Here is a 57,671-nt window from a genome sequence, read left to right on the forward strand (position 1 = left end):
GCGGATGCCTTGGCACTGAGAGCCGATGAAAGACGTGATAAGCTGCGATAAGCTTCGGGGAGGAGCAAATATCCTATGATCCGGAGATTTCTGAATGGGGAAACCCACATGAGAAGACCTCATGTATCCATACGCCAATCCATAACGTATGGAAGGGAACCCGGTGAACTGAAACATCTAAGTAGCCGGAGGAGAAGAAAGAAAACTCGATTTCCTAAGTAGCGGCGAGCGAACGGGAAAGAGCCCAAACCAGCGTGCGTGCATGCTGGGGTTCGGACTGCAGAAATGATTCGTCAAGGGTAATGGAACGGTTTTGGGAAAGCCGGCCAGAGAGGGTGAAAGCCCCGTACATGAAACCCAAGATGACATGGCAGGATCCAGAGTACCACGAGACACGAGAAACCTTGTGGGAATACGCGGGGACCACCCCGTAAGGCTAAATACTCCTCAGTGACCGATAGTGTATAGTACTGTGAAGGAAAGGTGAAAAGGACCCCGGGAGGGGAGTGAAAGAGAACCTGAAACCCTGTGTTTACAAGCTGTGGAACACCATTATTAGGTGAACCGCGTACTTTTTGTAGAACGGTCCGGCGAGTTGTGCATGCTGGCAAGGTTAAGCACTGAAGGTGTGGAGCCGTAGGGAAACCAAGTCTTAATAGGGCCAGAGTCAGTATGTGCAGACCCGAAACCGGGTGATCTATCCATGTCCAGGTTGAAGCTGCCGTAAAAGGCAATGGAGGACCGAACGCACATCCGTTGAAAAGGGTGGCGATGAGGTGTGGATAGGGGAGAAATTCCAATCGAACCCGGAGATAGCTGGTTCTCCTCGAAATAGCTTTAGGGCTAGCCTCGGTAGAGATTCGCGGAGGTAGAGCACTGAATTTCCTAGGGGGCGTCAAAGCCTACCGAAGAATATCAAACTCCGAATGCCGCAGAATTGCTTACCGGGAGTCAGACTATACGAGATAAGTTGGATAGTCGAAAGGGAAAGAGCCCAGACCTCCAGCTAAGGTCCCAAAGTGCGTGTTAAGTGGAAAAGGATGTGGGATTTCAAAGACAACCAGGATGTTGGCTCAGAAGCAGCCATACATTCAAAGAGTGCGTAATAGCTCACTGGTCGAGAGGTCCTGCGCCGAAAATGTCCGGGGCTAAAACACGACACCGAAGCTGAGGAATTCTAAGGAATTGGTAGAGGAGCATTGCATAAGGGAAGAAGCAGTACCGAAAGGAGCTGTGGACTTTATGGAAGAGAGAATGCCGGAATGAGTAGCGAGAGTAAGGTGAGAATCCTTACGGCCGAATATCTAAGGTTTCCAGGGTAAAGCTGATCTGCCCTGGGTAAGTCGGGACCTAAGGCGAGGTCGAAAGACGTAGTCGATGGACAACAGGTTGAAATTCCTGTACTGCGATATAACAGAACTGTGGGGACACGTGTGGAAAGCACATCCCGGGAATGGAATCCCGGGGCAAGCGAGGTAGGAGTCTGGTAGGCAAATCCGCCAGGCAATCTGAAGACGTGATGCGGACCGAAAAGAAGTAGGGAAGTGTGTGAGCCATGCGTCGAGAAAAGCCGCTATTGTTTATATCGTACCCGTACCGTAAACCGACACAGGTGGATGAGGAGAGAATCCTAAGGCCGACGGAAGAAGCATTGTTAAGGAACTCGGCAAAATGACCCCGTAACTTCGGGAGAAGGGGTGCCACAGAGATGTGGCCGCAGAGAATAGGCTCAAGCAACTGTTTAGCAAAAACACAGGTCTATGCAAAACCGAAAGGTGAGGTATATGGGCTGACGCCTGCCCGGTGCTGGAAGGTTAAGAGGAGAGGTTAGCGCAAGCGAAGCTTTGAATTTAAGCCCCAGTAAACGGCGGCCGTAACTATAACGGTCCTAAGGTAGCGAAATTCCTTGTCGGGTAAGTTCCGACCCGCACGAAAGGCGTAATGATTTGAGCGCTGTCTCAACAATGCATCCGGTGAAATTGAAATACCAGTGAAGATGCTGGTTACCTGCGCCAGGACGGAAAGACCCCATGGAGCTTTACTCCAGTTTGGTACTGGGACTCGGTATTGCATGTACAGGATAGGTGGGAGACGAAGAGGCATGGACGCCAGTCTATGCGGAGTCGCTGTTGGGATACCACCCTTGTGATATTGGGTTTCTAACCAGCCGCCGTAATCCGGCGGTGGGACAATGCCAGGCGGGGAGTTTGACTGGGGCGGTCGCCTCCGAAAGGGTATCGGAGGCGCCCAAAGGTTCCCTCAGAATGGTCGGAAACCATTCGCAGAGTGCAAAGGCAGAAGGGAGCTTGACTGCGACACCGACGGGTGGAGCAGGTACGAAAGTAGGGCTTAGTGATCCGGTGGTATTAAGTGGGAATGCCATCGCTCAACGGATAAAAGCTACCCTGGGGATAACAGGCTTATCACTCCCAAGAGTTCACATCGACGGAGTGGTTTGGCACCTCGATGTCGGCTCATCGCATCCTGGGGCTGTAGTAGGTCCCAAGGGTTGGGCTGTTCGCCCATTAAAGCGGTACGCGAGCTGGGTTCAGAACGTCGTGAGACAGTTCGGTCCCTATCCGGCGTGGGCGTAGGATATTTGAGAGGAGCTGCCCTTAGTACGAGAGGACCGGGGTGGACGGACCGCTGGTGTACCGGTTGTTCTGCCAAGAGCATGGCCGGGTAGCCAAGTCCGGAAGGGATAAACGCTGAAGGCATCTAAGCGTGAAGCCCCCCTCAAGATGAGATATCCCATTCGAAAGAAGTAAGACCCCTTGAAGACGACGAGGTAGATAGGACAGAGGTGGAAGTGCAGTAATGTATGGAGCTGACTGTTACTAATCGGTCGAGGGCTTGACCTGAGTGTAGAGATACACGAACGGCAGTTGGAAGGTTTCGTTTTATATATGTAGTTTTGAAGGTACAAGACAAAAACGGTTGGAGTAATCCAGCCGTTTTTATATTTCCAGAAAACACATAAAAAATGGAGATGTCTTTTATGCACAACTCCAAATATCAATTCTATTTTGTTATTTCTCGATTTCGCCTTTCCAATCAATAATTCCGCCAAATTCTACAATATTAGAATATCCCAGCTTACTGAGTTTTCCGGCAGCCTGTTTACTTCTGTTTCCACTGCGGCAGTAAACCAGAATGAGCTGCTCTTTATAGGGAAGCTCAGAAATCTCTTTTGTACTGATAGTTTCGTTTGGAATATTGATTGCATGAGGAATATGCCCTTCCTCATATTCTTCCGGAGTTCTTACATCTAAAATAATGTAGTCTTTTTCTTCTTTCATTATTTTTTCAGCTTCTTCCATATCAATTTGACGATAATCGCTGTTTTCTGTGCTTGAATTTTTAGAGCCACATCCTGCAAGAAGCAGTAATGTAGAAGCTAAAACAGGAACAATTTTTTTTATTTTCATTGTATTTTCTCCTAAATTAGATTTTATAAGGTTTTTTTGTTTTTCACTTTGCATATAAGCTGAGTCATGGTTCCCATGGGGCAATAGACGCACCAGCTTCGAGGTTTGAACAAGAGCATTGTAATAAAACCAAGAATAGTAGAAGTCAGCATAACACTATAAAAGCCGAAGGCAAACTGTGCGACTCCGGGATGAATAAGCGTACCATGGTATGCCCAGTGCCAAGGAACTTTGAAGGTCCATAAAAGTGTTACAACTTGTTTTAAATTCTGTGCGTTGGAAAATACCAGATAAGTATTCCAAAGCATTTGAAAAAACATGATGAAAAAGAAAATTAAAAATCCATATCGGAATGCTTTGCTTTTCATCCATTGGGGAATATCTTTTTTACGGGAGAGTCCGAAGCGTCCGCCTAAGAGTCCAAAGAGCTGTCCTCTTCCACAGTAGCGATTGCAATAGCCTTTTGTTCCGTTTGCAATAGAAATAATTAAAGGAATGAAGAAACAGAGCAGTCCGAGCCATGCAAAAAGAATATTGAAAAATCCCAATATTAAGTAGGTAAGAGATACAATCCAAAGATAGTCATACCAATGCTTCTTCATGATTTCACCTCCTGAATTTTAATTACGGAAGCGGGACATTCTTTTTCACATTTTCCACATCCTACGCATTTGGCAATATCTACTTTTGCCATTATTCCTTTCCAAATTTCAATAGCGTTTCTGGGACATACTTTTATACAGCAGCCGCAGGCAACACAATCATCGGTGTTGACAAAAGCCTTTCGCTTTTTTCTTTCCATAGCAACCTCCTGATAGAATAAATTTTATTTATTATACCAAGAAGAATAGAAGTGAGTCAGTGATTTTATCACAATTGTGAAAAATCTGTGAAATTGGTAGCCTAAGCTTGACAGTGCTGAATATAAGTGTTATATTACAAATAGAACAAAGGAGAAGGAAAAAGACCTAATCCATTGGTTCATGTAATCGACACTCTGGATTTTCCAAAGTGCTAAAATAAAATCTATTGTCTTATATGAAGGGAGATATGACTTATGATGATGCCTAGTATTTTTGGAGAAAACTTATTTGATGACTTTATGGATTTTCCGTTTGAGAGAGAGTTTTTCGGAAGAAAAAATCCTCTGTATGGAAAGAATGAAAAAAATATTATGAAAACAGATGTAAGAGAGACAGAAAATACCTATGAATTAGATATTGATTTGCCGGGATTTAAGAAAGATGAAGTAACAGCAAAACTGGAAAATGGATATTTGACAATCAATGCTGCAAAGGGTTTGGATAAAGACGAAACAGATAAACAGGGTAATTACATCCGTAGAGAGCGTTATGCAGGTGCAATGAGCAGAAGCTTTTATGTCGGTGAAAATATTCATCAGGAAGACATTCATGCAAAATTTGAGGATGGAATTTTGAAATTAACAGTACCAAAAGAAACACCAAAACAGGTAGAAGAAAATAAATATATAGCAATTGAAGGATAAGACAAAAGTCTTGTGAGAGTATAGAGAGGATTTCCGGCAGTGCGTAAATCAGGCATTGCCGGAAATCTTCTTTTTTAATTTAATCTTTTCATAGTCCTGTAATAGGAGCAGGTGAGGGGAATACAGGCGCCTATCCATGCCAGAGGATTAGAAGCACAAGCGCCAGCAAAGCCAAAAGCGCCGGTCAAAACAAGTGCTCCGATGGCACGCATAATCAGCTCCATAACACCGGCAACAGTCGGTATAAAACTTTTTCCTAACCCCTGAAGCGTAAAACGATAGATAAATAATAATGCCAGAGCAAAGTAAAAACATCCGCTGATTACCAGATAAGTATGAGACAATGAGAGAACTTCTGTTTCCTGAGAACCCACAAAAATGCTGGTAAGCTGGCTTCCGGCAACTACATTAATTGCGCCGGAAAGAATACTGAAGCTTCCGGACATTAAAATACACTGAAATACACCCTTTCGAATACGGGAAATTTTTCCCGCACCATAATTTTGAGCAGCGTAAGTTGCCATGGCTGTTCCGAACGAACCAAGGGGCATGGTAGCAATACTTTCGATTTTTTGAGAAGCGGTGTATGCAGCCACAGAAGCGGCGCCCAATCCGTTTAGGGCAAATTGCAGCATCAAAGAACCAATGGCAATAATGGACATTTGGAAAGCCATTGGAAGAGCAATGCTTAAATGGGAAGCAATTACCTCATAATGTATTTGAAAATCTGCTTTTTTTAACCGGAGGATAGGAACCTTCTTTATAATAAAGAAGATACATAAAATACCGGATAAAAGCTGCGAAAGTATAGTCGCAATACCGGCGCCTGCAACGCCCAGATGCAAATACAGGATAAATACCAAATCAAGTACGATATTTACACAGCAGGCAAAAATCAGAAAATACAAAGGAGTTTTGCTGTCCCCCAGCGCCCGAACTGCATTGGATAAAAGGTTAAATAAAATGGTTGCCGGAATACCTAAAAAAATAATTACTAAGTATGCGGTTGCGTCGTCAATAATTTCGGCAGGTGTCTGCAAAAGCTCTAATAAGGGGCGAGTCAGCAATACAGAGAAAACCGTTGTGATAATTGCCACAGCGCTGCTGATAAGAATACTGGCTGCAAAGCTTTTTCTTACGGCATCTTCATTATTTGCCCCAAATTTCTGGGAAGTAATAATAGAAAGTCCGGAGGTAAGGCCCTGAACGAACCCCAGAATTAAGAAGGTAATGCTTCCGGTACAACCTACGGCTGCCAGCGCATTTACGCCGATTGTTCGGCCTACAATTAAAGTATCTGCCATACTGTAAAATTGCTGGAAGATATTTCCGATAATAAGCGGAAGGGAAAAGAACAAAATCAACTTTGCCGGATTTCCTTCTGTAAGTGTTTTTGTCATGAGTAAATACTTCCTTTCTGTTAAAATTCATTATAGACATAAGTCCTATTATAAAAATTTTTTTGAAAAGTAGAATGTAATTTCTTGTGCAATGGATGTAATATATTGTATAGTTACAAAAAGACAAGAAGGGAAGGCAGGGTATGTGTAAAGAAATGTATGATATCACAGAGGGTGATTTAAATCCGGAATTTCTGTTTACCTGTGTTTCAACGAGGACAGAGGAAGAACAGAATTATCATGCCCATGATTTTATAGAATTTGCGGTTATTATGGGCGGAAAAGGGAAGTTTTATATTGACGGTAAAGATTATGAGGTAGAGGAGGGCGATTTTATTTTGCTCAATCCCGGAACATATCATAGGAGTAAGGCAGGATACTCAAAAGAAGGATTGAAGGAATGCTATATTGCATTTTCGGGAGTTTCTTTTAAAGGGTGTAAAAGCGGGTATTTCCCTTCATTTAAAGGGAACGGAAAAATTATAAAAATGGCAGATAGGATGAAAAAGAATATTTTTCAGATTTGTACAGTTATGAACAAAGAAGCCAGAGAATGCAGCGCTGGGCGTTACTTTATGTTGAAGGCATATTTAATTCAGATTTTGTGTCTGGTTGTCAGAGAACAAAAAGAGGAAAAGCAGGAAGGGGAAGGAAAAGGATATATTTTTCAATCCACAGGAAAGAAATATGTTGTGCAGCAGATTATGAAATATATGGAAGAAAATTACCGGGAAAAAATATCCTTGGAGCAAATTGCGGCAAATATGTATTTAAGCTCCTTTTATATCGCAAAAATTTTTAAAAGTGAAACGGGAGATACCCCTATCAATTATTTAATTCGGCTTCGCATGGAAAAAGCAAAAGAAATTTTAGAAATATCTCCCGAAGAACCGATAAAAGAGGTTGCGGCAGCTGTGGGATATTCGGATGCGTACCATTTTAGTAAGTTGTTTAAGAAGCATTACGGAATTTCTCCGTTATATTATAAGAAAGACAGTTTTTCTTGACAGGATTACGCAAGTATCCTATAATTCCTATTAAAATAGTCGGATATAAAAGGAGGATAAAATTATGGGTGAAAAAATATATAGAAACGTACAGGAACTTATCGGAAAAACACCATTGATGGAAGCTACAAATATAGAAAAAATGCTGGATTTAAAAGCCAGACTCCTTGTAAAATTGGAATACTTAAACCCGGCAGGAAGTGTAAAAGACCGAATTGCAAAAAATATGATTTTAACAGCAGAGCAGGAAGGAAAATTGAAACCGGGCGCAACGATTATTGAGCCGACTTCAGGAAATACAGGAATTGGCTTAGCTTCTATTGCAGCGTCGAAAGGATACAAGTTAATTTTGACTATGCCTGAGACTATGAGTGTGGAGCGAAGAAATATTCTGAAGGCCTACGGGGCAGAGATTGTTCTTACAGAAGGAGCGAAGGGTATGACCGGAGCGATTGAGAAAGCGAAGGAGCTTGCAGAGCGGATTTCAGGCAGCTTTCTTGCAGGACAGTTTGATAATCCGGCAAATCCGGCAGCACATATTGTATCTACCGGTCCGGAAATCTGGGAGGATACCGATGGAAATGTGGATGTTTTTGTTGCAGGGGTAGGAACAGGAGGAACAATTACAGGTGTCGGCGGATATTTGAAAGAAAAGAAGAAGTCTGTGAAGATTGTTGCAGTAGAGCCGTCAGACTCTCCTGTACTGTCAAAGGGTACAGCGGGACCTCATAAAATTCAGGGAATTGGCGCTGGATTTGTACCTACTGTTTTAAATACACAGATTTATGATGAAATTATGCCGATTACAGCAGAAAAGTCTTTTGAAACAGCAAAACTTTTTGCCCACAAAGAGGGAATTCTAGTGGGTATATCCTCCGGCGCAGCTTTGTATGCAGCTATTGAACAGGCAAAACGTGAGGAAAATAAAGGGAAAACGATTGTGGCATTGCTTCCGGACAGCGGAGACCGCTATTATTCTACACCATTATTTGAAAGCTGATGGAAAAGCTATGGTGTAAGTGTCTGCTTTGTGTTAAACTTCAAATATAAGAGAAAGACAGGAGAATGTAAAATGGATATTATTGAATTTCAAAATAAATTAAAGGAAGTACAGACACTTGCTTTAAACAATGGAAAAAAGGTAAAGGCAGCTTTAGTAGAAAAATTTTTCGAAGGAGATGACATTACTCAGGATAAATTACAGAAGGTCTATGATTTCTTGGAAATACAAGGTATTCATGTAGAAGGAGCAGAGAAATCACCGGAAGCTTCAATACAGGAAGAAGTAATGCAGGAGGCAGCAGCAGAAATTCCTCTTACTTCAGAAGAAAAAGAATTTTTAGAAGAGTATCTTTTGGGCTTTGAAACAGAGGAAGAATTATTAAAAGAGGAACTGCTTCGTGCATTTTTAGCAGGAAATCAGGAATGTACAGAAAAATTAATCCGTGCATATCAAGATGAGATTGTAAAAGCTGCAAAAAAATTAAACCGTGAAGATATATTTTTCGGAGATTTACTTCAGGAAGGAAATATGGGGCTTTTGACAGCTTTGGAACGTCTTTCTGAGCAGGAAAATCCGGATGAATGGATTGTCAGGGAAATTGAAAGTACCATGAAATTATTTATTGAGGAACAGGCTCAGCAGAAAAAAGAAGACAATATTCTGGTAGAAAAGGTCAGAGATTTGGAAAAGAAGGTAAAAGAGCTTACCGAAGATGAGGATGTGAAGTACAGCGTAGAGGAGTTGGCTGCATTTCTGGATATGGACCTTGAGGAAATGGAGTCTGTGCTTCGATTAACAGGAGATGACAAGTAGAGTTTTATTGTTTTTTAATAGAATTACTATCTTTTCTTCATTGCATAATAACAGGTGAAGCAGTATAGTCTATATAACAGGGTAAAGCCTGAAGCATTGGGAACAATGTAAAAATGGAGGATAGAGAAATGGATATTGAAGAAAAGAAGAAACCCCAGCCTCCTAAGAAACCGGTGTTATTTTATTATGGAATAATACTTTTGGTCTTAGTATTGCTGAATTTTTTTGTAGTCCCTTATGTGGCAGAAAGAAGCATTAAGGAAGCGGACTACAATGAGTTTTTAGATGATTTGGAAGCAGGCAAGATTTCAGAGGTTACTTTGGAGTCTGATGTTATCTATTATGTGGAAAAGGGAAAAGATAACAAGGAGCAGGTGTATAAAACAGGTCGAATTTCCGACTTGCAGGAAGTGGACAGATTGCATAAGGCAGATGTTGTCTTTTCAGAGGAAATTCCTACGAAAATGAACCCTCTTGTAAGTATTTTGCTTACATGGGTACTCCCGTTTGTACTTATGTGGTTTGTGGGAAGCTGGCTCATGCGTAAGATGATGAAGAACATGGGCGGCGGAGCTGGCGCAGGGGCAATGACTTTTGGAAAAAGTAATGCCAAGATTTATGTAAACTCATCTACGGGAATTAAATTTTCAGATGTAGCAGGTGAAGATGAAGCCAAAGAATTGCTGTCGGAAATCGTAGATTATCTGCATAATCCTGATAAATACAAGGAAATTGGCGCTTCTATGCCGAAAGGTGCGCTTTTGGTAGGACCTCCGGGTACAGGTAAGACGCTTTTGGCAAAGGCAGTTGCAGGAGAGGCAAGCGTGCCGTTTTTCTCTATTTCAGGTTCTGAATTTGTGGAAATGTTTGTAGGTATGGGTGCTGCAAAGGTCAGAGACTTATTTAAACAGGCGAACGAAAAAGCGCCTTGTATTGTGTTTATTGATGAAATTGATACGATTGGAAAGAAACGTGACGGAAGTGCAATGGGCGGCAATGATGAACGTGAGCAGACCTTAAATCAGCTTCTTACAGAGATGGACGGATTTGACGGTTCTAAGGGAGTTGTTATTCTGGCTGCTACAAACAGACCGGACTCTCTTGATGCAGCGCTTCTTCGTCCGGGACGTTTTGACAGACGTATTCCTGTGGAATTGCCGGACTTAAAAGGCCGTGAGGAAATCTTAAAGGTTCATGCCAGAAAGATTAAAATTGCAGATAATGTGAATTTTCATGAGATTGCAAAAGCAGCATCCGGTGCATCCGGCGCAGAGCTGGCAAATATTGTAAATGAAGCAGCGCTTAGAGCGGTTCGTGACAGAAGAAAATTTGCAACACAGGCAGATATGGAAGAAAGTATAGAAGTTGTGATTGCAGGTTATCAGAAGAAAAGCAGGGTTCTTTCTGAAAAGGAGAAACTTATTGTATCTTATCACGAAGTAGGACATGCCCTTGTAGCAGCGCTTCAGACAAATTCTGCACCTGTGCATAAAATTACAATTATTCCGAGAACCTCCGGTGCATTGGGCTATACCATGCAGGTAGATGAGGGAGAACATTTCCTTATGTCAAAAGAGGAATTGGAGAATAAAATTGCTACCTTTACAGGAGGAAGAGCAGCAGAGGAACTGATTTTCCACTCTGTAACAACAGGTGCATCTAACGATATTGAACAGGCAACAAAAATTGCAAGAGGCATGATTAGCCGTTTTGGTATGAGTGAAGAATTTGATATGGTTGCAATGGAGAGCATGTCTAATCAATATTTAGGCGGTGACAGTTCGCTTGCATGCTCTTTTGAGACACAGACCTTGATTGACAAAAAGGTTGTGGAGCTGGTAAAGAAACAGCATGATAAGGCGTATAAAATTTTGGAAGATAATATTGCTAAGCTTCATGAGCTGGCAAAATACCTGTATGAAAACGAAACCATTACAGGTGAGGAATTTATGCGAATTTTAAATACAAAGCCAAGGATTGGCATGAATGAAGAGGTAATAGCGGAATAAAAGAGATAAGGCAAGTGAGAGAGAGGTTCTTACTTGCCTTAATAATATAAAATTTTATCTGCAATGGAATTTATATAGACTATATGCTGAGAGTGTAAAGCTGTCTGTGATTTTTTTATTAGAGATCCATGTTTCAAGTTCCTTGGGAGTAAGGAATACAATGTCCTCAATTCCTTCGTAACCATACTCTTTTTGAATATCTTCTACTTCGCATACAAATACAGCTGTTTGAGTACTTAAAATACCGCTGTCAGCAATTATATTGCCTAAATATTGAGTTTTTGTAATATGTGCATGTAATTCTTCTTTTAATTCTTTTTCTGCGTTTTGTTGTGCTGATAATCCAACTTCTCCAAAACCTCTGGGAAAGCAATATTGGCTTTGTCTGATAGCATGTCGATATTGTTTTAACAAAACCAACTTCTTGTTTTGAATAGGAAGGGTAACCACAGCTCCTGAATTGACAGATGGCAGTAATCTTTCATAGGTATATAGTTTCTTATTTTTATCAGAGACAAGATCAACTATCAAAATGTGAAAATCACTCTTATATAGTACACCTATTTTTTTATTCGTTTTTTCAACAAAAGTGTTTATTGTGTTCTCATCAAAGATAATAGAAATTTGGTCAGACTGTAAAAATAATTCAGGTCTTTCTTTATAGAGTTTTAGATAATCTTGCCATTCTTTATTCTCGCTATATTTAGATTTCATATTACACCTTTCTTGCATGCTTTAAAGAATTCTTTTTGGGGAATGATACAATTCTGTATAAATCTTTTATGCCAATGCCAATGCTTTGGACACTTTCCAGTATATCAGGTAAGTGGAACCATTTTGAAATTAAGGAACCAATAATACCGAAGATAATTGTTGCAAATACAGTTGAACCGCATATTTGCATAATTTCATTAAGGATAAGACTGTTAAATAATCCGAGAAAATTTTCCTGAATTAATCCCATAAGATAATTTACACCGCAAAAAACAAATATATAGATAAAAGCAGTCTGTAATCGTGATAACATTTGATGTGCGAGACGCTTGTTCCATAATTTTTTTTCTTTGGCGCAGTCTGTTGCTCGTGGAGTTTGACTCAAGGAGAAGGATTTGGTTTTCTCATATTTTTCCAGCTTTTGGTCCTCGCTAATAATTCGTACGGCAGTATCCCAAGGGGGTAAAGGGATTTCGTGTATCTGTGTAGTATTGCTGTCACCTGTATGAAAAATATGGTTATTTTCTTGATATAATATCCAATAATTTTTCAAACGTTTCAAAAAATCGTTTTGAAATAATGTTATATTGCCAGCGTCATAGCGTTTTGAGACGTTGGAAATACTATCTTCAACGGTATAGTTATAACATAAATCTATAATAGCTTCAGCAAGACAGGCAGCCTCGGTGTTTTTCAATTTATTTATGTGAGAAATCCAGATGGTTCTATTTTGGATAAGAGCATTGCCATTTGGAGTGTTTCGTATAGCTGCTTCAATATTTTTAAGGATTTTTATAGCAGCAGGCATGGAAGAATATTGTTTTGTTATTCTGCTTTGAGCTATGACAGAATGAATAAGTTCTAAAAATTCAGTAAAACTTTTTTTCGATGAAGTTTTAGCAGGGTTTCCGGAAGAGCTGTCTAAACTCATAGTCAAAATCATTTCAACAAAACGTTTAATATATTCCAAACGCTTCTTTTCATCATCACCGAGAGTATTATCGCAGAGAGTCTGTAAACTTTCTACATCACTATATTGCAGAGCTTTTTGTATTTTAAAAAGAAGTTCTTTTTCTGTACAACGTACAGGAAGACCGGAAAATAAAAAAGCATTTTTGTCTGGGACATTACATTTTTCAATAGCGTTTTGAATGTATTTGGATGGAGTATTGATTTCTCCGTATCGGGAAACCTTCAATACACCTAAAGAGAACAGCTTTAATATTTCTGCATACGTATCCGGATTTTTAACAGCATATAAAAAAGCTTCAGAGTCAGTTAGTTGATTGTAAGAAAGAACTACGGTATTTCCTTTTTTTACAATTTCTTCAAATAAAGCTTGTTGGCCCAGTACAATTTCTTTTTTTGAGTTTCGCACAGAGTCTAATTCATATAGATATACAAGACGTTTCATGAACGATTATTCTCCATTTTCTTTTGTGATTTTAAAGGTATAGTAATTATATACCTCCTCTAAATATAAAACAATTGCGAAATGAAATGAATTGATTTAAAATAAAAGAACCTTAAAACGATTGTAATAAAAATAGATAGAAGGAGAAATGGCAAATGATTTACACAATTAAAAATGATAAAATAGAAGTCTCCGTAGAGGATTTAGGAGCTCAGATGCGCTCTATAAAGGATGCAGAAGGCAAAGAATATCTGTGGCAGGGAGATGAAAAATATTGGAATGGTTCTGCTCCGAATTTGTTTCCTTATATTGCACGTCTGACAGAGGGAAAATATACTTTGAGGGGTAAAACTTATGAGATGCCCAAGCATGGTTTTTTAAGAAATTCTGTATTGAAATTAAAAGAAAAGACACAGACTAAGATGGTATTTTCCTTAACAGACAGTGAGGAAACTTATAAGATGTATCCGTATCATTTTGAGATAAAAGTAAAGTATGAGCTGTTTGAAAACGAATTTAAAGTTTCTTATTGTGTATCTAATAAGGATAAAAAAGTGATGTGTTTTGGTGTTGGAGGGCATCCCGGTTTTCAAGTTCCAATAGAGCAGGACTTGTCTTTTGAAGATTACTTTATTGAATTTGCCCAAGGAACAGATATAAAACGTGTGGGAATGTCAGAGGATTGCTTTGTTACAGGAGATGAGGAAGCTTTTCCTTTAGAGGAAAACCAAAGATTATCTCTGCGTCATAATTTATTTGATAATGATGCGATTATCTTGAAAGATGCTCCGTCCAGAGTAGCGCTTACATCAGAAAAGGGCGGCGCCAGAATTGAGATGGAAACCAGCCATTTGGGATATTTGGGAATTTGGCATAAACCGGCCAGCGATGCTCCTTATGTCTGTATTGAGCCGTGGAGTTCCCTTCCGGCCAGAAAAGATGTTATAGAAGATTTAGAGAAACAGGATAATCTGGTGAGCTTGAAGCCGGATGGTTATTACACAGGATTTTTCAAAGTGAAAATTGTAAAATAAAAGAGTAGGGAGTTGCTGCGTTAGGTGCATACCAGAATATTTTTGTATGCTGTTTAACGTAGCAACTCTTATTTTTTTGTTTTTTACGAAGTGGCTATCCCCCCGGGAGGCTTGTGTAAGTTATAGAATATGATAAAATAATATCAAAATGCCGGAATAAAGTGCGCAATAATTCATCAGGCATAGTTTGATTTAACATAAAGAGGAGGATATGTAAACATGAAGAAACGAACAAGGCTTTTGGCGCTGCTTCTCGCAGCATGTATGACGGCAGGCATGGCAGCATGCGGAAGTGACGGAGCAAAAACAGAAAATAAAGATACGGATACAAAGAAAGAAGCGCAGAATACAGAGGAAAAAGACGGAAAGAGAACTATTGTGGACAGTATGGACAGAGAAGTGGAAATTCCGGCAGAAGTAGACAGTATTGTGTGCTTAAATGTCACAAGTCTTCGTTATACCTGTTATATGCAGGCGCAGGATTTAGTTGTGGGTGTGGAAGATTACGAGCAGAAACAGAGTATTTCCAGACCGTATAACTATGTAAATTTTGATAAATTTAAGGATTTACCTGTGGTAGGAAATAACGGAGAACATTATATTGAGGAAATTATTACGGCAGATCCTGATGTGATTATGATGTCTGCATTGGGAAACTGTGATGCAGATGATGTGCAGGAAAAAACAGGAATTCCTGTTGTCGTTATTCCCGGAAGTGACCAGATGATGGATGAAAATGTGTATGAAACCTTCCGAATTATGGGAGAAGTTTACCAGAAAGAGGATAGAGCAGAGGAGCTTATTGCTTATTTAGAAGAAACAAAAAAGGATTTGGATAGCAGAACAAAGGATATTCCTGAGGAAGAAAAACAGAGTGTTTATGTCGGCGGAGTAAGCTTTAAAGGGGCACACGGATTTGAAGGAACAGAGGCAAATTATGCGCCGTTTTCTGCAATTTATGCAAAAAATCTGGCAAACGAAACAGACCAGACAGGAGCTTTTAATATTGATTTAGAGCAGGTTTTGGCATGGAACCCGGATGTGATTTTTGTTGATTTTAACGGTATGGAATTGATTAAACAGCACTATGCGGAAAATCCTGATTACTATAATCAGTTAAAGGCAGTACAGGAAGGAAAAGTATATTCTCAGATTTCTTTCCGTTCCAGTGCCTCTAATTTGGATATGGCATTGGCTGATACATATTATGCAGGTTCTGTATTGTATCCTGAGAAATTTGCGGATATTAATCCGGAAGAAAAAGCAGATGAAATCTTTGAAAAGCTACTTGGACAGAAGTTTTATGATACGTTAAAGGAGAATGGATATGAGTTCAGACAGGTCCAGATTGGAGAATAGCGGAAGGGATGGTGCATACCGGAAAAACCAGAAAAAAAGTGTTTTCTTTTTAATTATTTTAGCAATCATATTGGTTCTTACTGTGTTATTTTCCATGTGGGCAGGCTCTTACGATACGCCTTTAAAGGAACTGATTTTAGGGATATTCGGACAGGCATCAGATAATAAAATTAATGTGGTTGTGCGAAATGTAAGACTGCCTCGCATCTGTACAGCAGCGATTGCAGGAGCAGGACTTGGTGTAACAGGCTGTATTTTGCAGGCAATTTTAAACAATCCTCTTGCTTCCTCCAGTACCCTTGGGGTATCTCAGGGGGCAGGCTTTGGCGCAGCTTTTGCAATTATTATTTTAGGTGCGGGAAGCGCTGCAAACGGAAATTTTATTATTCCTGTTTGTGCCTTTGTAGGAAGCATGGCAGTTGCTATTGTAATCTTTGGATTGTCTCGTTTTTGCCAGATTTCAGCGGAGTCTATGGTACTTGCCGGTGTGGCAATCAGCTCCATGTTTACCGGAGCTACTACCCTTCTTCAGTATTTTGCAGATGAGGTAGAATTAAACGCACTGGTGTTTTGGACTTTTGGAGATTTGGGTAGCACGGATTGGAAAGAGATTAGTTTTATGGCAGTCGTTGTTTTCCTTGCCGGAATTTATTTTATTCTGCATCGATGGGATTTTAACGCATTGTTAAGTGGAAATGAAACTGCAACCAGCCTTGGAATTCACGTAAGAAGATTGATTATTATTAACATGATTTTATGCTGTTTTACGGCATCTACCATTGTTTCTTATATTGGTTTAATCAGCTTTATCGGCCTTGTTGCGCCTCATATTGTACGAATGGTAGTGGGAAATAATCATGTGTATCTGATACCCGGTTCTATGTTGGCAGGGGCTGTTTTGCTCCTTCTTGGCGACTTGGCAGCAAGGACACTTATAAGTCCGATTATCCTTCCTATCGGAGCGATTACCTCCTTCCTTGGAGCGCCGTTGTTCTTATACTTATTGTTTAAAGGAGGCAGCCGTTCATGCTAAAGGTTGAAAATCTTCAATATGGTTATCCGGGAGGACCGGAGGTTTTAAAAGATATTAGTTTTACTCTGGATGAAGGTCAGTTTATGGCGATTTTAGGTAATAACGGAGCAGGAAAAAGCACGATGCTGAAATGCTTTAATCAGATTTTAACACCGAAAAAGGGAAGTATTTTTTTGAATAATGAGGAGATTTTAAAGCTTTCTGCAAGGGAAATGGCGAAGAGAATTGCCTTCGTGGCTCAGAGTGTACCCAATGTGAAAATGACAGTTCATGATATGGTAATGCTGGGAAGAAAGCCTTATATGAAGTGGGGCGTTACGGAAAAAGACCATGAAATGGTTCATGAAGCGATGGATAAATTAAAAGTATCGAATATGAGAGGACGCTTTTTAAACCAGTTAAGCGGGGGAGAACGTCAAAAAGTTATGCTGGCAAGAGCTTTGGCACAAGAACCCAAACTGCTTCTTTTAGATGAGCCTACCAGCAGTCTTGACCTTCAAAATCAGTATCAGGTATTGCAGATTGTACGAGATATTTGTCGTGAAACAAAAATCTCTGCGATTGTTGTCATCCATGATTTAAATTTAGCTCTTCGCTTTTGTGACAGATTTTTGCTGATGCAGGACGGGCAGGTGTATGCCAGCGGAGATGCGGAGGTTCTTAATCGAAAAGCTATCTGGGACGTTTATCATATTCATGGTGAGGTGGTATCTGTGGGCGGACAGAAGATGGTATTGGTAGACTCGCAGGTGACAGATATATAAAGAAAAGAGTGATAAAATGAACTTAGAACAGCTGGAAAAAGAGTGGAGTAAAAAGGATAACGGACAGGGCGAATTACAGGCAAAGCTTTGGGATAAAAAGGCAGGACAGTATAAGGAAAAACCTATTCCAACACCGGAAGAAAATCCTTTTTTGAAACAAGTTTATGAAGAAATGCAGATAGATGAACACACCCGTATTCTGGATATCGGATGCGGTGCAGGGCGCTTTAGTTTGGCGTTGGCAAAGTCAGGAGCACAGGTGACAGGCACAGATGTATCATCAGAAATGATTATGGCGGCAAAGGAGCTGGCAGAGAAAGAACATCAGAAAAATGTATCATTTTTTCATGCTGATTGGAGCAGTATGGAAATTGAAAAAATGGGATTTTTGAAAAATTTTGACCTAGTGTTTGCTCACATGACACCTGCTGTTGCAGATTATCATACATTGGAAAAAATGTGTAATTGTTCCAAAAACAAGTGCTTTTTGGTAAAGCCTTCGAGGAGAAGCGATATGGTTCTTGATGGGGCATTTCAGGCAGCAGGAATAGAAAAAAATAAAAAAGAAACAGATACCTCCGTTGCCATGATATTCTCTTATTTATGGTTGAAAGGATATTCTCCCTATATTTCTTATCGTGATGAGGTATGGGAAATCGGTCAAAGTGTGGAAGATATGCTGGCATGGTGTATTGACAGGGCAAATTTGCAGGGAGAAGTCACGTGGGAACAAAGAGGCAAAATGCAGGCATATTTGTCAGATATAAGTGAGAACGGAAGAATTACAGAAAGGACAAACACCACCATTGTAACCATGAGTTGGTGTGTAGAAAGGTGAAGAAAATGAGAAATGAATTATGGAAGAAATGTGTTGCTTTTCATGGACATGAGTGCGGAGGACTCACCATTGGATTTCAGGCAGCGCTGTATGCTATTGAATTATTGGGATTAGAGGCAGATGAAAAAGGCTGCATTTCCGGAGATGAAGAGCTGGTTTGTATTGCGGAAAATGATGCCTGTGGGATTGATGCCATTCAGGTAATTTTGGGATGTAGCGTGGGAAAAGGAAACCTTTTATTCCACATAAGAGGGAAACAGGCATTTTCTTTCTATAATAGAAAAAATGGGAAATCTGTGCGTCTGGTATTAAAACCAACACCGGAAGGTATGAGCAGAGCAGACTCCTTTGCTTATTTCCAAAGCCATGAACCGGCAGAGTTATTTGATGTAAAAGAGACTGTAATTGAACTGCCGGAAGCAGCCAGAATTTTTAAATCAGAGCCATGCAGCTGTTGTGGAGAAATTACAGCAGAGCCTATGCTTCGTTTACAGGGTGGGAAACTGTTTTGTCTGGATTGCTATGACAAATATAATCGTTTTGAGGTGTAAATATAAGAGAAAAGTGATAAAATAGAGTAGACAACTATTTTGTATTATGAAGGAGGTTAAAACTTATGGGAAATAACAAATATGCAGGAACAGAAACAGAGAAAAATTTAAGAAATGCTTTTTCAGGCGAGTCAGAGGCAAGAAATAAGTATTCTTATTTTGCTTCTGTGGCAAAAAAAGAGGGATACGAACAGATTGCTGCATTATTCCAGAAAACAGCGGATAATGAAAAAGAACATGCAAAAATGTGGTTTAAAGAGTTACAGGGAATTGGAAATACAGAAGAGAACCTTAAAGCAGCAGCAGAAGGGGAAAATTATGAATGGACAGATATGTATGCCGGATTTGCTGAAACAGCAGAGAAAGAAGGTTTTCCGGAATTGGCTGCAAAATTCCGCCTTGTAGCGGAAATTGAGAAACACCATGAAGAAAGATATAGAGCATTATTGAAGAACATAGAAACAGCACAGGTATTTGAAAAGAGTGAGGTGAAGGTGTGGGAATGCAGAAATTGCGGACACATTGTAGTGGGAACTGCGGCGCCGGAGATTTGTCCTACATGTGCACATCCACAGAGTTATTTTGAAGTAAGAGCAGAAAATTATTAGGAAATGTATATCCGTCTTGCAGCATTGAGAAATGCAGCAAGGCGGATTTTTCCGTTCACAGGAGATTGCGCTGTTGCTTAATCTTTTTTCGTTGATAAAATTCTTTGTTATCTGTTATAATGAATGTTATAGAATTCCTCTGCAAAATGGAGGAAAAGTATGAATACATTACTAAAAAATCTTACAATCAAAAATAACTTTATGTTTGCAGCAGTGATGTCGGACAAGGAGAACTGCAAAGGTTTTTTGGAACGTGCACTTTCGATGAAAATTGACCATGTGGAAATCAGTACAGAGAAAAATATCGTCTACCATCCGGAGTACAAAGGTGTGCGATTAGACGTTTATGCAAAGGATGAAAAGAATACCCGCTATAATATAGAGATGCAGGTACTAAAGCAGCCTGCATTGGGACGCAGAAGCCGTTATTACCAAAGCCAGATGGATATGGAGCTTTTGGCAAAGGGATGTGAATATGAAGAACTTCCTGACAGCTATGTGATTTTCTTATGTGACTTTGATCCTTTTGGTGAAGGGAAATACCGATATACTTTTCGCACAGCTTGTGAGGAAACTAAAAAAGTATCTTTAAAAGACGGACGCTGTATCATGTTCCTAAATACCTGCGGAGAAGATGAACAAGATGTGCCAAAAGAGCTGGTTTCTTTTCTGAGATTTGTACATGCAGACTTAAAAGAAAGTCAGAAGGATTTTCAAGATGATTATGTAAGACAAGTGCAGAAATCAGTCACCCATATCAAGGGGAGCAGGGAAATGGAGGAGAGATTTATGCTTTTGGAATTATTGATGAAAGATGAACGCAGAGAGGGAAGAAAAGAGGGGAGGAAAGAAGGATTAAAAGCTGCAATAGAGATGCTTCAGATGGTTTTATCCAAATTCGGACAATTACCGGACAGCCTTTTGGAAACATTATATGAACAGGAAGACATAGAAGTAATTAAAAACTGGATGGAGATAGCTTTGAGAGCACAGTCCTTAGACGATTTCATTTCTAAAATGTAGTATCTAAATCATATCTCATGTAAAAATTAAGTCAAAAATACCCGTAAATCTTTTAAATTGAGGTTTACGGGAAGATAAAACATTTCAACGCCATTTCAGGCAAAATTTCAAGAAAAGCAGAGGAATTCTATTATTACATTATTGTAAGAATATTGAAATGCAGTTGTAAGCTATAAGCGGTATAATTGAAAGAAATATAAAAGCTTCAATATTCAATAGAGGGGGTGTTTTTTTGAAAAATGACTATTTATTTTCCATGGCTATTGATGAAATAAGGGGGAGAAAAAGAAGCAGTTTTTTGATTTTCTTTGTATTATTTCTGAGCTTTACCTGTGCCATGATTTCTCTTTCTCTTACAGAAAGTGTGGATAAAACAAATGAAGAATGTAGATATGATACTTATGGTATATGGGAAGGTGCAGTTTTAAATGTAAACGAGAGGGAGCTGAATTTTTTAGGGCAGATACCTTTTATTCAAGAAAGAGGAATGGCGCAATGCTATGGAAAAATTGCGGGAAACAGTGGGATAGGTACAGTGGATGAACACCTTTGGAAGATGGGAAGACTAGGGTTAAATAGCGGAAGACTTCCGAAATCCGGTGATGAAGTTGCAGTAGAAGCAGATGTTCTTAGTGCGCTGGGCTATGATTATGATCTGGGACAAAAGATAGATTTGACAGTTTCTGTACCTGCTCAATATTTAGATGAACAGAAGCAGGAAGAAGATGCTTTTCCTTCTATTCAAGTGACCAAAACTTACACTCTTTGTGGCGTTTTAAAAGAATACACAAACCTTTGGGAAGCAGGGAGAAAAGCGACATTAAACAGTGCAATTCTCACAGAAAAGGGTGCACAGGAGCTTCTTTTGGAGGCAAAAACCAAGCAGGAGGAAATGGTGCCATTACCGCCTGAAAAGAACTGCTTTTTCACTATGAAAAACCATGATACTTCTAAAATTTGTGAGATTAATGAGGGATTGAAACAGGAAGACGCAGAAATTCAACAGGAAGTTCTTATAAACACATACGCATACCCTGATGTACAGCAGATGGAGAAAAAGCAACTGTTTCATTGGGCAATTTTTATAGTGTCACTTGTTGCGATTGTGTGTCTTTATATGTTGCAGGTGCGCAGGCAAGTATATCAGATTGCTCTCTTTCGAAGCATTGGAATTACAAAGAAGCAATTACGAATTTTGATTTTTTTCGAGACAGCTCTGCTTGGCTTTCCGGCAGCAATATTGGGGAGCATTACAGGGGCATTGGGGACATGGTGTTTGGTAAGAGTTTTACTGAGACAGAAAGACGCAGTCTTTGTTTTAGATATACCGGTTGTTTCTCTTGTGTTATTTTTTACTTTGTGGATTATCGCTCTTGCAGGTATGAGGATTTTGGTATTACAAATGGCATTAAAACAGCCTCTTACAGGAAGATTTGAAATTCAGCAGGTAAAAAAGCAGAAGGTAAACAGGATGAAAGGTGTGTTATTGGCAGGATTATCGGTGGCTATGGCAGGTATTGTGATTTTTGTTTGTATGGAAACTTTTCCAATATTTTATAAAAGGGAAATAAACGAAAAGTCACGTTCTTATAGTATCAATGCACTGGAAAATCCATTTGCCTGTATTCCAAAGGAAGAACTTTCTAATATAAAAACAATACCGGGAGTCAGTAAGATAGATGCACGGTTGGCTGAGAATTGCGAATTGCGTTTTGAGGCTATGGAAGAAAATGATTTTTTTCAGGCAGTCAGAGAAAATTCTGAAGATACACAGCCGGTATTACTAAATATGATAGATGGCGCAGGAAATAAAAAAATTATTGATTATCCAAACGGATTAGGGGTATCTATCTATGGGATACCAGAGGAACGAATGGAAACTTTACCGCACGCAGAACAAGTAAACAAAGAAGCTTTTCGTCAAGGGAAACAAGTTATTATTATATTTTCCACAGATGTAGATGGTAATCTTGTGTATGGAGGGAAGTCTTATACAGAAGCAGGAATAAAAGCAGGTGATGAGATTGAGCTGAATTTTTATGGTTTTCCAGTAGGGGAAAGAATAGAAAGAAAGGCGAGTGATGTATCAATAGTCGGAAATATGACAGCAAAAGTAGGAGCTGTTATAAAAGTAAATAGGGAGAAGTCAGCTTATGATCCGTTGTTATTTACAGGAAAACCGTATATGGTGTTATGTTCTTATGAGAGCCTAAAGGAAACCTTGGAAAATGCAAAAGAGGGTTACGAGCTGGGATTTAATAAAACCGGTACGGAATTAGGTTATAATTCTTTAGATATTTATACATCAGAAAGTGCAGGATATTTATCTACGGATTTTATTGTGGCAGATTTATGTGAGCAGTATGAAATGAATTTACGCAATGAGCGTGAAATGATAACGGCGTCTGTACAGGAAGCAGAACGTGAATTTTTCTTGCTGTTTTTTGGAGGAGTGTGCATTATATTGATTTTACTTCTTACAGTTTGTAATATTCTGGCTTTTGATTATGAAAATCAGAAACGTAAAATAGGAGTTTTAAAAGCACTGGGAATGTCAAAAAGACAGCTTCAAAATAGACTAAGAAGAAATTCTTTGAAAACAGCAGTTTTTTCTGTTCTTTGCGGTTGGGGTGTATATGGAGTCTGGATTTTGGGGAATGTGTGGAAACAGCAGAGGTATTTGCAGCAAGAATTTCAGGAAATGCGCAGCTTTTCTCAAGTTTTACAGCAGCAAATAGAAGGAATGAAAATTTTCGGAATAGGAGGATTTGAGGCGTTTTGGATTAGCGCAGCAGCATTTTTAGCAGTATTTTTAATGTTATATTTACCGAAGCGCAGGTTGAAAAACGCAAAGCTTTTTTGATATAATGCTTACAAGAATTTTGATTTACAGAGGTCTAAAATGAAGTTTCATATTTTGATTACAGAAGACGATGAAAATGTTGCAAACGGTTTGTCAGATATTTTGAAAAGCTATGGTTATCAAGTGTCTGTATCAGATAACAGTGCAGATACCATAGAGATTTTAAACAGAGAAAATATTGCTCTTGTAATTTTGGACGTTTGTCTCGGTGAGGATAGTGGATATGATTTATGTAAAAAAATCAGAGAGTTTTCGGATGTTCCTATTCTTTTTCTCACAGGCTGCAGCAGCGAATTAGAGCTTATACGGGGATTTCAGGTTGGGGGAGATGACTATGTTACAAAGCCTTTCCGTATGCAGGAATTGCTGGTGCGTATTCAGGCAATTCTTCGCCGTTCTTCCTTAAATAAGGGGGAATATTATCAAAGCGGAGAGTTGTATTATAATCATTTTACACACCAGATGATAAAAGGAAAAGAAGCGCTTCCCCTTACTTCCGTGGAATTGAAGATTGCCGTGTTGTTATTGAAAAGCTGGCCGAATACCATTACCAGAAAGGACTTGCTTTACCATGTGTGGGATAATGATTTTCAGTTTGTGGAGGAAAATACATTGAATGTAAATGTCAGTCGTTTACGGGATAAACTGGGGACTTTTGAGGAAGCACCCTACATTACAACCATACGTGGGGTGGGTTATCGCTGGGCAGTGTCGGTAAAGAGGTATCAGAAACCATGCTGACAATAGTTTGTTTTATTATAGCGTGTATCAGTACCATTACTGCCATTTTTTTCTTTAGAAAAAGCAGAAAAATGGAAGATAATATTAGACAGGCAGAAGCAGATATCAGCCACTTCCTTTTATATCCTGAAAAGGTAAATAAAAAGTCTTTGGAGGAAGGTGTTTGCTTCAATCTACTCAATCAGGTTCGTGAGCTGGAGGAACAGCTTCTTCATGAAAGATATCAGAAAAAGCAAAAGGAAAGCTATACAAACAGTTTTATCGAAAATATGGCGCATCAGATGAAAACATCGGTCACAGCTTTACAGATACGTCTTGATTTGGCTGATTTTCATACCAAAACAGAGGAGGAAAAAGCAGCTTTAAAAGAGGGGCAGAAATGTGTTACCCGCCTTACAGAGGAAATTGAAAGGGTTTTAAAATCCAGCCAACTGGCTGCCGGTAAGGTACTTATGGATTATGAGGAGCTGGATTTAGAAAAGCTGATAAGCGCTTGTATTGAGCGACTGGAAGTGATTGCACATAAGAGAAAAGTAAGCTTTGAGATGAAAGGGGAGCTTCCTAAAAAGTATTTTGGAGATGGTTTCTGGCTTATGCAGGCTTTTGAAAATCTTTTAAAAAATGCTGCCGAGCATACCAAAAAGGGCACAATAGTTTGGGTGAATTTGGAAGAAAAAGAAGGGGATATTAAGGTTTCTATATGTGATGAAGGAGAGGGAATTTCACCGGAAGAAATGCCAATCTTATTCCAGCGTTTTTGCCGTGGAACTTCCAGAAAAGCAGGATATGGTATAGGGCTTAATATGGCACAGGATATTATAAAATCCCATCACGGAAGTATTTCCGTGAAGAATATTCAGGGGAAGGGCGCTTGTTTTCTTGTAAGTCTTCCAATGCTTTATGGCACAGAACCTTACAAAATCGTAAGGGAAAATGAGAGAAAACTGTAAGCTTTTCTTGTTATAATCTTTATATAGAAAGTAGCAGAGAGGGGCGTGGGAATATGAAAAATGAGTTGTTTTTTCTGGCGGTACAACGGATAAAAGGAACAAAGAGGAATAGTTTTCTGCTTGGGACTATTCTTCTTTGTTCCTTTGCGTTTACGGTAATTACGCTGGGAATTACAGACAGTTTGAATGAAACAAATGCACAATATAGGCTGGATACCTATGGTTCGTGGAAAACAGCAGTTTATAATGGTACTGAGAAGGAAAAAGAAGTTTTAAAAGAAAATTCTCTTTCCAAACAAGTTGGAACACTGCTATCTTATGGTAATATCGGAGGTCCAGATACCATCGGAACACCGGATGATGCTCTCATCGAGATGGGAAATCTGGAGCTTTTGGAAGGACGTTTTCCTGAAAAATCAGGAGAAATCGCTATGGAAGCCAGTCTGTTAAGTGCGCTAGGTTACGATTACGAGCTTAATCAAAAAATCGTAGTTAATTTCCAGAAGGATGTGGAAACATGGGTGGAGGCAGAGTTTACTCTTTGCGGTGTATTGAAACAATATTCTCATTTATGGAACTGTGAGGAAAACATCAGTCTTCCTGCCGCCTTTATTGTAAAAGAGGATGGGGAGAAACTACAGCCATTTCCTGCTTATCATTACTTTGTCACTTCTGAAGAAGAACAGGAGACTTTAACAGGTAGTATTCGGAGCACATTGGGGAAGAAAGAGAATGAAAATTTAAAGATTGTGGGTAACACATTTGCATATAATTCTTTATCAGAGAAAGCAGATTATTACCTTTATCTGGTATTGATTTTGCTTACTACGGTATTGGCAGTTGCTTGCGTTTATTTTGTGCAGATGCAGGAGCAGCTTCGTTCCATTGCCTTGTTTCGCAGTATCGGAGGCACAAAAAAGCAACTGATTGGACTTTTATTTTATGAAACAATGTGTATGGTTGTACCCTGCATTTGCTTAGGAACGATAATTGGAAGCGCAGGCTTGTGGGGGATTTTTAAGGTATTTATCAATGTAAGTTTTACGGATTTCCGAATTTCTATTCCGATTTTCGGATTTTTGGTTGTAACACTTTTATGGCTTGGATCTATCTTTTTCTGTTGTTTGCTGGTGCTTTATCTAGCTATGAAGCAGCCGTTAACGGGAAAAATTACCATGTCCGGAAAGATGGGAAAGCGTTACAGAAGTATAAAAAAAGCTTCTCTTACTTTGCTGGCAGGAATGTTTTCCACAGTAATGTTATTTGTAATGATGGAGAGTATACCGGAGTTTTTTGAAAAGAGATGGGCAGAAAAGGAAAGCTCTTACAGGATAGATGCGGCAGAAAAAACAATCAGTGAAGAAGAAGTAAAAGTGTTGGAAGAACTGCCGGGAATAACCAAAGTTTTGCCCCATGGGGAAATGGTAGGAGAGTTGAGCTTTGACAATATGAAAAAAGTGCCTTTAGCATCAGCTTGTAAAGAAAATAAGAACAAAAATCAGCCTATTTTTATGGAACAGCAGAATGCAGACGGCACAATGGAATATATATGTTTTCCGCAGGGAATTGGCGTTCGTGTAATTGGTATTCAAAAGGAGTACTGGAAGGATTATTTTGATACAGACATTTCCGGATTTGACGAGAAAGCTTTTGAAGAAGGAAAAACAGCATTAGTTACTTTTGTTACAGAAGATGATGGAAAAATTACTTTTGACGGTACGGTGTATGAAGATACCGGTTTAGAAAAAGGAGATATCATAAACTTACGATTTTATGATAGAAACTCAGAGGATTTTCAAAATCCAAGTCTTGCATCGGAACATTCTTTGAAGCTTGCCGCACAGCCTGTGAAACGGAAACTTCGAGAAGGGGCAGGGAAAGGATATATCGGAAGCTACAGAGCTCATTATAATATTTTAGTATCAGTTAATTTCATGCAGAAAGTGCTTGATGAAAGTAAAGATGCAGAAGTCAGCAGTCATTATACAGGAGGCGATATATACGGCGACAGTAGTGCAGAGATTTATACATCTGTAAATGCAAAATATCTTTCAACAGATTATCTGGTTGCTCAGACTGCAAAAGCTTATGGTACAACCTTGGATAATAATCGAGAAGAAGTGTCTGCACAGGTTCTTTCACATTTGCAGAATTTGCTTCTTATCTGTGTCTGCGGAGGATGTATTGGACTTACACTGTTCTTACTTTTATGGAATTTGATTACACTTGCAGCCAGATATGAATGTAGAAAGTATGGAATTTTGCAGGCAATCGGTATGTCAAACAAGCAAATGTACATTGAAATTTTGAAAAAGGGAGCACTTACAGGTGTTTGTTCTCTATTCTTAGCATTTTTCTTTTACGGCGTCTATTTTGTAATCAGAGAATGGCTGAGTGTAAGATATGTTATAGAAAATTTTGGAGATAATTATACGTTGAAAGAGGGAATACAGAGCACCTATTATTATTTAGAAATGTGCGGAGTCAGTCTTGAAGTATTTATTTTATTCATAGTTGCGATTTTGATTTTTTTCTTAATCCTGCTCTATTGGTGCAATCGAATTTTGACAAAAACAACATTGATGGAAAAGTTAAAACAATAAGGAAAAGGGGGAATTTTTTATGGGAACTATTTTATCTGCAAAAAATATTTATAAAACATATAAGACATCTTCCGGTGATGTACCTGCACTTCGAGGTGTAAGTCTGGAGGTGGAGAAGGGAATGTTCTATGCCATTATAGGAAAAAGCGGTTCAGGAAAATCTACACTTTTGCACACATTAAGCGGACTTGACCGTCCCACAAAGGGTGAAGTATTTATAAACGGAGAAAATCTTTATCAGTATTCAGATGAGAAAATGGCGGTATTTCGCAGAAGGTATATGGGCTTTGTGTTTCAGCAGTTTAACTTATTGGACGAATTTAATGTATTAAATAATATCTGTATGCCTTTGAAGTTAGACCAGAGAAAAGTAGATAAGCAATTTTTGGAGGAAGTGACAGGACTTTTAAGACTTGAGGATAAATTGAAGAAATATCCATGTGAGCTTTCCGGTGGAGAACAACAAAGAGCAGCCATTGCCCGCTGTCTGTTGGCGAGACCGCAGATTATTTTTGCAGATGAACCTACGGGAAATTTGGATAAAAAGACAGGGGAAGATACGCTGGATTTATTGCAGCAGTGTTCGGAGCAGTTTGGACAGACTTTAATTGTAGTGACACATGATTTGGAAATTGCAAGACAGGCAGATGTAATCGTGCATATTGAGGATGGAAAAATAATTTTATAATTTGAGTTATTGATAAAATTCTTCGCCGTCTGTTATAATGGATGTTATAGAATTCCTCTGTAAAGTGGAGGAAGAACATGAATACATTATTAAAAAATCTTACAATCAAAAATAACTTTATGTTTGCAGCAGTGATGTCGGACGAAGAAAACTGCAAAGGTTTTTTGGAACGTGCGCTTTCTATGAAAATTGACCGTGTAGAAATCAATACAGAGAAAAATATTGTCTATCATCCGGAGTATAAAGGTGTGCGGTTAGACGTCTATGCGAAAGATGAAAATAATACCCGCTATAATATAGAAATGCAGGTGCTAAAGCAGTCTGCTTTGGGGCGCAGAAGTCGTTATTATCAAAGCCAGATGGATATGGAGCTTTTGGCAAAAGGGTGTGAATATGCAGAGCTTCCCGACAGCTATGTGATTTTCTTATGTGACTTTGATCCTTTTGGTGAAAGGAAATACCGATATACTTTTCGCACAGCTTGTGAGGAAACTAAAAAGGTATCGTTAAAAGACGGACGCTGTATCATGTTCCTAAATACCTGTGGAGAAGATGAACAAGATGTGCCAAAGGAGCTGGTTTCTTTTCTGAGATTTGTGCATGCAGACTTAAAAGAAAGTCAGACGGACTTTCAGGATGATTATGTAAGACAAGTGCAGAAATCAGTCACCCATATCAAGGGGAGCAGAGAAATGGAGGAGAGATTTATGCTTTTGGAATTATTGATGCAAGATGAACGCAGAGAAGGGAGAAAAGAAGGTCGTAAGGAAGGCAGAAAAGCCGGAGAATTAGAAGGAGCACAAGAAATGCTCCAGATGGCATTAAACAGATTTGGAGAATTGTCGGAAAATCTTCTGAAAACCCTGCATCAACAGCAGGATATAGAAGTAATCAGAAAGTGGATGGAAACAGCGTTACAGGCAGAGTCACTGGATGATTTCATTTCTAAAATGTAATATCTAAATCATATCTAATTCAAAAATTAAATCAAAATACCCGTAAATCTCATAAATTGAGGTTTACGGGCAAATAAAAACAATACAATATAATATAAGTATTTCATTAAAACACTTGACGAATGTAAAAGAAATGCTTATTATAGATTTTAAGAAAAAGAGTAAAATTCGTTGATGGGAATAAGTAGCCCTTGGTGGAATTTACAGAGAGGCAGCGGTTGGTGGAAGCTGTCAAGGAAACCAAAAGGTGAAATCATCCCGGAGAAGTAAGCTGAAATAAGTAGGTACGCCGGAGTAGAGCCACGTTATAGGTGATACACATTAAATTGATGTGTGAATGAGCCCACGTATTTGTGGGGAATTAAGGTGGTACCACGACGAGAGTTGTCCTTTTGATAGGGCAACTCTTTTTTATTCTATAGGAAGCTGTGGCCTATGGAATAAAAAAAGCTCACATAAGAGATGTATTTACTCTTAAATACTAAGGAGGATTTGTAATGAAACTAGGAAAGAAAAAGATGTTACTGGTAAGTTTTATGTTGTTTTCTCTGTTCTTTGGTGCAGGAAATCTGATTTTTCCACCTTTTTTAGGACAGAATGCAGGAGAGAAGATGCCACTTGCTATTTTAGGATTTTTGATTACAGCAGTAGCATTGCCAGTATTAGGGGTTATTGTTGTTGCACGTTTTGATGGACTGGATAAACTTTCTCAGAAAGTAGGAACTCGTTTTTCTATGATTTTTACTATTTTAATTTATTTGTCCATAGGACCGGGGTTGGGAATTCCTCGTGCAGCTTCTGTACCTTTTGAGATGGCAGTAGCTCCTTATCTTCCAAAAGAAGCATCGGTTACTATTTGCATGGTGATTTTTTCATTGGTATTTTTTGTTTTGGCAGCATGGCTGGCTATGACACCGAATAAATTAGTGGAACGTATTGGAAAGTTTTTGACACCTACATTATTGTTACTTTTAGTATTTGTATTTATAAATTATGTATTTCGAGGAGAAGTGAATATAGCAACAGCACAGGAAGCTTATGCCGGAAATCCTCTGGCAAAGGGCTTTTTAGAAGGTTATCAGACCATGGATACGATTGCCGCATTAAACTTTGGATTGGTGATTGCGACAACGATTACAAGTCTTGGAATTGAGAGTAAAAAGAGTGTTATGAGTTATACCGTTCGTGCCGGTATTTTTGCCGGAACGATTTTGTCACTGGTATATTTAATGCTTTCTTATATGGGAATGGGAAGCTCTAACGTATTTCCTATTCAGGAAAATGGTGCTTGGACTCTTCGTTGCATTGTAAAACAGTTGTTTGGAGGTCCGGGAGCAGTGCTTCTGGCAGCGATTTTTACGCTGGCATGTCTGACAACCTGTGTGGGACTGATTACTTCTATTTCCCAGTATTTTTCCACACTTACAAAGAAGATTTCTTATACACAGTGGGTATTTTTAATTTCCGGTTTTTCATTCCTTGTATGTAATCAGGGACTGAATACAATTTTAGGATTATCTATTCCGGTATTGAATGCAATTTATCCAATTTCTATTATGTTAATTGTTTTGGGAATTTGTGAGAGATGGATTAAAAATAATCCGTATATTTATCCATGTACAATTACAGCAGTAGGATGTATTAGTGTAATTTATGTATTAGATGACTTAAAGGTTCCGCTGGGATTTTTAAGTGACTGGTGTCATGCACTGCCGCTGTATTCTATGGGTCTTGGCTGGGTTGTGATTGCAATCGCAGCAGTGGCACTTACCAGTGTGTTGTATGCTTTTAAGAAACGTTAAACTCTGAATTGTTTGAAAATCCCTTTTATGGACTCATAAAGGGGATTTTTTATTTCTTCCAAAGATATCGGTTGATTAAAAAGAATCGTATTGTAACTGGTACCGCTTACCAATTCTAAAATCATGTACATCATAACCTCTGGTGTGCGGTAGGTATAGGTGGACTTTGCCAGTAAATCCTCATAAATAGTATAAATAGGCGGTATATCTTTGCCGGGAGCAAAGAATAGAGAATTTTTGAAAAATCCCCAGCTTAAATGTTTTGATAATAATTTTACAAGGTTATGGTTTGCTGCTAACTGGTTCAAAATATTGTCAATGATAAAAAGCACTTGTTCTTCAAAGTCTGTAATACTTTCATGTTTCAGAAGGTCATTATAGGCAATTTGAAATACCTGACTGGCCTTATGGCTAATTAAATGATTGCGGATATCGTATTTATCCTTAAAATAAAGGTAAAAAGTACCTTTTGCCACACCTGCCTGATTTACGATATCCGAGATAGAAGTTTTGTTAAAACCATTGTTAATAAATAAAGAGAAAGCGGACTCTAAAAGGGAGTCCCTTTTTTGTTGCTTGTTGTTATCAATTTTACTCATTTCTCCAACCCTCTTTTTCCAAAAAACTTAAAGTTCTTGCTCAATTATAGAAATGAAACGGCCAAAAAGTCAAATGAAAAAACAGCTGTAATAAATTTTCCGCATTTTGCATAAAAATAAAAATGACTTTTAGTCATAAATTATATAAAACATATATTGACTATTAGTCAGTTTTGGAGTATAACAATAAATGACCAATAGTCATAAAGGGAGGAAAGATCATGCTAAAGTTGGGAAGAAAAATTGTTAAGTTTCGTATTCCAATTTTTATTTTAAGTCTTTTGCTGTTAATTCCATCAGCAATTGGGTATTTGAATACGAGAGTAAACTATGATGTACTGTATTATTTACCGGATGATATTGAAACTATGAAAGGGCAGGATATTCTGGTAGATGAATTTGGTACAGGAGCGTATTCCATGTTTGTCTGTGAAGGCATGGAAAACAAAGATGTGGCTGCTTTAAAGAAAAAAATTGAAAAAGTAGACCATGTTGCCAAAGTAGTCTGGTATGACAGCTTGTCAGACATCAGTATTCCGGCAGAGATGTTACCGGAAAAAATTAAAAAAGTTTTGTTTGCAGATGACTCAACGATGATGTTTATTATTTTTGATACAACAACATCTGCAGATGAAACAATGGATGCAATCGGAGATATTCGTAAGTTGGCAGGAAAACAATGCTTTGTCAGTGGTATGTCAGCAATTGTTACAGATACAAAAAATCTGGCAGAGTCAGAGGTTGCGGTTTACGTATTGATCGCTGTTGTATTGTCCTGTATTGTTCTGGCACTTACCATGGAATCTTATTTAATCCCGTTTTTATTTCTGGCGAGTATCGGAATTGCCATAGCCTATAATATGGGAACGAATGTATTCCAAGGAGAGATTTCTTATATTACAAAAGCTTTGAGTGCAGTACTTCAGCTGGGTGTTACTATGGATTATTCCATTTTCCTGTGGCATAGCTATCAGGAACAGAGAGCACGATTTGGTGATAATCATAAAGAAGCCATGGCGCAGGCCATTGCAGCTACCATTAAATCTGTTGTAGGAAGTTCTATTACTACAATTGCCGGATTTATTGCTCTTTGTTTCATGAGCTTTACATTGGGTATGGATTTAGGAGTTGTTATGGCAAAAGGTGTTATCTTCGGAGTAATCTGTTGTGTAACAGTATTGCCTTCCATGATTATGATTTTTGATAGAGCATTGGAAAAGACAAAACATCGCCAGCTAATACCGGATTTTCCAAAAGTGCCGGAATTTCTGGTGAAACATCATAAAGCTCTTGCATTTTTATGTGTAGCGTTGTTTATTCCATTTGCATATTTTCAGGCAAATACAAAAGTTTATTATAATCTGGATTCCAGTTTGCCAAAGGAATTAGAGTCTATCCAGGCAAATGAAAAGCTTCAGAAAGATTATAATATGGGCGCAGCCCACATGATTTTGCTGGATAATAAAATTTCAGAAAAAGACACCTATAAAATGATTGATGAAATGAAAAAGGTTAAAGGTGTAAAAGAAGTATTAGGACTGGAAACAATTATTGGTCCGTCTTTCCCGGAAAGTATGATTCCTGATGATATAAAAGAAATTTTGAAAAGTGATAATTACGAATTGATGTTAATTACAAATCAGTATCAGACAGCATCAGATGAAGTAAATAAGCAGATTGATGAATTAAATAAAATTCTGAAAAAGTATGATCCGGCAGGAATGCTGGTAGGTGAAGCACCATGTACTAAGGATTTAATTGAGATTACAGACCATGACTTTAAGGTTGTAAGTGCAGTTTCAATTTTGGCAGTATTTTTGATTATTTTGTTTGTATTTAAATCTATTTCACTGCCGATTATTTTGGTTTTGGTAATTGAAGGTGCAATTTTTATTAACATGGGTATTCCGTATCTGACAGGAACAGAGTTACCTTTTATAGCATCGATTGTAATTGGGACAATTCAGTTAGGAGCAACGGTTGATTATGCTATTTTGATGACCAGCAGATATGAGCAGGAACGATGTTTCGGGCATGATAAAAAAACATCCATTAGTATTGCACTGGGAAGCAGTATCAGACCGGTTATGGTATCTGCATTCAGTTTCTTCGCAGCTACTTTTGGAGTTGGACTTTATTCTAAGATTGATATGATTAGTTCCTTGTGCCTGCTTATGGCAAGGGGTGCGTTAATCAGTATGGCGTCTGTTCTCTTGTTCTTACCGGCAATGTACTGGATTTTTGATGGAGTTATATGTAAAACAAGTAAAAATTTTAGATTAAGAAAACAGAAATAGGAGGTTTTTTAATATGAAGAAAAAAAATGTTCAGGCTATGTTGACAGGTATGGCAGTCATGATGTCCGTAATGCTCCCTACAACTTCTGTATTGGCAGCAGTTCCGGAGAAAGAGCAGACCGTATATGTAAATGCAGATGAAAATGGAAAATCTGAAAATGTGATTGTAAGTAACTGGTTAAAAAATATAGATGGCGATACACAGCTTACAGATAAAAGTGAATTAAATAATATTCAAAATGTAAAAGGTGATGAAGGATTTAAACAGGGAAGCGACAGCAGTCTTACATGGGATGCTAATGGAAAAGATATTTATTATCAAGGAGAAACAACAAAGGAACTTCCTGTAGGTGTAAATCTTACTTATTATTTAGATGGAAAGGAAATTCAACCTTCTGATCTGGCTGGGAAAAGTGGAAAAGTGAAAATTCGTATTGATTATGAAAATAAACAACAGGAAACAGCAGAAGTAAACGGCAATAAAGAAGAAATTTATACACCTTTTATGATGATGACAGCTATGATTTTACCAACAGATGTGTTTACCAACATAGAAATTGAAAATGGTAAGGTGTTATCAGACGGTAACAATAATATTGCTGTGGGGTTTGGTTTTCCGGGACTTTCTGACAGTTTGCAGCTTTCTGAAACAGAGGAATTAAAAGATTTGGAAATTCCGGATTTTGTGGAAATCACAGCAGATGTAAAAGATTTTGAGTTGTCTATGACAGCAACAGTGGCAACTACAGGACTTTTAGATGAATTAAATCTGGGTGAAATAGACAGTGCAGATGAATTAAAGGAAAATATGAATAAGCTTACAGAGTCTTCTACAGCATTAGTGAAAGGAAGCAAAGAATTACAAGACGGTATTTCAAAATTGAATTCTTCTGCAGATACTTTTGTAAATGGATTAAATAGCGCTGATAACGGTGCCGGACAGTTAAAAAACGGTATTGATAAGATGAACAGCAGTAAAGGTGAGTTATTAAGCGGAATTTCTCGTCTGACACAGGGTATGGAAGCTCTGGAAAATGGCGCATCTCAGTTACAGACAGGTGTAGGTTCTTATACAGCAGGTTCTGCGAAATTAGGAGAAGGTATTGCTAAAACAGCAGAAGGAGCATCTACTTTAAAAGGTGGCATTGATACTCTGAATGAGAAGAAAGAAGCACTGGTTCAGGGAATTGGAAATTTAAGTACAGGAAGTAAAGATTTGAAAGATGGTGCACAGACATTAAAAGATGGTGTTGCTGCGTATACAGCAGGCGTAGATAAATTAGATAAAGGACTGGGGTTGTTAAACGGTCAGTTACAGGGAGCACTTGGACAGACAGAGCAGCTTCCGGAAGCAGTTAAGGGAATTGAAGAAGGTTCAAAAGCTCTGATAAGTGGTGCAGGGCAGTTACAGGAAGGTGCGAAACAGGCTGAGGCCGCTGCAGGAAATATGGAAGCCAGCGTAGGAGCACTTGCACAGGTAGCCGGCGGTGTATCTCAGGGAGCTGGCAGTGCAGCCGGAATTATCGAAAATTATATTGGCAGTTTAAATGATACCGGTTCTGCCGCAGCCACAGAACAGGCAAAAGCAGCCATTGCTAAAGAAAATGCAGCAGTCAATGCACAGGCAAATACACAGCAGCGTGCCAATGTAGCAGCAGCACTCTCGGCAGCAGGCTTAACAGAAGAACAGCAACAAGCAGTTTTAGCAAATCTGGGTAATATTTCCGTAGGCGTTCAGACTTCTGCAAATATTGAAGTTCCTGCAAATACAGGAAATACAGAAGCAGTGGGGCAGTTGAAGAATATTCAGGCACAGATGGCAGCAGTACAGCAACAGATTGCAGGTACAGATTTAGGAGCAGTACAGGAGCAGATTGGACAGTTAAAGACAGGAGCGCAGACAGCGGCAGCGGGAGCAGACGAATTGACAAAAGGTGTCACAACCTTTGGGGAAGCTGTAAAACCTCTGGGTGGATTTTCCACAATGGCATCTACTTTGAAAGAAGCAGTTGCTGCATTAAAAGCAGGCAGTGGAGAATTATGTAAACAAAACAGCGCTTTGAATTCAGGCGCAGCACAGGTTGCAACAGGTTCACAGAAAATGCAGGGAGGACTGGATGCGTTATCAGAAGGTGCAACACAGTTAAGTGCAGGTATTGAACAGCTTACACAAGGTGCAGCAGGATTGGAAGAAGGAACAGCGCAGCTTCAAAGCGGTTCACAGGAATTAAATCAGAATAATGAGCAGCTAAATACAGGAGCGGCGCAGCTTGCAGCCGGAAGTCAGGAGTTGTCAAAAGGCGGTAATACTTTAAGCCAGGGAGCAGGTGTATTAAGTAATGGCATTGCACAGCTTGCATCAGGAGCTTCTTCCTTAAAAGACGGAACTTCTAAGCTTGCATCAGGAGGAAAAGAACTAAAATCCGGTGTAACTCAGCTTCAGGACGGCTCAGTAAAATTGGCAGATGGAATGGCAGAATTTGATAAAGAAGGTATTCAGAAATTAAGTGATGTTTTAAACGGAGAGTTGCAAACTGTTTTAGACCGTTTGAAAGCCGTGGAGGATGCTGATAAAGCTTATACAGCATTTGACGGAGCAAGTCAGGACATGAACGGAAAAGTAAAATTTATTATTGAAACAGCAGGAATTGAAAAAGAATAAAAACTTTAGAATTAATTTATGCTTTGTTTCTTGTATAAGAATAGGTGTGGGGAATATACTGTTAGTACTGATTTTATAGGAGATGAAAAAAATGTATATTGATTATACGTATATTGCGTATGTTCTACCCGCAGTGCTTTTTGCCATGTGGGCAAGTTCTAAAGTGAACAGTACCTTCCGGAAATATTCCTCACAGTATTCCCTGCGGAATATGACAGGACGGGATGCAGCCAGAGCAGTATTGGATGCACATGGCTTGTATAATGTGAGGATTGAAAGAGTGGCAGGAAATCTCACAGACCATTATGATCCGAGAAGTAATGTTATCCGGCTTTCTGACAGTGTATATTCCCAAACCTCTACGGCTGCAATCGGAGTAGCGGCGCATGAGGCAGGACATGCAATTCAGCATGCGCAGGGATATGTACCTATTAAGCTTAGAAATGCCATTATACCCATTACCAATCTGGGCTCAAAGCTTGCCATGCCTTTGATTTTAGTAGGGCTTTTATTTGCAGGAACAGGTTCTGCAATGGGTGAGCTTGCCTATTTGGGAGTGGCGTGCTTTGGCTTGTCTACACTGTTTCAGCTTTTGACATTGCCTACGGAATTTGATGCCAGCAGACGAGCCCTTCGTGCTATTGAGGGATGTAATATTCTGACGGATACGGAAATCGCAGGCTCCAGAAAGGTGCTGACAGCGGCAGCGCTTACTTATGTGGCGGCGCTTGCTGTGTCACTGACGCAGCTTTTAAGACTGTTGACTATTGTAAACAGAAGAAACGATAGAGATTGATAGGGATTTTATAGCAGGATTTTTTAAATAACTTGCATAGAATGATTAAGAAAGGTCGCAGAAATGCGGCTTTTTCTTTTTGCTCATTTCCTTGTGCTATAGGTGGAAATCAGTTAAAATAGAGTGCAGAAAGCAGGTGAACTAGTCATGGCTAAAACGTATTTATGGATAGAAGACAGAAAAGGAAAAGCAAGTTATACATTTGGGATAAGTTTCATGGAACAACTTTGTCCGGATGTAATCGTTGAAAGCAAAAAGAACAATAGTGAATTAGTGAAGGCAGTTAAAGCATTACAGGATGCAGAGAATAAGTACATCATTGTTTTTGATAATTCTTTTGATAATTTGCAGATTGTGATGGAACAGAAATATTAAAAAAAATATGCAGATGAGAAGAAAAATGTTTTTCTGTTGGATATAATTTGTTTTGAGTATATTCTTTTAGAATTTAAAGAACTAATTGAGTGGATTTATGCTTCGGAAGATGAATTTTTGGAAAAAAGAGCTGGAATGATTGAGGCAAGACATAAACTTGTGCAAGCTTTACAGAATGATAATCTTGATTATAAGGAAATTCAAGAAATTGTGAAATATGATAAAAATATTGAAGAACATAATATTGAGCAATTAACAGCAAGGCTTCTGTTTGATTTGACGAGAAATACCGGGTTTGAAGTGTCAAAAGGGGTTCTTGGAGAATGTTGGATAAGGTCTTGTTGCGAATGGGAGAAGCGACAGGAAGATGACATCTGTGGATTAGATAATAGCAAACTATCTGTGGTTGAGAAAATGAAACGGATTTATGCAGGAAGTTCATTGAAAACACAGTTTCCTAAGGTTGGATTGGAGGTAGTGGCATGATAACGATTTTTAAGAACAAGAAGGATATACCTCAGGATAAAGAATATATAGAACTGAATGACATATTTTTTAATCAAAACACGGCAGCTAAATTAGATGAGAGGGCAGCAAAATATATTAAAATGATAGATTGCTCGGAGTTTCTTAGTAAATATAAAATTCGCTCACGATTTGAAGATATTACATTGAATACAGATCAACTTTCCACGGGGTGTAAAACAGTATTGAATGTGTTGTATTTTCCGGACAAGGTGTTTTGCTTAAAAGAATGTGGAAATAATGCCTTAGAAATATTGTATAGCTTTGAGCAAGGATATGTGTATAGTGATTATGCAATAATTCCTTTTAATATGGAACATGTAAAGGTTCAGACAAGCGAATGTAAAGTAATTGAAGATTATGAGGAGTTAAAGGAGTGGTGGGAAAATGAAAAGTAAACCGATTGTGATGAAGCATTTTTCAACAGTGCACACCTCGTTTGTAGTAGACTTTACATTTACAAACAACATAACGATTTTAATGGGGGACTCCGGAACAGGAAAGACAGCAACCTTCTCATTTATTAGAGAGTGTATGGCGCTCAATTCTAAAATTTTGTGTATGGATAATTATGATTATCAGAAAAATATAAAAGAGATAATTGTCCGTACCAAAGGGAAACTGATTGTTATTGATAATGCAGACATTTTATTAGATGACGATATAAGAAAGTATATTTCTTTAGATGATAAAAATCAGTATTTAATTATAGGAAGAAATCCTAAAAATTTATTTGCGACGAAAGAGAATTTATTTGAGCTGGAGAGTAAAAAAATCGGAGAGCAGACAGTGTTTAGGATAAAGCCATATATGTAAGAAAAGGGTCATTTTGTAAACAGCGATTTTATGTATAATACGTATATGGAATTGAGAGAGGGGAGTTAAAGTGAAAGAATTTATTTCTGTAAATAAAAGAAAGATATATACAGTGCTCTTTCTTATTAGTTTGCTTGTGTATTATAAAGTTTATTGGTTCTTGTATTCCATCATCGTATCTCAGTTTTCACTGCCCATAGGAACACTTTCAATAATAGATTTTATTTTTATGTTTCTTTTCCTCCTCTCGGCAGTGCCGTGTTCAGAACTGTTAAAGCGAGGAATTTTAAAATTTCTGGAAATGTAAAAAACTATACATTTCCAGAAATAAAAAAGACCATCTTTCCGTAGAGTTACAGCTTAAATGGAAAGTAAGAGGCTGTTTTATATATTAGGAAAGCACCTAAAATAAGAACAGTCCATTTGAGCATAAAAAGGATAGAATTTTTCAAAGGGGACATATTGGCGTAGTCTATTTTAAAATCTACAAAACACGTGGAAAGAACACAGGTTAAACTTAGAGCAGGGCAGTCATACCATAAGTTTGAAGTTGATAAAAGTATATAAGCGGTTACAAAAAAAGTTATCCATGCTGTTATGCGAACAAAATAGACAGAAATTTTATGGTTAAATGCTGTAAACTTTTTCATATCAGATATTCCTCTTTACGATGCAGCTTTTAAAAATATAGATTTTAATCTGCTAATTTTGAAAAGTCAGTGTTTGGTGGTCATAGCAATATTGGTAGTGAACCGGCATAATAGAAGAAGATGTCATAAATGAAATATGTGCATAATTGTCTTCTGTAAAATCTAAATCTGTATTATCAGACATGGTCATTGTACCATTGTTGTAAAAATCTCCATTCACGATATATTCAAGCTCATATCCATTTCTAAACCACATATCCACATCGCCTGAAAACTGTTTTGAAGAACCATCGTGATTTTTTTCCATATTTACAAGGTATATATTGGATAATCCCCAATAATGTCCCGACTCACTTGTTTCACAGTATAATTCCAGCTGAGGCTTATAAGTAGCAGTCACATCAAGAGGTATATTTAATATTCGATGGCATTTGGAAGATGTGTCGCTGTCAGCGCTTTCTTCAGGAAATAATTTGAGAGCTTTATCGTAGGATATCTCGGCTGCTTCAGCGTAATGCGTTACCATTTCTGAGAAACTCATTGGCTCACTGAAGGTTACATTTGAGTTTTCAGTGCTACGAATGTCTATAACGTCTGTGGTATTAAGTTTTGTGTTTTTTTCTGTATAGATAATAGAAGAAAGGGCAGCTAGGGAAAGAGTTGCAGCTATTAAAATTTTTGTTGCTTTTTTCATTGCGATACCTCCTTGCTCTATAAGACTTTTCAACATTATTTAAAAATTTTCTTTTTTTTTATTATATCACAGTTTATCATATTATCATAATAAAATTTGTTTCTTCTTGCATTTTAGGGAAAAATATGCTATTGTATTTTTACAAAGTATTGGAAACGTTACCGATATCGTTACCGGAAACGCATGAGAAAGAACAGGAATATAAGGAGAAAGAAAAATGAGAGCGAGCGGAGTGCTGCTTCCGATTTCATCACTGCCTTCAGCTTATGGAATTGGCAGTTTTTCAAAGGAAGCTTATGAATTTGTGGAACAGTTAAAGACAGGAGGACAAAAATATTGGCAGATTTTGCCGTTAGGTCCTACGGGGTATGGGGACTCACCATATCAATCTTTTTCTACTTATGCAGGAAATCCTTATTATATAGATTTAGAAACATTGATAGAGGATGGTCTTTTGACAAAAGAGGAATGTGATGCGTGTGATTTTGGAGATAATCCTTCTTATATTGATTATGAAAAAATTTATTACCAGCGTTTTTCTATTTTAAGAAAAGCTTTTGCACGTTTTGAGGCAGATGAGGATTTTTATGATTTTGTAAAGGAAAATGAATTTTGGCTTGAAGATTACAGCCTTTATATGGCAATTAAAAACAGCCTTGACGGTATTAGCTGGAGTCAGTGGGAAGAGCGTTTAAAATGCAGAGATGCAAAGGCGTTAGAACAGAAAAAGCAGGAATTGGCAGATGAAGTGCAGTTTATTCGTTTTCAGCAGTATGAGTTTACAAAGCAGTGGCAGAAGCTGAAAGCATTTGCTAATGAGAGAGGGATTTCTATTATTGGAGATATTCCCATTTATGTTGCTTTTGACAGTGCAGATGCGTGGGCAAATCCTGAGCTTTTCCAATTTGATGAAAATTCAGAACCCACAGCAGTTGCCGGCTGTCCGCCGGATGCTTTTTCAGCAACGGGACAACTGTGGGGAAATCCTTTGTATAATTGGGAATATCATGCTTCTACGGGGTTTGCGTGGTGGATACAGCGTTTAAAATATTGCTTTAAACTTTATGACGTGGTACGTGTAGACCATTTCAGAGGTTTTGATGAATATTATGCAATTCCTTACGGAAATGAGACTGCCGAGTTCGGTGCATGGCAGAAGGGACCGGGGATTGACTTATTCCGTGCAGTAAAGCAGGCACTTGGTGATGTAAACATTATTGCAGAAGATTTAGGGTACTTAACTGACAGTGTACTAAAGCTATTGCAGGATACCGGCTATCCGGGAATGAAAGTACTTCAGTTTGCTTTTGACTCAAGGGAAGAAAGTGATTATCTTCCACATAATTATAATAAAAATTGTGTTGTTTATACAGGAACACATGATAACGATACCATTTTGGGATGGCTGGAAGAAATGGCGCCAGAGGACAGAGCTTTTGCTCAAAGATATATGAATAATGAAAAGTCTGTTGCCGAAGAACTTCCTTGGGATTTTATTCGTCTTGCAATGGCATCGGTAGCGGATTTAGCGGTTATTCCTGTTCAGGATTATTTGGGGCTTGGAACAGAGGCCAGAATTAATAAGCCTTCTACTTTGGGATATAATTGGAAATGGAGATTAAAACGGGGACAGTTACAGGAAGATATATTAGAAAAAATGTATGATATGACAAAACTTTATGGAAGGATTTCCTGAGAAGGGCATAAAGATGGGAAACATGACGATTAAGGATATTGCAAAAAAATGCGGTGTTGGCGTAAGTACAGTATCAAGAGCAATGAACAATCATCCGGATATCAATCCTAAGACAAAAGAGCTGATTATGAAAACTATTGAAGAATTTAATTACGTACCGAACAACAGCGCCAGAAATTTAAAAAGAATACAGTCAAAAGCCATTGCTGTACTGGTAAAGGGAATTGGGAATACTTTTTTCAGTGATATTGTAAGCGGTTTGGAAAGAGAGTGCCAAAAGAAGAATTATAGCTGTATTTTACAGCATGTAGAGGAGCAGGAGGATGAGCTGGACATTGCGCTGCATATTATTAAGGAAAAAAAGCTTCAGGGATTAATTTTTCTGGGGGGAAGTTTTTCGCACCCAAAAGAAAAGATGGAGCAGCTTGAAGTACCTTATGTGCTCAGTACCATTCGAACAGCAGGAGAAAATTGTGAGCAGTATGCTGCCGTATCCGTAGATGATTTTAAAGAGAGCTATAAAATGACAGAATATCTCCTTCAATTAGGGCATGAAAGGATTGCGATTTTGACAGCACCTAAAGAGGACGAGAGTATTGGAAAGCTTCGTCTTATGGGATATGCACAGGCATTAAAGGATAAAAAAATACCTGTTCAGGAAGAATTGATTGGTTATATGGATGCGAAAAAAGACCGATATTCTTTTCAGACAGGATATAAGCTGACAAAGGAACTTTTAAAAAAGACCGATTTTACAGCTTTATATGCTACCTCGGATACTTTGGCGATTGGCGCATGCAGAGCTTTAAAAGAAGCCGGAATTTCTGTTCCTGATGAATGTTCCGTGGCAGGGTTTGACGGTATGGAGGCAGGAGAATTTTATATTCCGAGTATTACAACCATACGTCAGCCTGTGGAGAAAATTGCGAAAGCAACGGCAGAGCTGCTGTTTGATATGATAAAAGGAAAGGAAGTTCCCAGACAGTTGGTTTTTGAGGGAGAACTTTTAGAAAGAGAGTCAACAGCTTTCAGCTCTTGCCATGAGAGTGTAAAATAAGCAGAAATAGAGGAGAAATGACGTGGAAGAAAAATTGCAAATATTATTAAAAGAGAAATTTAACAAAAATCTGGATAATTGCAGCAAGGAAGAAATTTTTGAAGCATTACTTCTGCTAACGAAGGAAGCAAATGGAAAACTTCCGAGAAACGAAGGAGAAAAAAAGCTGTATTATATTTCCGCAGAATTTTTAATAGGAAAGCTCTTATCTAATAATTTAATAAACTTGGGATTATATGAAGAAGCAGAGCAGATTTTAAGAAAACATGGACATGAGCTTTGCGAAATAGAAGAGTTGGAATGTGAACCTTCTTTAGGAAACGGAGGCTTGGGAAGATTAGCTGCTTGTTTCTTGGACTCTATTGCCACATTGGGACTTCCGGGAGATGGAATTGGATTAAACTATCATTTTGGATTATTTCAACAGAAATTTGAAAAATTAAAACAAAAAGAACTTAAAAATCCATGGATTACCAAAGAAAGCTGGCTTACAAAGCAGCCGGAATGTTTTAAAGTTGATTTTAAAGATTTTTCTTTGAACGCAGTGTTGTACGATATTGATGTACCGGGATACCAGTCAGGATGCAGTCGTTTACACTTATTTGACGCAGAGACCGTAGATGAAACCATAGTAGGAGAAGACAGTATTGATTTTGATAAAGAAGAAATCAAAAAGAATATTACGCTTTTCCTTTATCCGGATGACTCTGACGAAGCAGGACGTAAACTGCGTATTTATCAGCAGTATTTCATGGTAAGCGGTGGCGCACAGTTTATTTTAAAAGAATGTGAAGACAAAGGCTATGATTTGCACAAGTTGTGGGAGCATGTCGTAATTCAGATTAATGATACACATCCGTCTATGGTTATTCCTGAGATTATTCGCTTGCTTCTAAAAAAAGGATTTTCTATGGATGAAGCAGTGGAAACAGTTACGAAGACCTGTGCATATACGAACCATACGATTTTAGCAGAAGCTCTTGAAAAATGGCCGATAGAATATTTAGAGGAAGTAGTTCCTCAGCTTATTCCGATTATAAAAGAACTGGATAAGAGAGTTCGCAGAAAGTATAAAGACAAATCTGTATATATTATTGATGATGAAGACAGGGTGCACATGGCTCACATGGATATTCACTATGGTTTTTCTGTAAACGGTGTTGCTGCGCTGCATACGGATATTTTGAAAAATCAGGAACTGAAAAATTTTTATGATATTTATCCCGAAAAATTCAATAATAAAACAAACGGAATTACATTTCGTCGTTGGCTTTTACACTGCAATAGGCAGTTAAGTGCATATATTGAAGAATTAATCGGAAGTGGGTTTAAACAGGATGCAAGTCAACTGGAAAAGCTTATGGATTTTGCAGATAATCAGGCAGTTTTCCATAAACTGGCAGAGATTAAACGAGAAAAGAAGTTGGAATTTAAGAAATTCCTTCAGGAAACACAGGACGTTGAAATCAATGAAAATTCTATTATGGACGTTCAGGTCAAGAGACTTCATGAGTATAAACGTCAGCAGATGAATGCTTTATATGCCATTTATAAGTATTTGGATATTAAAGCAGGAAATAAACCAAAGACACCGATTACCATGATTTTTGGTGCAAAAGCAGCACCGGCTTATGTTATTGCAAAAGATATTATTCATTTAATTTTGTGTTTGCAGGAGTTGATTGAAAACGATGAGGAAGTACGTCCGTACTTTAGAGTTTTGATGATTGAAAATTATAATGTTTCTAAAGCTGCAAAGATTATTCCGGCAGCAGATATTTCAGAACAGATTTCTCTGGCATCAAAGGAGGCTTCCGGTACAGGGAATATGAAGTTTATGCTTAATGGTGCATTAACCTTAGGTACAGAGGATGGCGCAAATGTAGAAATCCGAGACTTGGTAGGTGATGAAAATATTTACATTTTCGGAAAGAAACCACAGCAGGTTATTGATTTATATGAAGAAAAGGGATATTGCTCAAAAGATATTTATGAAGAGGATGAACTTATTCATAAGTTGGTAGATTTTATTGTGGGCAAAGAAATGCTTGCTATCGGTGATGAAAAAAATCTGAAACGACTTCATAAAGAACTAGTAGGTAAAGACTGGTTTATGACACTTCTCGATACTAAAGAATATATTGAAACCAAAGAAAAGGTATATCAGGATTATGAAAATCAGGAGGAATGGAATAAAAAGGTACTTGTAAATACTGCAAAAGCAGGATTTTTCTCATCTGACAGAACTATTGAACAGTATAATAAAGATATTTGGAAATTGAAATAAAAGATTGAAAAGCTTTGCCGGAATATTCATTTTTATTCTTAGGCTATACAAGGCAAAAAAATTGTGTTAATTTTATATGTGTTAAATTTTGAAGCTAGGAGGAAAGAAATTTGAAGGAACTGGCAGAGCTTTTTTGGATTTTTGCAAAAATGGGAGCCGTGACTTTTGGGGGCGGTTATGCCATGCTTCCGATTATCCAAAGAGAAATCGTGGAGAAAAGGCAGTGGGCAACTGAGGCAGAGGTTATGGATTACTATGCAATAGGTCAATGCACACCCGGTATTATTGCAGTAAATACTTCCACTTTTATCGGATATAAGAGAAAAGGAATTGCCGGAGGTTTTACAGCAACTTTTGGTTTTGTATTTCCGTCTCTTGTGATTATTACAATTATTGCGGCATTTCTTCAGAATTTTGCACATATTTCTTATGTAGCGCATGCTTTTAACGGAATTCGTGCCTGTGTATGTGCTCTGATTTTAGATGCAGTTATCAAATTAGGTAAAAAGTCTGTAATTGATAAGTGGTGTGCCGTAATCTGTGTTGTGATTACATTATTAAGTGTGTTCACTTCTTTATCCCCGGTTATTTTGGTAGTGCTGGCAGCAGTTGCCGGAATTTCCATTAAGAATATTCAGAAGATGCAGGGGGAAAAGAAATGATTTACTTAAGACTTTTTTATGAATTTGCCAAAACCGGACTCTTTGCAGTGGGTGGTGGTATGGCGACTATTCCATTTTTATATGCAATTTCTGAAAAAACTGGTTGGTTTACAGCAGCAGATATTGGAAACATGATTGCAATTTCTGAGTCTACACCGGGAGCTATGGGTGTGAATATGTCCACTTATGTAGGATTTTCTGTAAAAGGCGTTTTGGGTGCAGTGATTGCAACGTTGGGGCTGGTGTTGCCATCTATTATTGTGATTTTAATTATCAGCAGGATGTTAGAGAAATTTAAAGACTCTAAGCTGGTACAGAAGATATTTTACGGTTTGAGACCGGCATCCACAGGCCTGATTATTGCAGCAGGCGTAGGAGTGGCAACAGAAACTTTCTTTGGCGGCAGTGTAATACAGTGCGTGGAGAGAGGAATTTTAGCAGTGGTATTGTATTTTGCCATTTGTAAGTGGAAAAAGCATCCTGTGGTCTATATTGCAGCGGCAGCAGTTGCGGGGATTATTTTTCAGTTGTAGAAATAAAAGAAAGGGACAGCCATATTCAATATTTTAAATATATATTTTATGGTTGTTCCTTCTTAAATCATTTCATTTTACGCCAATCACTTTCTAAAATTGCCATGAGAATATCATCGGCATAATTATTTTCATCCATAATGGCATCTCGCCGAATACCTTCCCTTTTAAATCCGGCTTTTAAATATACTTTTTCTGCACGTGGATTAAAGGAGTAAACATTCAACTCTAAACGATGTAGTTTTTATTCTTCAAACGCAAAATCACGGGTGATTTCTGTAACCCAAGTGCCAATTCCATGCCCTTGCTGGGAAGATGAAAGCAGAAAGCACTTAGGCAGAAGATAAAGAAAGCTATCTGATAGCAAAAGGAAAACGGGAGAAAGAAATTTCAAAATTGATTAAAAAATTGCCGGTGAAAAGATAAAGAGGAGTTGCTGCATTAGCAACAACTCCAATTATAAAAATGTGATTATAAAAGTCTATTGCACATTTCTTCAAAATCTTCTACAAAATCTTTTACTGCATTTTCGTTTGTCGCCCATGAAGTACAAAAACGCAGACAAGTATGGTCTTTATCCGGTTTACACTGGAAGGTAGTCAGATATTTTTTATTGATTTCATCCGCAAGAGCATTTGGGAAAATAGGGAAAATCTGGTTTGTAGGTGCTTCGCATAAAAGCGGAATACCGGCTTTCTCAAAAGCTTCTTTTATTGGCTTCATCATGGCAATGCTATGAGCGCCTGCTTCAATATAAAGATTATTTTTAAATAATTCTTCAAATTGAACACCTAAGAACCAGCCCTTTGCCAGAATAGCTCCTTTTTGCTTCATGTTGAAACGGAAACGTTCCTTGAAGTTTTCATTTACAAGAACTAAAGCTTCTCCAAACATAGCTCCGACTTTTGTTCCTCCGATGTAAAAAGCATCACACAGCTTTGGCAAATCGGGGAAAGTAAGGTGTGTTTCCTCTTTTGCTGCCAGTGCGGCGGCAAGACGGGCGCCATCTATATAAAAGTACAGGTCGTGACGTTTACAGAAAGCATATAAATCTTCTAATTCTTCTTTGGTATAAACAGTTCCCACTTCCGTAGGATTGGAAACATACACAAGACGAGGGTCTACCCAATGTTCGTTTTCGTGCATATCAAGAACAGGACGGATTAAGTCAGGAGTCAGTTTCCCGTTTTTGGTAAGGACTGGGCATACCTTGTGTCCTGTGGCTTCAATAGCGCCCGTTTCATGGGTGTTGATATGACCTGTTTCTGCACTGATTACTGCCTCAAACGGTTTTAAAATGTGAGAAATAAAAGTCAGGTTTGTCAGAGTTCCCCCTGCGATAAAATGAATATCGACACTAAAGTCCTCTAATGCTTCCTGAATATAATCTCTGGCAGCATCAGAGTGGATATCCTGCCCGTAGGAATGATTTTGATGATAGTTTATAGTTTCTAAAGCACGAAGAATAGCAGGCTGCATACCTTCGCTGTAATCATTCTGAAAACTGTACATGTGAAATCCTCTCTTTCTGTGTAAACATTATGTGTTTCTATTCTACCATAGAATTGCCATTATGCCCATTTGAAAATTCACGATTTTTCGCACTGGTATGGAAATGTTTTTTGTAGGCTCTGGAAAAAGTAGAATAATTTTGAAAACCGCTTAAATAACAGGCTTCTGTTACAGGTGTTCCGGACTGTATCAGAGCTTTGGCAAAAAAGAGCCGTTTAATGGTAATATAATTCCCAACGGTATAGCCGGTGGAAGCCTTAAACAGGTGCATCAGGTGGTAACGGCTGATGAAAAAGCGTTCAGACAAATTGTCGATAGTTAAATTATCAGAAAGGTGTTTGTTAATATAGTCTAAAATGAAAAGAATTTTTTCGTTTTGACAGGTGTTGTCAGGATAAATGCTCTGCTGATTTAAAGCAGCCCGATTAAGTAAAATGAGGAGCTGAGAAACCAGCGTTTCCTGATAAAGTTTTCCGGCATAAAGAGAATTTTCTTTTATTTCATCTTCCAGACACAGCAAAATATCCCAAATATGTTTTTGATACAAAGATGGAACACGCATAACGTAAGATTGCCGCTTTCTGGCATTGGTAAAGCACAGAGATAGGTCATTATCCTGAAAGCTTTTTAAAAACGTGGAGGAAAGATATAAAATTTGTCTTTCATAGCAGGTGTCACTTTGTAATTGCGGACAGTGAATTTCTTCCGCAGGAATTAAAACAATATCTCCCGGCAGCAGATGAAAAGCACGTCCTTCGATGTGATAGATAACATCCCCTTTTAAAAAGAAAAGGATTTTATAAAATTCGTGGTAATGGTAATGAAAATCCTGTCGGGAGGTTGTCTGTAAATGAAAATAGCGGAAATTTTCGGTTAAATAGCCTGTTTTTTGATAAGTATTCATGGCGCTCCTTTTAAACAGCATTATTTGCAATGTTTTTAACACTATAAGGATATTATAACACAAAAGTGTTTGATACACTAATAGTATCAAGCATACTATATTTAGAGAAGAACTTTTTTCGGAAGAAGGAACAGAATATGGAATTTTATAAATATCACAGTTTGGGAAATGATTATCTTATTTATGACTGCAATAAAAATCAAGAGGCGCTGGATAAGGAGAAGATTGTCAAGCTTTGCAATCGCAATTATGGTATTGGAGCAGATGGAATTGTAGAAGGCCCTTATAAAAAAGAGGGGAAAATGTATGTGAAGGTTTACAATGCGGACGGCTCGGAGGCAGAGCAGGGAGGAAATGCTATCCGTATTTTTGCTCATTATTTAAAGACAATAAAAGAAGTACAAAGCGAAAGCTTTTCTCTCTACACAAAAGGGGGAGAAGTGAAGCTGCGTTTCCTGAACAGAGAGGGTACTCGAATTCAGATGACAATGGGACAGCTCTCCTTTGACAGTGAAAAAATAGGACTTACAGGACCAAAAAGAGAGGCGCTTCATGAGTATTTTAATTTTGGAGGGGAAGAATATGCGTGTACCTGTGTGTCTGTGGGAAATCCTCACTGTGTGATTATTACAGATGAGATTTCAAGGGCAAAGGTTTGTGCAATCGGAAAATATTCAGAGGTGGCAGATTATTTTCCGGAGCGTATCAATACTCAGATTGTAAAAGTGCTGGATAAAAACAATATTCAGATTGAAATTTATGAGCGAGGTGTAGGTTATACGCTGTCCTCGGGAACTTGCAGTTGTGCAGCAGCAGGGGCAGCATACAGACTGGGACTTATTGACTCTGATGTTATGGTACACACGCCGGGAGGAAAGCTGTGGACGCAGATTGATGAAAATTTCAATGTGAAAATGATTGGAAGCGTAAAGGGAATTTGCAGAATTGAGTTATTTGAAGACTTTTTCAGACAGATATAGGAATATGGTTTAAAACATTTGCTCTTTTGATGAGAAATGTGTTATACTTACCAGCAGGGACAGGGGCGGAAGAAGGACTTTCGTCCCCTTTTGAAATGTAAATATGAGTTTATGGAAGAGGAGATGTGTGTAATGACAAAAATTGACATTTTTTCAGGATTTCTCGGTGCAGGAAAAACAACTTTAATAAAAAAACTTCTTACAGAGGCATATAAAGGAGAACAGGTGGTTCTTATTGAAAATGAATTCGGTGAAATCGGTATTGACGGAGGCTTTTTAAAAGAAGCAGGTATTGAAATTCGAGAAATGAACTCCGGTTGTATTTGTTGTTCTTTAGTAGGAGATTTTGGCGAGGCTTTAAAAGAAGTCATTGAAAAATATCATCCTGACAGAATTATTATCGAGCCGTCAGGAGTAGGAAAACTTTCAGATGTAATCAAAGCCGTTCAGAAGGTAGAAGACGCAGTTGACATAAAATTAAACAGCTTTACAACTATTGTGGATGTTACAAAATGCAAAATGTATATGAAAAACTTCGGTGAATTTTTCAGCAATCAGATTGAGTATGCGGGAACAATTATTTTAAGCCGTACAGATACAGAAAAAGCAACAGAAGAGAAGATTGTGACAGCAGTGGAAATCATTCGTTCTTTAAATAAAAAAGCAGCGGTAATTACGACTCCGGTAGAGAAATTAGCGGGAGAGAAAATTTTGGATATTATGGAAAATAACCGCTCTTTAGAAAAAGAACTGATGGAAGAAGAAGCTTGTCCTGTATGTGGCGGACATCATCATGAGCATGAGCATCATCATCACGATCACGAAGAATGTGGTTGCGGATATGACCATCACCATGAGCACGAGCATCATCATCACGACCACGAAGAATGCGGCTGCGGACATGACCATCACCATGAGCATGAACACCATCATCACCACCATGCAGACGAGGTGTTTACAAGCTGGGGTAAGGAAACTGTAAAGATATATTCACAGGATGAAATCAAGAGTATTTTGGATACACTTTCTAATGATGAAAGCTACGGTATGATTTTAAGAGCAAAAGGTATGGTAGAAGGAAAAGATGGACAGTGGATTTACTTTGATATGGTTCCGGGAGAAGCGGATATCAGAGAAGGTTCTGCTGATTACACAGGACGTATCTGCGTTATCGGCTCTAAAATTCAGGAAGACAAGCTGTCAGAATTATTTGGTATTTGAGATTTTAAATAAAGGGAGAAAACAGAAATGGACGAAATCAGAGTGCCGATTTATTTTATGGCAGGATTTTTAGAAAGCGGAAAATCTACATTTTTAGATTTTACCATTGCTCAGGATTATTTTCAGATAGAGGGCAACACCCTGTTAATTCTCTGCGAAGAAGGCGAAGTAGAATTTGATGAAAAGATGCTGAAGAAAAGCAGAACTTCCGTGGAGGTATTAAACAGCTTAGATGAATTAACACCGGAAAGACTGGTAGCTTATGATGCTTTTTATAGTCCGGAACGAGTGATTATAGAATACAACGGAATGTGGCAGGTAAGTAAATTCGAGGAAATGCAGCTTCCAAAGGACTGGGGCATTGTGCAGCACATTGTTACCGTAGATGCCAGCACCTTTCAGGTGTATATGAACAATATGAAATCCCTGTTTGTGGAAATGGTGAGAAATGCAGATATGGTATTGTTTAATCGTTGTTCTATGGATATGCCTCTGGCATCCTTCAGAAGAAGCGTAAAAGTAGTAAATCAGGGAGCAGAGATTATCTTTGAGGATGAAGAAGGCGAAATCGAAGATATTTTTGCGGAGGAAATGCCATTTGATGTCAATGCAGATGTAATTGAAATCATGGACGAGGATTACGGCATCTGGTTTATTGATGCTATGGATCATCCGGAGACTTATAAAGGCAAGAAGGTTGCTTTTACGGGTATGATATTAAAATCCAGAGAATTTCCCAAAAATGTTTTTGTTCCGGGAAGAATGGCAATGACCTGCTGTGCAGATGACACCAGCTTTATCGGATATATCTGTAAAAGTCCGGAGGCGAAAAATTTGCGTACAGGTAAGTGGGTAAAAGTTGTGGCAGAGGTGGATTATGAGTACGTTTCTTCTTATCACAAAGAAGGACCGGTGCTTACAGCTATTTCTTTAGAACCCACAGAGCCTTTAAAGCAGGAACTGGTATATTTTAACTAAGGAGAGGGATATGTTATTAATAGCGGGACTTGGAAATCCGGGTAAACAATATGAAAAAACAAGACACAACATGGGTTTTGATGTTGTGGATGAACTGATAGACCGTCATGAAATTCCACAGGCAGGAATTGCTCATAAAGCTTTATACGGAAAAGGAATAATTGGCGGAGAAAAAGTAATTGTGGAAAAGCCTTTGACTTATATGAATTTAAGCGGAGAGTCTGTAAGAGAATTTATCGATTACTATAAAATGGATCCGGAAACAGAGATGATTGTCATTTATGATGACATTGATTTAGAGCCGGGACAAATTCGTATTCGAAAAAAGGGAAGTGCAGGAGGGCATAATGGAATTAAAAATATTATTGCTCAGCTCGGCACACAGAATTTTTACCGCATTAAGGTAGGTGTAGGAGCAAAACCAAAGGGATGGGATTTGGCTGACTACGTTTTGGGACGTTTTTCTTCCAAGGAGAGAGAAGTGGTAGATGCAGCTATTCAGGATGCGGCAGATGCGGTGGAAATGATTATTGAAAAAGGAATTGATGCAGCAATGAACCATTATAACGGTTCAGGAAAGAAGAAAAAAGAGGAGTAAAATCATGCAGGTATTCATGCAGCCTTTAGAAAATCTGAAAGAATTTGAAGAAATTACACAAAAGCTTCCAAAAAACGAAGGTATTTTGCAGCTCTCAGGCTGTGTGGAAACTCAGAAAGCCCATATTATGTATGGGCTTTTTGAAGCGATGAAAAAAAAGACAGGACAGGAAAAGGCTAACTGTCTGATTATTGCGGAAAATGATTTAAAGGCAAAAGAGCTTTATGAGGATTATCGTCTTTATAATCGTGAGGTTATGTTTTATCCTGCCAAGGATTTGATTTTCTTTGAGGCAGATGTACACGGAAATCTTTTGACAAAAGAAAGAATGAAGGTTTTGGCTGCGCTTTTGGAGAAGAAGGGCGTTACGGTTATTACCAGCATGGGAGGCTGTATGGATTACCTCCTTCCCCTTGAAACCATAGAGAAGCATGTACTGCATTTTCAAAGTGACAGCCCCCTTGATATGGATAAACTGAAAAAACAGCTTTTAGGAATGGGATATGAGAAAAATGCACAGGCGGAAGCACCGGGACAGTTTTCTTTTCGAGGGGGAATTATTGATATTTTCCCACTGACAGAGGACAATCCTGTGCGTATTGAGCTTTGGGGTGATGAGATTGACTCTATCCGAAGTTTTGATGCAGAAAGTCAGCGTTCCATTGAAAATTTGGATGAAATTACCATTTATCCGGCAGCAGAGATGTTGTTAAGTGATGAGGTTTTAAAAAAGGGAATAAAAAAAATCCAGAAAGACAGAGATGCAGCAGTACAGAAGTTTCGAGATGCTTTTTTAACAGAGGAAGCAGGCAGATTAAAGCAGGTGGTAACAGAAACATTGGAAAATCTGACAGAATTTCATGATTTTTCGGCAGCAGAGCATTTTCTGCGGTATTTTTATAAAGATGTAGTTACTTTTACCGACTATTTTGATACGGAAAATACGTTGATACTGTTGGACGAAACCAATCGTTTGCTGGAGCAGGCACAGGCTGTGGAAACAGAATTTCGGGAAAGTATGGAGCACAGGCTGGAAAAGGGGTATTTGTTGGCAGGGCAGACGGATTTATTAATCAGTACCAGACAGATACAGCAGAAAATAAACAGGAAGAATTGCGTTTCTCTTTGTACCATTGAGCAGCACAAAGGAGACTGGGATATTACGGAGCAGTATTATATTACGGCTAAATCTGTCAGCCCTTATAACAACAGCTTTGAACTTTTGGTAAAGGATTTAAAACGCTTTAAAAAGGAAGGGTATGGTGTGTTGCTGCTGTCGGGCTCCCGTACCCGTTCAGCACGTCTTGCCGAGGATTTGCGAAATGAGGAATTGAACAGCTTTTATACAGAGGATATGGACAGAGTCATTGAACCGGGAGAGATTATGACAGCTTTCGGTCATGCCAAGAAGGGATTTGAATATCCTCTGATTAAATTCGTGGTGATTACGGAGTCGGATATTTTCGGACAAGAAAAGAAGAAAAAACGAAAGAAATCCGAATACAGCGGCAAGCGAATACAGAGCTTTAATGAGCTTAGTATCGGAGATTATGTGGTTCATGAAAATCATGGACTGGGAGTTTATAAGGGAATTGAGAAAATTACCGTAGATAAAGTTGCCAAAGATTATATTAAAATTGAGTATGCAGGTGGAAGCACTCTTTATATTTTGCCTAATCAGTTGGATATGCTTCAGAAATATGCAGGAGCGGATGCCAGAGCACCAAAACTGAATAAACTTGGGGGACAGGAATGGAATAAGACTAAGACAAAGGTTCGTGGGGCAGTAAAAAACATTGCCAAGGATTTAGTTCGCCTGTATGCCGCAAGACAGGCAACACAGGGCTTCCAGTATGAACCGGACACGGTATGGCAAAGAGAATTTGAAGAAATGTTTCCTTTTGAGGAGACCGATGACCAGCTTATGGCAATTCAGGCTGCCAAACAAGACATGGAAAGCAAGAAAATCATGGACCGTCTGATTTGCGGTGACGTAGGTTACGGAAAGACAGAGATTGCTATTCGTATTGCATTTAAGGCGGCACAGGAAGGAAAACAGGTGGTTTATCTTGTACCAACTACAATTTTGGCACAGCAGCATTATAATACTTTTGTACAGCGAATGAAGGATTTTCCTGTAAGAGTGGATTTGTTATGCCGTTTCCGTACACCGGCACAGCAGAAAAAAACCATTGCAGATACCCAGAAAGGGCTGGTAGATATTCTGATTGGAACACACCGGGTTCTCTCCGATGATGTGAAGTTCAAGGATTTGGGGCTTTTGATTATTGATGAAGAACAGCGCTTTGGTGTTACTCATAAGGAAAAAATTAAGAAGCTGAAGGAAAATATTGATGTTCTTACTCTAACTGCCACACCTATTCCAAGAACACTGCACATGAGTCTTATTGGTATTCGTGATATGAGTGTGCTGGAAGAAGCACCTATGGACAGAATGCCCATACAGACTTACGTTATGGAATATAACGAGGAGATGGTGCGTGAGGCAATCAGCAGGGAGCTGGCAAGGGGCGGACAGGTTTATTACGTTTATAATCGTGTCAATGATATTGATGAAGTTACAAATCGTGTGGCAAAATTAGTGCCGGAAGCCAACGTAGCCTTCGCTCACGGGCAGATGCAGGAGCATCAGCTGGAAAAAATCATGTATAGTTTTATTAACGGAGAGATTGATGTGCTGGTTTCTACTACCATTATAGAAACAGGTCTTGATATTTCCAATGCGAATACCATGATTATCCATGATGCAGACCAGATGGGACTTTCCCAGCTCTATCAGCTAAGAGGAAGGGTTGGACGTTCCAACAGGACCGCTTATGCCTTTTTGATGTATAAGAAAAATAAAATGTTAAAGGAAGTAGCTGAAAAACGACTTCATGCTATCCGTGAATTTACGGATTTGGGAAGCGGATTTAAAATTGCCATGCGAGATTTGGAAATCCGTGGTGCAGGAAACCTGTTAGGAGCAGAACAGCACGGACACATGCAGGCAGTGGGTTATGATTTGTACTGTAAGATGCTGGATGAGGCTGTGCGGGAGGAAAAAGGACTGAAGCAGCAGGAAGACTTTGAAACAGCCATTGATTTGGAAGTAAATGCCTTTATTCCGCCGAAATATATTCCAAATGAATATCAGAAATTGGATATTTATAAGAGAATTGCAGGTATCGAGTCAGAGGAAGAATATGAAGATATGCTGGAAGAGCTTATGGACCGATTTGGCGAACCTCCAAAAGCTGTTCAGAACCTTCTGGCTATTGCTAACTTAAAAGCGCTGGCTCATAAGGCATATATCAAGGAAATCAAACAAAATGGCACTGATGTGAAGATTACCATGTTTGAAAGAGCAAAAATTGACGGGGCAGGATTTCCGCAGATTTTGGATAAATATAAGAATAATTTAAAGATGAAGTTAGATGAAGTGCCGTATTTTATGGTTTCTTTAAAGGGAAGAAGACCAAAAGAGATTTTAGATGTGCTGAATATTCTTCATGATATTTTAATGGATTTTCAAGAACTGATACTGAAATAATTCTTGCTCGGATAAGGAAAAGCGTCTATAATAAAACAAGATATTTATACCTACAAAAGGGATTTACAGGAGGAACTTATGAACAGAACAATGAAAAAGCTGTTATGCCTTACAACAGCAGGTGTGTTGGGATTATCTGCGCTGGCAGGCTGCGGAAGCAAAAAAATAGATGGAACAAAACCACTTTTAACAGGAAAAGAAGATACAGTAACAGTAGGAACAGGAAATTTGGTGCTTCGTATGAACCAGGTACAGATGATGTCTTATATGTCCATGATGGGCGGCGGCACAACCGGCATGTGGGAGCAGAAGACAGAGGATGGAAAAACTTACGGCGAGCAGACAAAGGACAGTGTACTGGAACAGTTAAAAGCAATGATGCTGTTAAAAGAACATGCGGCAGATTACAAGGTTTCTGTTTCTGATGAAGAAAAGAAAAGTATTGAAGAAGCTGTAAAAAAATTCATGGAAGCGAATACAAAAGAAACGATTGAAAAGCTTTCTGTACAGCAGTCCGATATTGAACAGCTTTTGACATTGTTTACTTATCAGAATAAGATGTATGACCCGATGACAGCTGATGTAGATACAAATGTGGAAGATACAGAAGCTGCTCAGAGCGCCATTACTTATTGCAAGGTAAGCACAGCAGACAAGACAAATGAAGACGGAACAACAACACCTCTTACTGATGAGGAGAAAAACGAGAAAAAAGCACAGGCACAGAGTGTCTTAGATAAGCTTTTAGCTTCTGATGACCCTGCTATGGCAGATGTAGATACTCTTGCAAAAGAAGTGGATGAGAATTTAAGCGCTTTAGACACGACTTTTGGTGCAGAAGATACTTTATTAGATGAAAAACTTCTGGAAGCGGCAAAAACATTGCAGGACGGACAGGTTTATGAAAGTGTTGTAGAAGGCGAAAATGCTTATTATGTAGTCAGAATGGATCAGGTTTTGGACAGAGAAGCAACAGACGCTGAAAAAGAACAAATTGTAAACGAAAGAAAACAGGAAGCATATCAGAAGCTTTTAGATGAATGGAAAGAAAAAGCTGAAATTACTGTAAACGAAAAAGAATGGAAAAAGGTGACTTTGTCTGATAATGATGTTTATACATTAAAACAGCCTGAGACAGAAGAAACACCGGAAGAAGGAACTGAAAACA

50 protein-coding genes, 1 rRNA gene and 1 other annotated feature (2 of these 52 cut by a window edge) are annotated in these 57,671 nt (G+C 38.5%); of the genes, 39 read left to right on the forward strand and 12 right to left on the reverse strand.

What is annotated here, in order from left to right; genetic code table 11:
* Positions 1-2,861, forward strand: a 23S ribosomal RNA gene (locus CGC63_RS00665) (it extends 23 nt beyond the left edge of the window).
* Between the two features lie 168 nt (positions 2,862-3,029).
* Here the strand turns inward: CGC63_RS00665 and CGC63_RS00670 are convergent.
* From CGC63_RS00670 to CGC63_RS00680, 3 genes are read right to left on the reverse strand one after another with little or no spacing between them, the layout of a single operon-like run.
* Entirely contained in the window at positions 3,030-3,428 is a 399-nt protein-coding gene (locus CGC63_RS00670; protein WP_154965430.1) for a rhodanese-like domain-containing protein, read from the reverse strand.
* A 23-nt stretch (positions 3,429-3,451) separates the two neighbouring features.
* Positions 3,452-4,030 (reverse strand): 4Fe-4S binding protein, encoded by a 579-nt coding sequence (locus tag CGC63_RS00675; RefSeq protein ID WP_004224000.1) that lies wholly within the window; start codon positions 4,028-4,030, stop codon positions 3,452-3,454.
* Positions 4,027-4,230 (reverse strand): DUF362 domain-containing protein, encoded by a 204-nt coding sequence (locus tag CGC63_RS00680; protein WP_004223997.1) that lies wholly within the window; start codon positions 4,228-4,230, stop codon positions 4,027-4,029. The genes CGC63_RS00675 and CGC63_RS00680 overlap by 4 nt, the downstream gene beginning before the upstream one ends.
* Positions 4,231-4,485: 255 nt before the next feature.
* Between CGC63_RS00680 and CGC63_RS00685 the strand changes: the two genes are divergently transcribed.
* Positions 4,486-4,935 (forward strand): Hsp20/alpha crystallin family protein, encoded by a 450-nt coding sequence (locus CGC63_RS00685; protein ID WP_004223996.1) that lies wholly within the window; start codon positions 4,486-4,488, stop codon positions 4,933-4,935.
* A gap of 74 nt (positions 4,936-5,009) precedes the next feature.
* Here the strand turns inward: CGC63_RS00685 and CGC63_RS00690 are convergent, their stop codons facing one another.
* On the reverse strand, positions 5,010-6,335 hold the full coding sequence (locus tag CGC63_RS00690; protein WP_004223995.1) for an MATE family efflux transporter: 1,326 nt from the start codon (positions 6,333-6,335) through the stop codon (positions 5,010-5,012).
* 143 nt (positions 6,336-6,478) lie between these two features.
* Between CGC63_RS00690 and CGC63_RS00695 the strand changes: the two genes are divergently transcribed.
* From CGC63_RS00695 to ftsH, 4 genes are all read left to right on the forward strand, one after another.
* Positions 6,479-7,342, forward strand: coding sequence for an AraC family transcriptional regulator (locus tag CGC63_RS00695; protein ID WP_004223994.1), 864 nt, complete (start codon positions 6,479-6,481; stop codon positions 7,340-7,342).
* A gap of 64 nt (positions 7,343-7,406) precedes the next feature.
* A complete protein-coding gene (gene cysK / locus CGC63_RS00700; protein WP_004223993.1) occupies positions 7,407-8,342 on the forward strand; it encodes a cysteine synthase A in 936 nt (311 codons plus the stop codon).
* A 72-nt stretch (positions 8,343-8,414) separates the two neighbouring features.
* On the forward strand, positions 8,415-9,158 hold the full coding sequence (locus tag CGC63_RS00705; RefSeq protein ID WP_009247569.1) for a sigma factor: 744 nt from the start codon (positions 8,415-8,417) through the stop codon (positions 9,156-9,158).
* A 113-nt stretch (positions 9,159-9,271) separates the two neighbouring features.
* The gene (gene ftsH, locus CGC63_RS00710; RefSeq protein ID WP_004223990.1) at positions 9,272-11,167 is read left to right on the forward strand and encodes an ATP-dependent zinc metalloprotease FtsH; all 1,896 of its coding nucleotides are present in this window, start codon (positions 9,272-9,274) and stop codon (positions 11,165-11,167) included.
* A gap of 54 nt (positions 11,168-11,221) precedes the next feature.
* Here ftsH and CGC63_RS00715 read toward each other — a convergent pair whose 3' ends face one another.
* Both CGC63_RS00715 and CGC63_RS00720 read right to left on the reverse strand, forming a co-directional pair.
* Entirely contained in the window at positions 11,222-11,881 is a 660-nt protein-coding gene (locus CGC63_RS00715) for an NUDIX hydrolase (RefSeq protein WP_040351288.1), read from the reverse strand.
* 1 nt (position 11,882) lies between these two features.
* Positions 11,883-13,295 carry a hypothetical protein gene (locus CGC63_RS00720; protein ID WP_004223983.1) on the reverse strand — a complete coding sequence of 471 codons (1,413 nt, stop codon included), beginning with the start codon at positions 13,293-13,295 and terminating at the stop codon, positions 11,883-11,885.
* Between the two features lie 155 nt (positions 13,296-13,450).
* Between CGC63_RS00720 and CGC63_RS00725 the strand changes: the two genes are divergently transcribed.
* From CGC63_RS00725 to brnQ, 15 genes are all read left to right on the forward strand, one after another.
* Positions 13,451-14,329, forward strand: a complete 879-nt coding sequence (locus tag CGC63_RS00725) for an aldose 1-epimerase family protein (RefSeq protein ID WP_004223980.1) — start codon at positions 13,451-13,453, stop codon at positions 14,327-14,329.
* A 219-nt stretch (positions 14,330-14,548) separates the two neighbouring features.
* Entirely contained in the window at positions 14,549-15,688 is a 1,140-nt protein-coding gene (locus tag CGC63_RS00730; protein WP_004223979.1) for an iron ABC transporter substrate-binding protein, read from the forward strand.
* Entirely contained in the window at positions 15,657-16,721 is a 1,065-nt protein-coding gene (locus CGC63_RS00735; protein WP_009247565.1) for a FecCD family ABC transporter permease, read from the forward strand. Before CGC63_RS00730 ends, CGC63_RS00735 begins: the two co-directional genes overlap by 32 nt.
* Entirely contained in the window at positions 16,715-17,485 is a 771-nt protein-coding gene (locus CGC63_RS00740) for an ABC transporter ATP-binding protein (RefSeq protein WP_004223975.1), read from the forward strand. The genes CGC63_RS00735 and CGC63_RS00740 overlap by 7 nt, the downstream gene beginning before the upstream one ends.
* A 16-nt stretch (positions 17,486-17,501) precedes the next feature.
* Positions 17,502-18,323, forward strand: coding sequence for a class I SAM-dependent methyltransferase (locus CGC63_RS00745; RefSeq protein WP_004223974.1), 822 nt, complete (start codon positions 17,502-17,504; stop codon positions 18,321-18,323).
* Between the two features lie 5 nt (positions 18,324-18,328).
* The gene (locus CGC63_RS00750; RefSeq protein WP_009247561.1) at positions 18,329-18,874 is read left to right on the forward strand and encodes an FmdE family protein; all 546 of its coding nucleotides are present in this window, start codon (positions 18,329-18,331) and stop codon (positions 18,872-18,874) included.
* A 65-nt stretch (positions 18,875-18,939) separates the two neighbouring features.
* Complete coding sequence (gene rbr, locus CGC63_RS00755; RefSeq protein ID WP_004223970.1) at positions 18,940-19,482, forward strand: rubrerythrin; 543 nt, start codon at positions 18,940-18,942, stop codon at positions 19,480-19,482.
* Between the two features lie 159 nt (positions 19,483-19,641).
* Complete coding sequence (locus tag CGC63_RS00760; RefSeq protein WP_004223966.1) at positions 19,642-20,505, forward strand: Rpn family recombination-promoting nuclease/putative transposase; 864 nt, start codon at positions 19,642-19,644, stop codon at positions 20,503-20,505.
* Positions 20,506-20,737: 232 nt separating this feature from the next.
* Complete coding sequence (locus CGC63_RS00765) at positions 20,738-23,368, forward strand: FtsX-like permease family protein (RefSeq protein ID WP_154965432.1); 2,631 nt, start codon at positions 20,738-20,740, stop codon at positions 23,366-23,368.
* A 39-nt stretch (positions 23,369-23,407) separates the two neighbouring features.
* The gene (locus CGC63_RS00770; RefSeq protein ID WP_004223963.1) at positions 23,408-24,109 is read left to right on the forward strand and encodes a response regulator transcription factor; all 702 of its coding nucleotides are present in this window, start codon (positions 23,408-23,410) and stop codon (positions 24,107-24,109) included.
* Positions 24,110-24,180: 71 nt separating this feature from the next.
* Positions 24,181-25,059 (forward strand): sensor histidine kinase, encoded by an 879-nt coding sequence (locus CGC63_RS00775; RefSeq protein ID WP_242970502.1) that lies wholly within the window; start codon positions 24,181-24,183, stop codon positions 25,057-25,059.
* 53 nt (positions 25,060-25,112) lie between these two features.
* A complete protein-coding gene (locus tag CGC63_RS00780) occupies positions 25,113-27,662 on the forward strand; it encodes an ABC transporter permease (protein ID WP_004223959.1) in 2,550 nt (849 codons plus the stop codon).
* A 19-nt stretch (positions 27,663-27,681) separates the two neighbouring features.
* Entirely contained in the window at positions 27,682-28,350 is a 669-nt protein-coding gene (locus tag CGC63_RS00785) for an ABC transporter ATP-binding protein (RefSeq protein WP_004223955.1), read from the forward strand.
* A gap of 77 nt (positions 28,351-28,427) precedes the next feature.
* Positions 28,428-29,306: an Rpn family recombination-promoting nuclease/putative transposase gene (locus CGC63_RS00790; RefSeq protein WP_004223952.1), complete on the forward strand. Its 879-nt coding sequence runs from the start codon at positions 28,428-28,430 to the stop codon at positions 29,304-29,306.
* A gap of 162 nt (positions 29,307-29,468) precedes the next feature.
* Positions 29,469-29,701, forward strand: a binding site (T-box leader).
* A 102-nt stretch (positions 29,702-29,803) separates the two neighbouring features.
* A complete protein-coding gene (gene brnQ / locus CGC63_RS00795; RefSeq protein ID WP_004223949.1) occupies positions 29,804-31,108 on the forward strand; it encodes a branched-chain amino acid transport system II carrier protein in 1,305 nt (434 codons plus the stop codon).
* Here brnQ and CGC63_RS00800 read toward each other — a convergent pair.
* The gene (locus CGC63_RS00800) at positions 31,105-31,707 is read right to left on the reverse strand and encodes a TetR/AcrR family transcriptional regulator (RefSeq protein WP_004223948.1); all 603 of its coding nucleotides are present in this window, start codon (positions 31,705-31,707) and stop codon (positions 31,105-31,107) included. The two genes, brnQ and CGC63_RS00800, sit on opposite strands and share 4 nt — an antisense overlap.
* A 221-nt stretch (positions 31,708-31,928) precedes the next feature.
* Between CGC63_RS00800 and CGC63_RS00805 the strand changes: the two genes are divergently transcribed.
* From CGC63_RS00805 to CGC63_RS00830, 7 genes are all read left to right on the forward strand, one after another.
* Positions 31,929-34,004 carry an efflux RND transporter permease subunit gene (locus CGC63_RS00805; protein WP_004223946.1) on the forward strand — a complete coding sequence of 692 codons (2,076 nt, stop codon included), beginning with the start codon at positions 31,929-31,931 and terminating at the stop codon, positions 34,002-34,004.
* 13 nt (positions 34,005-34,017) lie between these two features.
* A complete protein-coding gene (locus CGC63_RS00810; protein ID WP_004223944.1) occupies positions 34,018-36,666 on the forward strand; it encodes a YhgE/Pip domain-containing protein in 2,649 nt (882 codons plus the stop codon).
* 91 nt (positions 36,667-36,757) lie between these two features.
* Positions 36,758-37,462: a zinc metallopeptidase gene (locus CGC63_RS00815; RefSeq protein WP_040351287.1), complete on the forward strand. Its 705-nt coding sequence runs from the start codon at positions 36,758-36,760 to the stop codon at positions 37,460-37,462.
* Positions 37,463-37,609: 147 nt separating this feature from the next.
* Positions 37,610-37,837 carry a hypothetical protein gene (locus tag CGC63_RS15570; RefSeq protein ID WP_022239663.1) on the forward strand — a complete coding sequence of 76 codons (228 nt, stop codon included), beginning with the start codon at positions 37,610-37,612 and terminating at the stop codon, positions 37,835-37,837.
* A gap of 36 nt (positions 37,838-37,873) precedes the next feature.
* A complete protein-coding gene (locus tag CGC63_RS15575; RefSeq protein WP_004223938.1) occupies positions 37,874-38,323 on the forward strand; it encodes a hypothetical protein in 450 nt (149 codons plus the stop codon).
* Positions 38,320-38,760 (forward strand): DUF4869 domain-containing protein, encoded by a 441-nt coding sequence (locus CGC63_RS00825; protein ID WP_004223937.1) that lies wholly within the window; start codon positions 38,320-38,322, stop codon positions 38,758-38,760. The genes CGC63_RS15575 and CGC63_RS00825 overlap by 4 nt, the downstream gene beginning before the upstream one ends.
* Complete coding sequence (locus CGC63_RS00830; protein ID WP_004223932.1) at positions 38,750-39,178, forward strand: hypothetical protein; 429 nt, start codon at positions 38,750-38,752, stop codon at positions 39,176-39,178. Before CGC63_RS00825 ends, CGC63_RS00830 begins: the two co-directional genes overlap by 11 nt.
* A 353-nt stretch (positions 39,179-39,531) precedes the next feature.
* Here CGC63_RS00830 and CGC63_RS00840 read toward each other — a convergent pair whose 3' ends face one another.
* On the reverse strand, positions 39,532-39,828 hold the full coding sequence (locus tag CGC63_RS00840) for a hypothetical protein (protein WP_009247547.1): 297 nt from the start codon (positions 39,826-39,828) through the stop codon (positions 39,532-39,534).
* A 52-nt stretch (positions 39,829-39,880) separates the two neighbouring features.
* Positions 39,881-40,522: a hypothetical protein gene (locus tag CGC63_RS00845; protein WP_154965434.1), complete on the reverse strand. Its 642-nt coding sequence runs from the start codon at positions 40,520-40,522 to the stop codon at positions 39,881-39,883.
* A 217-nt stretch (positions 40,523-40,739) separates the two neighbouring features.
* Here CGC63_RS00845 and malQ point away from each other — a divergent pair, with 217 nt between their 5' ends.
* From malQ to CGC63_RS00870, 5 genes are all read left to right on the forward strand, one after another.
* Positions 40,740-42,218 carry a 4-alpha-glucanotransferase gene (gene malQ / locus CGC63_RS00850; RefSeq protein ID WP_004223924.1) on the forward strand — a complete coding sequence of 493 codons (1,479 nt, stop codon included), beginning with the start codon at positions 40,740-40,742 and terminating at the stop codon, positions 42,216-42,218.
* 13 nt (positions 42,219-42,231) lie between these two features.
* The gene (locus CGC63_RS00855; protein WP_009247545.1) at positions 42,232-43,275 is read left to right on the forward strand and encodes a LacI family DNA-binding transcriptional regulator; all 1,044 of its coding nucleotides are present in this window, start codon (positions 42,232-42,234) and stop codon (positions 43,273-43,275) included.
* A gap of 22 nt (positions 43,276-43,297) precedes the next feature.
* On the forward strand, positions 43,298-45,562 hold the full coding sequence (locus tag CGC63_RS00860; RefSeq protein WP_004223919.1) for a glycogen/starch/alpha-glucan phosphorylase: 2,265 nt from the start codon (positions 43,298-43,300) through the stop codon (positions 45,560-45,562).
* Positions 45,563-45,672: 110 nt separating this feature from the next.
* Positions 45,673-46,224: a chromate transporter gene (locus CGC63_RS00865; RefSeq protein ID WP_004223917.1), complete on the forward strand. Its 552-nt coding sequence runs from the start codon at positions 45,673-45,675 to the stop codon at positions 46,222-46,224.
* Positions 46,221-46,757, forward strand: coding sequence for a chromate transporter (locus tag CGC63_RS00870; protein ID WP_004223913.1), 537 nt, complete (start codon positions 46,221-46,223; stop codon positions 46,755-46,757). Before CGC63_RS00865 ends, CGC63_RS00870 begins: the two co-directional genes overlap by 4 nt.
* 67 nt (positions 46,758-46,824) lie before the next feature.
* On the opposite strand, the gene CGC63_RS00875 is transcribed toward CGC63_RS00870, so the two are convergent.
* The 3 genes from CGC63_RS00875 to CGC63_RS00890 form a co-directional block, all read right to left on the reverse strand.
* Complete coding sequence (locus CGC63_RS00875) at positions 46,825-46,983, reverse strand: GNAT family N-acetyltransferase (protein WP_004223910.1); 159 nt, start codon at positions 46,981-46,983, stop codon at positions 46,825-46,827.
* A 245-nt stretch (positions 46,984-47,228) separates the two neighbouring features.
* Positions 47,229-48,269: a threonine aldolase family protein gene (locus CGC63_RS00885; RefSeq protein ID WP_004223904.1), complete on the reverse strand. Its 1,041-nt coding sequence runs from the start codon at positions 48,267-48,269 to the stop codon at positions 47,229-47,231.
* A gap of 37 nt (positions 48,270-48,306) precedes the next feature.
* Entirely contained in the window at positions 48,307-49,173 is an 867-nt protein-coding gene (locus CGC63_RS00890; RefSeq protein ID WP_022239655.1) for a helix-turn-helix transcriptional regulator, read from the reverse strand.
* A 137-nt stretch (positions 49,174-49,310) separates the two neighbouring features.
* On the opposite strand from CGC63_RS00890, the gene dapF reads away from it, so the two are divergent.
* The 6 genes from dapF to CGC63_RS00920 form a co-directional block, all read left to right on the forward strand.
* The gene (dapF, locus tag CGC63_RS00895; protein WP_022239654.1) at positions 49,311-50,153 is read left to right on the forward strand and encodes a diaminopimelate epimerase; all 843 of its coding nucleotides are present in this window, start codon (positions 49,311-49,313) and stop codon (positions 50,151-50,153) included.
* A gap of 132 nt (positions 50,154-50,285) precedes the next feature.
* Entirely contained in the window at positions 50,286-51,374 is a 1,089-nt protein-coding gene (locus CGC63_RS00900) for a GTP-binding protein (protein WP_009247538.1), read from the forward strand.
* 27 nt (positions 51,375-51,401) lie between these two features.
* Positions 51,402-52,352, forward strand: coding sequence for a TIGR03943 family putative permease subunit (locus tag CGC63_RS00905; RefSeq protein ID WP_004223893.1), 951 nt, complete (start codon positions 51,402-51,404; stop codon positions 52,350-52,352).
* Between the two features lie 10 nt (positions 52,353-52,362).
* On the forward strand, positions 52,363-52,950 hold the full coding sequence (gene pth / locus CGC63_RS00910) for an aminoacyl-tRNA hydrolase (RefSeq protein WP_004223891.1): 588 nt from the start codon (positions 52,363-52,365) through the stop codon (positions 52,948-52,950).
* Positions 52,951-52,954: 4 nt separating this feature from the next.
* On the forward strand, positions 52,955-56,503 hold the full coding sequence (mfd, locus tag CGC63_RS00915; protein WP_004223890.1) for a transcription-repair coupling factor: 3,549 nt from the start codon (positions 52,955-52,957) through the stop codon (positions 56,501-56,503).
* 78 nt (positions 56,504-56,581) lie between these two features.
* Positions 56,582-57,671, forward strand: the 5' portion of a protein-coding gene (locus CGC63_RS00920) for a peptidylprolyl isomerase (protein ID WP_009247536.1). Its footprint extends 20 nt past the window's final position; only the first 1,090 of its 1,110 coding nucleotides appear in the window; its start codon is at positions 56,582-56,584; its stop codon lies off the right edge, out of view.

This window comes from Blautia hansenii DSM 20583, assembly GCF_002222595.2.
Taxonomy (GTDB): domain Bacteria; phylum Bacillota; class Clostridia; order Lachnospirales; family Lachnospiraceae; genus Blautia; species Blautia hansenii.

What these genes read in the sequence shown, in the direction of transcription:
- CGC63_RS00810 (WP_004223944.1), top strand. Translation starts at nt 34,018, where the DNA reads ATGAAGAAAAAAAATGTTCAGGCTATGTTGACAGGTATGGCAGTCATG.
- CGC63_RS00725 (WP_004223980.1), top strand. Translation starts at nt 13,451, where the DNA reads ATGATTTACACAATTAAAAATGATAAAATAGAAGTCTCCGTAGAGGAT.
- CGC63_RS00695 (WP_004223994.1), top strand. Translation starts at nt 6,479, where the DNA reads ATGTGTAAAGAAATGTATGATATCACAGAGGGTGATTTAAATCCGGAA.
- CGC63_RS00855 (WP_009247545.1), top strand. Translation starts at nt 42,232, where the DNA reads ATGGGAAACATGACGATTAAGGATATTGCAAAAAAATGCGGTGTTGGC.
- dapF (WP_022239654.1), top strand. Translation starts at nt 49,311, where the DNA reads ATGGAATTTTATAAATATCACAGTTTGGGAAATGATTATCTTATTTAT.
- CGC63_RS00780 (WP_004223959.1), top strand. Translation starts at nt 25,113, where the DNA reads ATGAAAAATGAGTTGTTTTTTCTGGCGGTACAACGGATAAAAGGAACA.
- CGC63_RS00760 (WP_004223966.1), top strand. Translation starts at nt 19,642, where the DNA reads ATGAATACATTACTAAAAAATCTTACAATCAAAAATAACTTTATGTTT.
- CGC63_RS00740 (WP_004223975.1), top strand. Translation starts at nt 16,715, where the DNA reads ATGCTAAAGGTTGAAAATCTTCAATATGGTTATCCGGGAGGACCGGAG.
- pth (WP_004223891.1), top strand. Translation starts at nt 52,363, where the DNA reads ATGTTATTAATAGCGGGACTTGGAAATCCGGGTAAACAATATGAAAAA.
- CGC63_RS00830 (WP_004223932.1), top strand. Translation starts at nt 38,750, where the DNA reads ATGAAAAGTAAACCGATTGTGATGAAGCATTTTTCAACAGTGCACACC.
- CGC63_RS00730 (WP_004223979.1), top strand. Translation starts at nt 14,549, where the DNA reads ATGAAGAAACGAACAAGGCTTTTGGCGCTGCTTCTCGCAGCATGTATG.
- CGC63_RS00825 (WP_004223937.1), top strand. Translation starts at nt 38,320, where the DNA reads ATGATAACGATTTTTAAGAACAAGAAGGATATACCTCAGGATAAAGAA.
- CGC63_RS00870 (WP_004223913.1), top strand. Translation starts at nt 46,221, where the DNA reads ATGATTTACTTAAGACTTTTTTATGAATTTGCCAAAACCGGACTCTTT.
- CGC63_RS00680 (WP_004223997.1), bottom strand. Translation starts at nt 4,230, where the DNA reads ATGGAAAGAAAAAAGCGAAAGGCTTTTGTCAACACCGATGATTGTGTT.
- ftsH (WP_004223990.1), top strand. Translation starts at nt 9,272, where the DNA reads ATGGAGGATAGAGAAATGGATATTGAAGAAAAGAAGAAACCCCAGCCT.
- CGC63_RS00735 (WP_009247565.1), top strand. Translation starts at nt 15,657, where the DNA reads ATGAGTTCAGACAGGTCCAGATTGGAGAATAGCGGAAGGGATGGTGCA.
- CGC63_RS00790 (WP_004223952.1), top strand. Translation starts at nt 28,428, where the DNA reads ATGAATACATTATTAAAAAATCTTACAATCAAAAATAACTTTATGTTT.
- CGC63_RS00705 (WP_009247569.1), top strand. Translation starts at nt 8,415, where the DNA reads ATGGATATTATTGAATTTCAAAATAAATTAAAGGAAGTACAGACACTT.
- CGC63_RS00675 (WP_004224000.1), bottom strand. Translation starts at nt 4,030, where the DNA reads ATGAAGAAGCATTGGTATGACTATCTTTGGATTGTATCTCTTACCTAC.
- mfd (WP_004223890.1), top strand. Translation starts at nt 52,955, where the DNA reads ATGCAGGTATTCATGCAGCCTTTAGAAAATCTGAAAGAATTTGAAGAA.
- CGC63_RS00885 (WP_004223904.1), bottom strand. Translation starts at nt 48,269, where the DNA reads ATGTACAGTTTTCAGAATGATTACAGCGAAGGTATGCAGCCTGCTATT.
- CGC63_RS00670 (WP_154965430.1), bottom strand. Translation starts at nt 3,428, where the DNA reads ATGAAAATAAAAAAAATTGTTCCTGTTTTAGCTTCTACATTACTGCTT.
- CGC63_RS00815 (WP_040351287.1), top strand. Translation starts at nt 36,758, where the DNA reads ATGTATATTGATTATACGTATATTGCGTATGTTCTACCCGCAGTGCTT.
- CGC63_RS00800 (WP_004223948.1), bottom strand. Translation starts at nt 31,707, where the DNA reads ATGAGTAAAATTGATAACAACAAGCAACAAAAAAGGGACTCCCTTTTA.
- CGC63_RS00845 (WP_154965434.1), bottom strand. Translation starts at nt 40,522, where the DNA reads ATGAAAAAAGCAACAAAAATTTTAATAGCTGCAACTCTTTCCCTAGCT.
- brnQ (WP_004223949.1), top strand. Translation starts at nt 29,804, where the DNA reads ATGAAACTAGGAAAGAAAAAGATGTTACTGGTAAGTTTTATGTTGTTT.
- CGC63_RS00745 (WP_004223974.1), top strand. Translation starts at nt 17,502, where the DNA reads ATGAACTTAGAACAGCTGGAAAAAGAGTGGAGTAAAAAGGATAACGGA.
- CGC63_RS15570 (WP_022239663.1), top strand. Translation starts at nt 37,610, where the DNA reads ATGGCTAAAACGTATTTATGGATAGAAGACAGAAAAGGAAAAGCAAGT.
- CGC63_RS00805 (WP_004223946.1), top strand. Translation starts at nt 31,929, where the DNA reads ATGCTAAAGTTGGGAAGAAAAATTGTTAAGTTTCGTATTCCAATTTTT.
- malQ (WP_004223924.1), top strand. Translation starts at nt 40,740, where the DNA reads ATGAGAGCGAGCGGAGTGCTGCTTCCGATTTCATCACTGCCTTCAGCT.
- CGC63_RS00900 (WP_009247538.1), top strand. Translation starts at nt 50,286, where the DNA reads ATGACAAAAATTGACATTTTTTCAGGATTTCTCGGTGCAGGAAAAACA.
- CGC63_RS00720 (WP_004223983.1), bottom strand. Translation starts at nt 13,295, where the DNA reads ATGAAACGTCTTGTATATCTATATGAATTAGACTCTGTGCGAAACTCA.
- CGC63_RS00775 (WP_242970502.1), top strand. Translation starts at nt 24,181, where the DNA reads ATGGAAGATAATATTAGACAGGCAGAAGCAGATATCAGCCACTTCCTT.
- CGC63_RS00840 (WP_009247547.1), bottom strand. Translation starts at nt 39,828, where the DNA reads ATGAAAAAGTTTACAGCATTTAACCATAAAATTTCTGTCTATTTTGTT.
- CGC63_RS00905 (WP_004223893.1), top strand. Translation starts at nt 51,402, where the DNA reads ATGGACGAAATCAGAGTGCCGATTTATTTTATGGCAGGATTTTTAGAA.
- rbr (WP_004223970.1), top strand. Translation starts at nt 18,940, where the DNA reads ATGGGAAATAACAAATATGCAGGAACAGAAACAGAGAAAAATTTAAGA.
- CGC63_RS00770 (WP_004223963.1), top strand. Translation starts at nt 23,408, where the DNA reads ATGAAGTTTCATATTTTGATTACAGAAGACGATGAAAATGTTGCAAAC.
- CGC63_RS00685 (WP_004223996.1), top strand. Translation starts at nt 4,486, where the DNA reads ATGATGATGCCTAGTATTTTTGGAGAAAACTTATTTGATGACTTTATG.
- CGC63_RS00750 (WP_009247561.1), top strand. Translation starts at nt 18,329, where the DNA reads ATGAGAAATGAATTATGGAAGAAATGTGTTGCTTTTCATGGACATGAG.
- CGC63_RS00890 (WP_022239655.1), bottom strand. Translation starts at nt 49,173, where the DNA reads ATGAATACTTATCAAAAAACAGGCTATTTAACCGAAAATTTCCGCTAT.
- cysK (WP_004223993.1), top strand. Translation starts at nt 7,407, where the DNA reads ATGGGTGAAAAAATATATAGAAACGTACAGGAACTTATCGGAAAAACA.
- CGC63_RS00715 (WP_040351288.1), bottom strand. Translation starts at nt 11,881, where the DNA reads ATGAAATCTAAATATAGCGAGAATAAAGAATGGCAAGATTATCTAAAA.
- CGC63_RS00785 (WP_004223955.1), top strand. Translation starts at nt 27,682, where the DNA reads ATGGGAACTATTTTATCTGCAAAAAATATTTATAAAACATATAAGACA.
- CGC63_RS00690 (WP_004223995.1), bottom strand. Translation starts at nt 6,335, where the DNA reads ATGACAAAAACACTTACAGAAGGAAATCCGGCAAAGTTGATTTTGTTC.